Source organism: Streptomyces sp. NPDC052396 (assembly GCF_044593195.1).
Classification (GTDB): domain Bacteria; phylum Actinomycetota; class Actinomycetes; order Streptomycetales; family Streptomycetaceae; genus Streptomyces.
This window is the reverse complement of record NZ_JBIUAW010000001.1, coordinates 166,082-223,115: the sequence shown is the minus strand read 5'-3', so window position 1 is coordinate 223,115 and position 57,034 is coordinate 166,082. Positions and strand designations below refer to the sequence as shown.

General features: G+C 71.2%; 48 protein-coding genes, 1 tRNA gene and 1 pseudogene (1 of these 50 only partly in view). 34 read left to right on the top strand and 16 right to left on the bottom strand.

All coding sequences use genetic code 11. The annotated features are described in order from the left end of the window. The first annotated feature begins 142 nt into the window (after positions 1–142). The gene (gene pepN / locus ACIHFE_RS01065) at positions 143–2,710 is read left to right on the top strand and encodes an aminopeptidase N (protein ID WP_400103245.1); all 2,568 of its coding nucleotides are present in this window, start codon (positions 143–145) and stop codon (positions 2,708–2,710) included. A gap of 68 nt (positions 2,711–2,778) precedes the next feature. Here pepN and ACIHFE_RS01060 read toward each other — a convergent pair whose 3' ends face one another. Further along, positions 2,779–3,033 (bottom strand): hypothetical protein, encoded by a 255-nt coding sequence (locus ACIHFE_RS01060; RefSeq protein ID WP_400104382.1) that lies wholly within the window; start codon positions 3,031–3,033, stop codon positions 2,779–2,781. Between the two features lie 11 nt (positions 3,034–3,044). Then, positions 3,045–5,180 carry a 4-alpha-glucanotransferase gene (gene malQ, locus ACIHFE_RS01055; RefSeq protein WP_400103243.1) on the bottom strand — a complete coding sequence of 712 codons (2,136 nt, stop codon included), beginning with the start codon at positions 5,178–5,180 and terminating at the stop codon, positions 3,045–3,047. 193 nt (positions 5,181–5,373) lie between these two features. Here malQ and ACIHFE_RS01050 point away from each other — a divergent pair, with 193 nt between their 5' ends. The 5 genes from ACIHFE_RS01050 to ACIHFE_RS01030 all read left to right on the top strand — a co-directional run bounded on the left by ACIHFE_RS01050 (position 5,374) and on the right by ACIHFE_RS01030 (position 12,303). Then, a complete protein-coding gene (locus tag ACIHFE_RS01050; protein ID WP_400104381.1) occupies positions 5,374–8,439 on the top strand; it encodes a beta-N-acetylglucosaminidase domain-containing protein in 3,066 nt (1,021 codons plus the stop codon). A gap of 180 nt (positions 8,440–8,619) precedes the next feature. Beyond that, positions 8,620–9,561, top strand: coding sequence for an RNA polymerase sigma factor SigJ (gene sigJ, locus ACIHFE_RS01045; protein ID WP_400103241.1), 942 nt, complete (start codon positions 8,620–8,622; stop codon positions 9,559–9,561). A gap of 9 nt (positions 9,562–9,570) precedes the next feature. Beyond that, positions 9,571–10,467, top strand: coding sequence for an NAD(P)H-binding protein (locus ACIHFE_RS01040; RefSeq protein WP_400103239.1), 897 nt, complete (start codon positions 9,571–9,573; stop codon positions 10,465–10,467). Between the two features lie 21 nt (positions 10,468–10,488). Next, complete coding sequence (locus ACIHFE_RS01035) at positions 10,489–11,157, top strand: NAD(P)-dependent oxidoreductase (RefSeq protein ID WP_400103237.1); 669 nt, start codon at positions 10,489–10,491, stop codon at positions 11,155–11,157. Positions 11,158–11,244: 87 nt separating this feature from the next. Next, positions 11,245–12,303, top strand: coding sequence for an MBL fold metallo-hydrolase (locus ACIHFE_RS01030; RefSeq protein ID WP_400103235.1), 1,059 nt, complete (start codon positions 11,245–11,247; stop codon positions 12,301–12,303). Here ACIHFE_RS01030 and ACIHFE_RS01025 read toward each other — a convergent pair. Beyond that, a complete protein-coding gene (locus ACIHFE_RS01025) occupies positions 12,300–12,470 on the bottom strand; it encodes a hypothetical protein (RefSeq protein ID WP_400103233.1) in 171 nt (56 codons plus the stop codon). The genes ACIHFE_RS01030 and ACIHFE_RS01025 overlap by 4 nt on opposite strands. Before the next feature lie 359 nt (positions 12,471–12,829). On the opposite strand from ACIHFE_RS01025, the gene ACIHFE_RS01020 reads away from it, so the two are divergent. From ACIHFE_RS01020 to ACIHFE_RS00985, 8 genes are all read left to right on the top strand, one after another. Further along, complete coding sequence (locus ACIHFE_RS01020; RefSeq protein WP_400103231.1) at positions 12,830–13,684, top strand: hypothetical protein; 855 nt, start codon at positions 12,830–12,832, stop codon at positions 13,682–13,684. A gap of 333 nt (positions 13,685–14,017) precedes the next feature. Beyond that, positions 14,018–14,542, top strand: coding sequence for a DUF6879 family protein (locus ACIHFE_RS01015; protein WP_400103229.1), 525 nt, complete (start codon positions 14,018–14,020; stop codon positions 14,540–14,542). A gap of 23 nt (positions 14,543–14,565) precedes the next feature. Further along, entirely contained in the window at positions 14,566–15,411 is an 846-nt protein-coding gene (locus tag ACIHFE_RS01010) for a helix-turn-helix domain-containing protein (RefSeq protein ID WP_400103227.1), read from the top strand. A gap of 62 nt (positions 15,412–15,473) precedes the next feature. Then, positions 15,474–15,773 (top strand): hypothetical protein, encoded by a 300-nt coding sequence (locus tag ACIHFE_RS01005; protein WP_400103225.1) that lies wholly within the window; start codon positions 15,474–15,476, stop codon positions 15,771–15,773. A 62-nt stretch (positions 15,774–15,835) separates the two neighbouring features. After that, a complete protein-coding gene (locus ACIHFE_RS01000) occupies positions 15,836–16,069 on the top strand; it encodes a putative ATP-grasp-modified RiPP (RefSeq protein WP_400104380.1) in 234 nt (77 codons plus the stop codon). Positions 16,070–16,072: 3 nt separating this feature from the next. Continuing rightward, positions 16,073–17,053, top strand: a complete 981-nt coding sequence (tgmB, locus tag ACIHFE_RS00995) for an ATP-grasp ribosomal peptide maturase (RefSeq protein ID WP_400103223.1) — start codon at positions 16,073–16,075, stop codon at positions 17,051–17,053. Then, positions 17,050–18,258, top strand: coding sequence for an ATP-grasp peptide maturase system methyltransferase (gene tgmC / locus ACIHFE_RS00990; RefSeq protein ID WP_400103221.1), 1,209 nt, complete (start codon positions 17,050–17,052; stop codon positions 18,256–18,258). The genes tgmB and tgmC overlap by 4 nt, the downstream gene beginning before the upstream one ends. After that, positions 18,255–18,443 carry a hypothetical protein gene (locus ACIHFE_RS00985; protein WP_400103219.1) on the top strand — a complete coding sequence of 63 codons (189 nt, stop codon included), beginning with the start codon at positions 18,255–18,257 and terminating at the stop codon, positions 18,441–18,443. Before tgmC ends, ACIHFE_RS00985 begins: the two co-directional genes overlap by 4 nt. 12 nt (positions 18,444–18,455) lie before the next feature. Here the strand turns inward: ACIHFE_RS00985 and ACIHFE_RS00980 are convergent, their stop codons facing one another. Continuing rightward, positions 18,456–18,860, bottom strand: coding sequence for a VOC family protein (locus ACIHFE_RS00980; protein WP_400103217.1), 405 nt, complete (start codon positions 18,858–18,860; stop codon positions 18,456–18,458). Between the two features lie 164 nt (positions 18,861–19,024). On the opposite strand from ACIHFE_RS00980, the gene ACIHFE_RS00975 reads away from it, so the two are divergent. Next, the gene (locus ACIHFE_RS00975; RefSeq protein WP_400103215.1) at positions 19,025–20,389 is read left to right on the top strand and encodes an RICIN domain-containing protein; all 1,365 of its coding nucleotides are present in this window, start codon (positions 19,025–19,027) and stop codon (positions 20,387–20,389) included. A gap of 135 nt (positions 20,390–20,524) precedes the next feature. Then, positions 20,525–21,367 (top strand): serine hydrolase domain-containing protein, encoded by an 843-nt coding sequence (locus tag ACIHFE_RS00970; protein WP_400103213.1) that lies wholly within the window; start codon positions 20,525–20,527, stop codon positions 21,365–21,367. Positions 21,368–21,381: 14 nt separating this feature from the next. Here ACIHFE_RS00970 and ACIHFE_RS00965 read toward each other — a convergent pair whose 3' ends face one another. From ACIHFE_RS00965 to ACIHFE_RS00955, 3 genes are all read right to left on the bottom strand, one after another. Beyond that, positions 21,382–24,279 (bottom strand): BTAD domain-containing putative transcriptional regulator, encoded by a 2,898-nt coding sequence (locus tag ACIHFE_RS00965; RefSeq protein ID WP_400103211.1) that lies wholly within the window; start codon positions 24,277–24,279, stop codon positions 21,382–21,384. After that, a complete protein-coding gene (locus ACIHFE_RS00960; protein WP_400103209.1) occupies positions 24,276–24,821 on the bottom strand; it encodes a hypothetical protein in 546 nt (181 codons plus the stop codon). The genes ACIHFE_RS00965 and ACIHFE_RS00960 overlap by 4 nt, the downstream gene beginning before the upstream one ends. Positions 24,822–24,974: 153 nt before the next feature. Next, on the bottom strand, positions 24,975–25,511 hold the full coding sequence (locus ACIHFE_RS00955; RefSeq protein ID WP_400103207.1) for an HNH endonuclease: 537 nt from the start codon (positions 25,509–25,511) through the stop codon (positions 24,975–24,977). Positions 25,512–25,770: 259 nt separating this feature from the next. Here ACIHFE_RS00955 and ACIHFE_RS00950 point away from each other — a divergent pair, with 259 nt between their 5' ends. The 4 genes from ACIHFE_RS00950 to ACIHFE_RS00935 all read left to right on the top strand — a co-directional run bounded on the left by ACIHFE_RS00950 (position 25,771) and on the right by ACIHFE_RS00935 (position 30,429). Then, positions 25,771–26,856 carry a mechanosensitive ion channel family protein gene (locus ACIHFE_RS00950; protein WP_400103205.1) on the top strand — a complete coding sequence of 362 codons (1,086 nt, stop codon included), beginning with the start codon at positions 25,771–25,773 and terminating at the stop codon, positions 26,854–26,856. A 148-nt stretch (positions 26,857–27,004) separates the two neighbouring features. Then, positions 27,005–28,198, top strand: a complete 1,194-nt coding sequence (locus ACIHFE_RS00945; RefSeq protein ID WP_400103203.1) for an ROK family protein — start codon at positions 27,005–27,007, stop codon at positions 28,196–28,198. Positions 28,199–28,204: 6 nt separating this feature from the next. Further along, on the top strand, positions 28,205–29,458 hold the full coding sequence (locus ACIHFE_RS00940) for a 6-phospho-beta-glucosidase (protein ID WP_400103201.1): 1,254 nt from the start codon (positions 28,205–28,207) through the stop codon (positions 29,456–29,458). After that, positions 29,449–30,429: an N-acetylglucosamine kinase gene (locus ACIHFE_RS00935; protein WP_400103199.1), complete on the top strand. Its 981-nt coding sequence runs from the start codon at positions 29,449–29,451 to the stop codon at positions 30,427–30,429. The genes ACIHFE_RS00940 and ACIHFE_RS00935 overlap by 10 nt, the downstream gene beginning before the upstream one ends. A gap of 13 nt (positions 30,430–30,442) precedes the next feature. Here ACIHFE_RS00935 and ACIHFE_RS00930 read toward each other — a convergent pair whose 3' ends face one another. Beyond that, a complete protein-coding gene (locus ACIHFE_RS00930; protein ID WP_400103197.1) occupies positions 30,443–31,690 on the bottom strand; it encodes an RNA-guided endonuclease InsQ/TnpB family protein in 1,248 nt (415 codons plus the stop codon). A 28-nt stretch (positions 31,691–31,718) separates the two neighbouring features. On the opposite strand from ACIHFE_RS00930, the pseudogene tnpA reads away from it, so the two are divergent. From tnpA to ACIHFE_RS00880, 10 genes and pseudogenes are all read left to right on the top strand, one after another. Then, positions 31,719–32,128, top strand: a pseudogene (gene tnpA, locus ACIHFE_RS00925) (IS200/IS605 family transposase); the annotation flags it as partial. Between the two features lie 457 nt (positions 32,129–32,585). Beyond that, positions 32,586–32,942 (top strand): tyrosinase family oxidase copper chaperone, encoded by a 357-nt coding sequence (locus ACIHFE_RS00920; RefSeq protein ID WP_400103195.1) that lies wholly within the window; start codon positions 32,586–32,588, stop codon positions 32,940–32,942. Between the two features lie 169 nt (positions 32,943–33,111). Then, a complete protein-coding gene (locus ACIHFE_RS00915) occupies positions 33,112–34,506 on the top strand; it encodes a hypothetical protein (protein ID WP_400103193.1) in 1,395 nt (464 codons plus the stop codon). Positions 34,507–34,595: 89 nt separating this feature from the next. Next, positions 34,596–35,564 (top strand): glutamate ABC transporter substrate-binding protein, encoded by a 969-nt coding sequence (locus ACIHFE_RS00910; RefSeq protein WP_400103191.1) that lies wholly within the window; start codon positions 34,596–34,598, stop codon positions 35,562–35,564. 116 nt (positions 35,565–35,680) lie between these two features. Beyond that, entirely contained in the window at positions 35,681–36,982 is a 1,302-nt protein-coding gene (locus tag ACIHFE_RS00905; RefSeq protein WP_400103189.1) for a hypothetical protein, read from the top strand. Continuing rightward, positions 36,979–39,456, top strand: coding sequence for a tetratricopeptide repeat protein (locus tag ACIHFE_RS00900; RefSeq protein ID WP_400103187.1), 2,478 nt, complete (start codon positions 36,979–36,981; stop codon positions 39,454–39,456). The genes ACIHFE_RS00905 and ACIHFE_RS00900 overlap by 4 nt, the downstream gene beginning before the upstream one ends. A gap of 3 nt (positions 39,457–39,459) precedes the next feature. Then, positions 39,460–40,614 (top strand): protein phosphatase 2C domain-containing protein, encoded by a 1,155-nt coding sequence (locus ACIHFE_RS00895; protein WP_400103185.1) that lies wholly within the window; start codon positions 39,460–39,462, stop codon positions 40,612–40,614. Between the two features lie 114 nt (positions 40,615–40,728). Beyond that, positions 40,729–42,045, top strand: coding sequence for a VWA domain-containing protein (locus ACIHFE_RS00890; protein ID WP_400103183.1), 1,317 nt, complete (start codon positions 40,729–40,731; stop codon positions 42,043–42,045). A gap of 75 nt (positions 42,046–42,120) precedes the next feature. Beyond that, the gene (locus ACIHFE_RS00885; RefSeq protein WP_400103181.1) at positions 42,121–42,957 is read left to right on the top strand and encodes an FHA domain-containing protein; all 837 of its coding nucleotides are present in this window, start codon (positions 42,121–42,123) and stop codon (positions 42,955–42,957) included. Between the two features lie 50 nt (positions 42,958–43,007). Further along, positions 43,008–43,412, top strand: coding sequence for a globin (locus ACIHFE_RS00880; RefSeq protein WP_400103179.1), 405 nt, complete (start codon positions 43,008–43,010; stop codon positions 43,410–43,412). A gap of 10 nt (positions 43,413–43,422) precedes the next feature. Here ACIHFE_RS00880 and ACIHFE_RS00875 read toward each other — a convergent pair whose 3' ends face one another. From ACIHFE_RS00875 to ACIHFE_RS00845, 7 genes are all read right to left on the bottom strand, one after another. Next, complete coding sequence (locus tag ACIHFE_RS00875) at positions 43,423–44,118, bottom strand: hypothetical protein (protein ID WP_400103177.1); 696 nt, start codon at positions 44,116–44,118, stop codon at positions 43,423–43,425. Continuing rightward, positions 44,115–44,546, bottom strand: a complete 432-nt coding sequence (locus ACIHFE_RS00870) for an acyl-CoA thioesterase (protein ID WP_400103175.1) — start codon at positions 44,544–44,546, stop codon at positions 44,115–44,117. The genes ACIHFE_RS00875 and ACIHFE_RS00870 overlap by 4 nt, the downstream gene beginning before the upstream one ends. Before the next feature lie 2 nt (positions 44,547–44,548). Further along, positions 44,549–46,213 (bottom strand): energy-dependent translational throttle protein EttA, encoded by a 1,665-nt coding sequence (gene ettA, locus ACIHFE_RS00865; protein WP_400103173.1) that lies wholly within the window; start codon positions 46,211–46,213, stop codon positions 44,549–44,551. Between the two features lie 160 nt (positions 46,214–46,373). Then, positions 46,374–47,780: a Cys-Gln thioester bond-forming surface protein gene (locus tag ACIHFE_RS00860; RefSeq protein WP_400103170.1), complete on the bottom strand. Its 1,407-nt coding sequence runs from the start codon at positions 47,778–47,780 to the stop codon at positions 46,374–46,376. Positions 47,781–48,018: 238 nt separating this feature from the next. Further along, on the bottom strand, positions 48,019–48,471 hold the full coding sequence (locus ACIHFE_RS00855) for a single-stranded DNA-binding protein (protein WP_400103168.1): 453 nt from the start codon (positions 48,469–48,471) through the stop codon (positions 48,019–48,021). 153 nt (positions 48,472–48,624) lie between these two features. Then, positions 48,625–50,427: a GTPase gene (locus ACIHFE_RS00850; protein ID WP_400103166.1), complete on the bottom strand. Its 1,803-nt coding sequence runs from the start codon at positions 50,425–50,427 to the stop codon at positions 48,625–48,627. A 4-nt stretch (positions 50,428–50,431) separates the two neighbouring features. Further along, on the bottom strand, positions 50,432–52,069 hold the full coding sequence (locus ACIHFE_RS00845) for a dynamin family protein (RefSeq protein WP_400104379.1): 1,638 nt from the start codon (positions 52,067–52,069) through the stop codon (positions 50,432–50,434). A 303-nt stretch (positions 52,070–52,372) separates the two neighbouring features. On the opposite strand from ACIHFE_RS00845, the gene ACIHFE_RS00840 reads away from it, so the two are divergent. Next, a tRNA-Arg gene (locus ACIHFE_RS00840) sits at positions 52,373–52,445 on the top strand. 498 nt (positions 52,446–52,943) lie between these two features. Further along, entirely contained in the window at positions 52,944–54,473 is a 1,530-nt protein-coding gene (locus tag ACIHFE_RS00835; RefSeq protein ID WP_400103164.1) for a DNA phosphorothioation-associated putative methyltransferase, read from the top strand. A 21-nt stretch (positions 54,474–54,494) separates the two neighbouring features. On the opposite strand, the gene dndA is transcribed toward ACIHFE_RS00835, so the two are convergent. After that, positions 54,495–55,646 carry a cysteine desulfurase DndA gene (dndA, locus tag ACIHFE_RS00830; RefSeq protein WP_400103162.1) on the bottom strand — a complete coding sequence of 384 codons (1,152 nt, stop codon included), beginning with the start codon at positions 55,644–55,646 and terminating at the stop codon, positions 54,495–54,497. 245 nt (positions 55,647–55,891) lie between these two features. On the opposite strand from dndA, the gene dndB reads away from it, so the two are divergent. Then, complete coding sequence (gene dndB, locus ACIHFE_RS00825; protein ID WP_400103160.1) at positions 55,892–57,031, top strand: DNA sulfur modification protein DndB; 1,140 nt, start codon at positions 55,892–55,894, stop codon at positions 57,029–57,031. Then, positions 57,028–57,034, top strand: partial view of a DNA phosphorothioation system sulfurtransferase DndC gene (dndC, locus tag ACIHFE_RS00820; protein WP_400103158.1) — the 5' portion only. 1,577 nt of this gene lie beyond the right edge of the window; 7 of the gene's 1,584 nt are visible here — the first part of the coding sequence; its start codon is at positions 57,028–57,030; its stop codon lies off the right edge, out of view. The genes dndB and dndC overlap by 4 nt, the downstream gene beginning before the upstream one ends.

Below are 57,034 nucleotides of genomic sequence, written 5' to 3'. Positions count from 1 at the left end.
CCACCGCCGTTCCAGCCCCACCGTGGCCGCAAGGCCGGTAGAGGCGCCCCCTCGCCCGGAATCCAACACTGCACCCCCGCACCCCTCCGTGGAAGGATGACCCGGAAAGTCCAGTTGAGCGGGAAGTGAAGGAGAAGCCCAGGTGCCTGGCACGAATCTGACGCGGGAAGAGGCCGAGCGGCGGGCGCGGCTGCTCACCGTGGACTCCTATGAGATCGAGCTCGACCTCTCCGGGGCGCAGCAGGGCGGCCGGTTCCGCTCGGTGACCACCGTGCGGTTCGACTCGGCCGAGGCCGGGGCGGACAGCTTTATCGATCTGGTGGCGCCCGAGGTGCACCAGGTGGTGCTCAATGGTGAGGCGCACCAGCCCTCCGAGGTGTTCGCGGACAGCCGGATCGTGCTGCGCGGGCTGCGCGCGGGGCGCAATGAGCTGCGGGTGGTGGCGGACTGCGCGTACACCAACACCGGTGAGGGACTGCACCGTTTCGTCGACCCCGTCGACAACCAGGCTTATCTGTACACCCAGTTCGAGGTGCCGGACGCCCGCCGGGTCTTCGCCTCCTTCGAACAGCCGGACCTGAAGGCCACCTTCACCTTCACCGTGCGGGCCCCCGAGGGCTGGACGGTGATCTCCAACTCGCCCACCCCGGAGCGTCCGGCGGACGGCATCTGGCGGTTCGAGCCCACGCCCCGGATCTCCACCTACATCACCGCGCTGATCGCGGGCCCGTACCACAGCGTGCACAGCAGCTATGAGAAGGACGGGCGGACCGTCCCGCTGGGCATCTACTGCCGTCCGTCGCTGGCCGAGTTCCTGGACGCGGACGCCATCTTCGAGGTGACCCGGCAGGGCTTCGACTGGTTCCAGGAGAAGTTCGACTACGCCTACCCCTTCGCCAAGTACGACCAGCTGTTCGTGCCGGAGTTCAACGCGGGCGCCATGGAGAACGCGGGCGCGGTGACCATTCGCGACCAGTATGTCTTCCGCTCCAAGGTGACGGACGCGTCGTATGAGCTGCGGGCCGAGACCATCCTGCATGAGCTGGCCCATATGTGGTTCGGCGACCTGGTCACCATGAAGTGGTGGAACGACCTGTGGCTGAACGAGTCGTTCGCCACCTACACCTCCATCGCCTGCCAGGCCGCCGCGCCCGGCTCCAGGTGGCCGCACTCCTGGACCACCTTCGCCAACTCCATGAAGACCTGGGCCTACCGGCAGGACCAGCTGCCCTCCACCCACCCGATCATGGCGGAGATCAACGACCTGGAGGATGTGCTGGTCAACTTTGACGGCATCACCTATGCCAAGGGCGCCTCGGTGCTCAAGCAGCTGGTGGCGTACGTCGGCCAGGACGAGTTCTTCCGCGGGGTGCAGGCGTATTTCAAGGAACACGCCTATGGCAACACGCAGTTGGGCGATCTGCTGGGCGCCCTGGAGAAGACCTCCGGGCGGGACCTGCGGACCTGGTCGCGGGCCTGGCTGGAGACGGCCGGGATCAACACCCTGCGGCCGGAGATCGTCACCGACGGCACGGGCGTGATCACCTCCTTCGCGGTGCGCCAGGAGGCCAATCCGCTGCCCGAGGGCGCCAAGGGCGAGCCCACCCTGCGGCCGCACCGGATCGCCATCGGCTGCTATGAGCTGGTGGACGGCAGCCTGGTGCGCACCGAGCGGATCGAGCTGGACATCGACGGCGAGCTGACCGAGGTTCCGCAGCTGGCGGGCAAGAGCCGCCCGGCGGTGGTGCTGCTCAACGACGACGACCTGTCCTACGCCAAGGTGCGCCTGGACGAGGAGTCGCTGAAGACGGTCACCGCGCACCTGGGCGACTTCGCCGAGTCGCTGCCGCGCGCCCTGTGCTGGGCCTCGGCCTGGGACATGACCCGGGACGGCGAGCTGGCCACCCGGGACTACCTGGAGCTGGTGCTCTCCGGGATCGCCAAGGAGTCGGACATCGGCGTGGTGCAGTCGCTGCAGCGCCAGGTGAAGCTGGCCCTGGACCTGTACGCGGCGCCCGACTGGCGGGAGACCGGCCTGGCCCGGTGGACCGAGGCCACCCTGGAGCACCTGCGGGCGGCCCAGCCGGGCAGCGACCACCAGCTGTCCTGGGCCCGGGCCTTCGCCGCCACCGCCCGTACCGCCCCCCAGCTGGACCTGCTGGCCGCCCTGCTGGACGGTAGTGAGACGGTCGAGGGCCTGGTGGTGGACACCGATCTGCGCTGGGACCTGCTGATCCGGCTGGCGTCCACCGGACGGGCCGACCAGCAGGCGATCGACGCCGAGCTGGCGCGGGACCGCACCTCGGCGGGCGAGCAGCACGCGGCCTGGGCGCGGGCCTCCCGGCCGACGGCCGAGGCCAAGACGGACGCCTGGGAGCTGGTGGTCGGGCAGGGCAAGCTGCCCAACGCGGTCCAGGAGTCGGTGATCGGCGGCTTTGTCCAGGCCGACCAGCGGGATCTGCTGGCCCCGTACACCACCACCTACTTCTCGGTGATCAAGCGGATCTGGGAGACCCGGGACCATGAGGTCGCCCAGCAGATCGTCACGGGTCTCTACCCGGCGCTGCAGATCTCCCAGGCCACGCTGGACGCCACCGACGCCTGGCTGGCGACCGCCGAGCCGGCCGCCGGTCTGCGCCGGCTGGTGACCGAGGCCCGGGCGGGCGTGGAGCGCGCGCTCAAGGCGCAGGCGGCCGACGCGGCGGCGTAACAACACCGGGACGCACATAAGGGCCGGGGCGGCTGCGCCCCGGCCCTTACGGCAGTCGTTCGGCTACGTCAGCGCGAGCTGCGCGGGTAGTGGGTGTCATGGGTCATGACGTTGTCCGACTTGCGGGACAGCACCATCACCAGCCCGGCGATCGCCAGGAACAGCACAATCGGCGCGGCGACGTAGAGGCCCAGGGTGTTGATCAGGCTCAGGCCCGGACCCGGGTCGTCACCGTCGTCGCGGGTGAGCGCGAACGCGGGGGACGACATCAGCAGCAGCATCAGCGTGCCGGCGGAGACCGCTCCGGCCCGCACGGCGTTCATCTTCTTATTGCTCACGGCCTTAAATTAACCGACCCTTCCGGACCCCGCGCGTCCGGGGTGGCCCCAGCGGAACCGGCCGCCCCGGCCGGCCGCCGCACCTCCTCCATCAGGGTGTGCAGCCGGGGCGAGGCGGCCAGCTCCTCCAGGGACAGCGGCCGTCCCCCGGCGTCCGCGACCGGCAGCCGCCAGTTGGGGTACTGGTCCCAGGTGCCGGGCAGGTTCTGCGGCCGCCGGTCGCCGACCGCGTCCGGCAGCCAGACGCCCACCATCCGCGCGGGCGTGCTCAGCAGGAACCGGTGCACCGCCCGCACCGCCGCCTCCTCGTCCCCCGGCCCCTCCGGCAGCAGCCCCAGCCGGCCGAACAGGGCCAGCCACTCGGCCACCGCCTTGGCGTCCTCCCGCTGCTCCACGGCCAGCGGCCGCTTCAGCAGCCCCAGCCGGTGGCGCAGCTCCACATGGTCGCCGGTGAGCCGGGCGGCGGTGCTGGGCAGGTCATGGGTGGTGGCGGTGGCCAGGCAGCCCTCCCGCCAGCGGTGCGGCTCCAGCGGTGCCGCATGGCGCCCGGAGCCGTTCGCGGCGTAGTCGCGCTCGAACCACAGCACCGAGGTGCCCAGCACCCCCCGCTCGGCCAGCGTCTCCCGCACCCCGGGCTCCACCGTCCCCAGGTCCTCGCCGATCACCGCCGCGCCCGCCCGGTGCGCCTCCAGGGCCAGCACGCCCAGCATCGCCTGGGCGTCATAGCGGACATAGGTCCCCTGCCCCGGCTCGCGGCCCTCGGGCACCCACCACAGCCGGAACAGGCCCATCACATGGTCGATGCGCAGCGCCCCGGCGTGCCGGAACAGCGACCGCAGCAGGTCGCGGTAGGGGGCGTAGCCGGTGGCCCGCAGCGCGTCCGGCCGCCAGGGCGGCAGCCCCCAGTCCTGGCCCCGGGAGTTGAAGGCGTCCGGCGGCGCGCCCACGGACATCCCGGCGGCCAGCGCGTCCTGCTGGGCCCAGGCGTCCGCGCCGCCCGGGTGCACCCCCACCGCCAGGTCATGGACCAGGCCGGTGCGCATCCCGGCGTCCCGGGCGGCGCGCTGGGCGGCGGCCAGCTGGGCGTCGGTGAGCCAGGCGAGCCGGCAGTGGAAGTCCACCCGGTCCAGCAGTTCGCCCCGGGCCCGGGCGGTGCGCGCCGAGCGGGGGTCCTTCAGGGCGCCGGGCCAGCGGCGCCAGTCGCCGCCGTAGACCTCGGCGAGCGCGTTGAAGGTGGCGTGGTCGTCCAGGGCCTGGCCCCGGTCGGCGAGGAACGCGCAGTAGGCGGCCCGCCGGCCCGGGCTCAGCGGCACCGTGTGCACCAGTTCCAACGCCCGTAGTTTGAGCGCCCATACCGCGTCCCGGTCGATCAACTCCCCTTTGTGCAGCACCGCTTGGCGCAGCCCGGCGGCCCGGACCAGCAGTTCGCCGGCCGCCGCGCGCTCCGCGCCGCCCAGGTAGCCGTACTCCGGGATCTCCTCGATCCGCAGATGGACCGGGTCGGGGAAGCGGCGCGAGGACGGGCGGTAGGGCGAGGGATCGGTGGGGGCGGTGGGCAGGGCCGCGTGCAGCGGGTTCACCTGGAGGAAGTCCGAGCCGAACACCCGTCCGGCCCAGGCCGCCAGCTCGGCCAGGTCGCCCAGGTCGCCCATCCCCCAGGAGCGCTGGGACAGCAGGGAGTAGAGCTGCACCAGAAAGCCATGCCCGCGCCCGGGCGGCTGGGGCAGCCGGCGGGGCGCGACGATCAGCGGCGCGCTGCCGGAGCGGCCGTCGGGGGTGCGCGCCCGCAGCAGATGGCTGCCCAGCGGCAGCGGGCCGTCGCCGGGCAGCACCCGGCCGTCCTCGGTCTCCACCCGCAGCGCGGTGCCCTCCGGCAGCTCCGGCGGAGCCGGCAGCTCCGGCCCGGTCCCGTCCGTCGCCTCCAGCACCACCATCGGCGGCAACAGCCGCCCGCCATGGGCCTGTTGATGGGCATCCAGCGCGTCCCGCACCGCCCGGGGCGTGGAGGCGTCCACACCGAGCGCGGCCAGCACCGCGACCACGGTGTCCTCGGGCACCGGGACGCTCTGGCCTGGCGCGGGCTGGTAAGAGGTGGCGACACCGTGCAGTTCGGCCAGGCGGGCCCGGTCCATGCGAAGCCTCCCAGGGCAGCGGCAGGGGTCACCCCTGCCCTACCCGGCAGCGGACCCCGGGCAATCCCCGCACCCACCCGACTCCCCAGGGCAATACCGGCACTTCGGTCAGCTGCGTTGACGACACCCGGCGGCTGGTGATGGGCTCATCGCTCATTCACCACAGGAGGGCGAGTAGAAGGCCGTGCGCACCATGGGCAACGACCTCTCGGACGACAGCCGTACGGACGGGCCGCGGCCGCGCCGCTCCCTTGGCCTCGGCTGCTTCCCTCCCCGCCCCCGGCGCGCCGGGGTGACGGTGCTGGCCGCGGCGCTGCTGGGCGGGCTGCTGACGGGCACTCCCGAGGCGCTGGCCGCGCCCCGCCCGGAGGATCCGGCGGCCACCGCCCCCGACGGCGGCGAACAGGAGAGCACCGGCGGCCTGCCGCCCATCTGGCCGCGCCCCCAGTCGGGCCGCGCGCAGGGGGCGTACGCCCCGGTCGGCACCGAGGTCACCCTGATGTCCGGCCCGGACACCGACCCCTATGCCCTGGACGCGCTGCGCGCGCTGCTGCGTCAACTGGGCGCCCGCACCGTGGTGGACGCCCAGCCCGGCGGCACCCCACCACCGCGCGGCCTGATCGTCTACGCCGGGGGCCGGGGCGCCGAGGACGCGCTGCGCGCGCTGGGCGCCCAGGCCGTCGGCGACCTGCCCCGGGGCGGCTACCGGCTGGCCACCGGGGTACGGGACGGCCGGCCCACGGTGGCGCTGGCCGGCGAGGGCGAGGACGGGCTGTTCCACGCCGTCCAGACGCTGCGTCAGCTGGCGGTGGAGCGGGACAGCGGGCACGCCTTCACCGGCGCGCTGATCCGGGACTGGCCGGGCACCGCGGTGCGCGGGCTGACCGAGGGCTTCTATGGACAGCCCTGGTCACAGTCCCAGCGGCTGGCCCAGCTGGACTTCATGGGCGCCAACAAGCTCAACCGCTATCTCTACGCGCCCGGCGACGACCCCTACCGCCAGGCCCGCTGGCGCGACCCCTACCCCGCCGGCCAGCGCGCCGCCTTCCGCGAACTGGCCGAACGGGCCCGCCGCAACCATGTGACGCTCGGCTGGGCGGTCAGCCCCGGCCAGGCCATGTGCTTCTCCTCCCAGGCGGACCTGCGGGCGCTCAAGCGCAAGGTGGACGCCATGTGGGCGCTGGGCGTACGCGCCTTCCAGCTCCAGTTCCCCAATGTCAGCTACAGCGAGTGGCACTGTGGCGCGGACCGCGACACCTTCGGCCGCGGCCCCGAGGCCGCCGCCAAGGCGCAGGCCAAGGTGGCCGGCGCGCTGGCCGGGCACCTGGCCGCCAAGGGCGACGGAACCGCGCCGCTCTCCCTGCTGCCCACCGAGTTCTTCCAGGACGGCCGCACCACCTTCCGGCACGCCCTGGCCGAGCGGCTGGACTCCCGGGTGGAGGTGGCCTGGACCGGGGTGGGCGTGGTGCCCAGGACCATCACCGGCCGCGAACTGGCCGACGCCCAGGCCGCGTTCGGCCGCCATGGGCTGGTCACCATGGACAACTACCCGGTCAATGACTTCACCCAGAACCGGATCTTCCTGGGCCCGTACACCGGCCGCGACCCGGCGGTGGCGGTGGGCTCCTCCGCCCTGCTCGCCAACGCCTCGGCCCAGCCCACCGCCTCCCGCGTCCCGCTGTTCACCACCGCCGACTACGCCTGGAATCCCCGCGGTTACCGCCCTCAGGAGTCCTGGCAGGCGGCCGTGGAAGCGCTCGCCGGCGAGGACGACCGCAGCCAGGACGCGCTGCGCGCCCTGGCCGGCAATGACGCCTCCTCCGTACTGGGCGGCACCGAATCGGCCTATCTGCGGCCACTGCTGGACGACTTCTGGTCCGCGCTGTCCGGCACCGACCAGGGCCGCCTGGACGCCGCCGCCGACAAGCTGCGGGCCGCGTTCCGTGTGATGGCCGGCGCCCCGCGGCTGCTCCGGCCGGCGCTCGGCGGCGAAATCCAGCCCTGGCTGGACCAGTTGGGCCGCTATGGCGAGGCCGGCGGTCATGCGGTGGACATGCTCACCGCCACCGCCCGGGGCGACGGCGCCGCGGTCTGGCGGGCCGAACTGGAGGTGCTGCGGCTGCGCCAGGGCATCGACCGGGACCCGGCCGTGGTCGGCGACGGGGTGCTGGCCCCCTTCCTCACCCAGGCGCTGGCCCGCGCCAACGGCTGGCTGGGCGTGGACCGTCCCACCCGCACCGCGGGCCCGGCCACCGACGGCGATCCCGCCTCGACGGTCTCCGCACGGCCGGGCGCGACCGTGAACGTCCCCCTTCGCGAGCCCATGGCGCTGGCCTCCGTCACCGTGCTCACCGACCCGTCCTCCGAGGTACACGGCCAGGTCCAGGCGCACACCGACCGGGGCTGGCAGCCACTGGGCCCGGTGGCGGACAGCGGCTGGACCCAGCTGTCCGCCCGGGGCGTACGGGCCGACGCGCTGCGCGTGGTGTGGCAGGGCGACACCGTCCCGCCCGACCTGCACGAGATCGCCCCCTGGGCCGCCGACGGGCCCACCGCCGATGTCCGGCTCACCCAGCCCGAGGCCACCGCGGAGGCCGGCGGCGACCCGGCGGTGGCCGAACTGACCGTGGTCAACCAGCGCCCCCAGAGCATCAGCGAACCGCTGGTGGTGAGGGCCCCCAAGGACGTCTCCGTCAGCGCCCCCTCCCAGGTCACGGTGGTACGCGGCGGCGTCTCCACGGTCCGGATCGAGCTGAAGGTACCGGCCGGCGGCACCGCCCGTACCTTCACCGTGCCCATCCAGCTGGCCGGCCAGGAGCGCACCCTGACGGTGCGCGCCTACCCCGCCTCCGGCGGCCCCGACCTGGCGCGCGGCGCCAAGGCGGACGCCTCCGGCAGCGAGGCCGCCGACTTCCCCGCCTCGGCGGCCGTGGACGGCGACCCCGGATCCCGCTGGTCCTCCCCGCCCGACGACCACGCCTGGTGGCAGCTCCAACTCCCGCGCCCGGTACGGCTGGGCAGCCTGGTCCTGCACTGGCAGGACGCCTATGCCGCCCGCTACCGGGTCCAGGTCTCCGCCGACGGCCGCACCTGGCGCGACGCCGCCTCGGTCACCGACGGCAAGGGGGGCGTGGAGACGGTCCGGATGGACGCGCCGGGCACCCGCTACATCCGGGTGCAGGGCGAGAAGCGGGCCACTCCCTTCGGCTACTCCCTCTGGGAGGTCGAGGCATATGCGACCCGGGAGGGCGGCCGTTAGGGACTGTCTTCAGTTATCAAGGTCCGGACCGTTCGACGGTCCGGACCTTTGTCGTTGACCGGCCCCGGTTCTGATTGCCGTAGTGGAGCGCCTCGTGGCGCGGCTCACATTCTTCGCGTGGGTGTCACACTCCGGGCCCCTGCGGTGCTCTCAGGATGCAACTACGACAGGAGGCCCATGATGTCCGATACTTCGCCGGCCGGCGGCGCCCCGGAAATGGTGGCGGACAGGGCGACTCAGGTGTTCGTCGACCACCGGGAGCTGCTGTTCTCCATCGTCTACAACATGCTCAGCAGCATCGCCGACACCGAGGACGTACTTCAGGAGACCTGGCTGGCGTGGGCGTCCAGAAACGAGGTGCCGGGCGCGGAGCGAATTGACAGCCCACGCGCGTACCTCGTGCGAATCGCGGTGAACAAAGCCCTTGCCCGCCAGGTGGCCATCAGCCGCCGTCGCGAGATGTACGTCGGCCCATGGCTGCCCGAACCGCTCGTCGCATCCCGCTACGACATCCCCGCGCCCGGCAGTGCCGCCGATTCGGCCGAGTGCACCGAGTCGGTGTCAATGGCGCTACTGGTCGTCCTGGAAACCCTCACTCCGCTGGAACGTGCCGTGTTCGTCCTGCACGAGGTGTTCGGCTATGCCCACGCAGAGACCGCGGACATCCTCGGCCGCACTCCCGCGGCGATACGCCAGCTCGCCCACCGCGCCCGTGAGCACGTCCATGCCCGACGCCCCCGCTATCAGGCAGAACCCGGGCTGCGCCAGCAGGTGACCGAGCGGTTCGTGGCCGCCACACTCGGCGGCGACCTCGACGCCCTCCTGCAACTTCTGGCGCCGGATGTGACTTTGTGGGCCGATGGCGGCGGCAAGGCGCCGGCAGCGGGCCCACGACCCGTCCACGGCCGCGACAAGGTCGCCCGACTGCTCGTCACCCGCGCCGCCCGCCCGCTCAAGGACCTGGACATCCGCTACCGGCGTGTCAACGGAGACCCCTCCGTGCTGTTGTTCACGGGCGACTCACCATTCGCCGTACTCGCCGTCGACCTCACCCCACAAGGCGGCCAGGTGTGCGGGATCTACTCCATCACCAATCCCGACAAGCTCTCCCGAATCAACTGAACATCGCAGGTGAACGTGGAAGACATAAAAGACGGATCGGAAGGCCCCAAAATGATCCTGGTAACCGGAGCGACCGGCACCATCGGACGCCCCCTCGTCGACATCCTCCACGCGGAGGGCGCCAATGTCCGGGCCTTGACCCGCGACCCACAGGCCGCCGGTCTGCCCGCCGACGTCGAAGTCACCGAGGGCGACCCGTCACTGCCCGGCACCGTGGCCTCTTCTCTGGAAGGCGTCACCAGCCTGTTCCTGCACCCGCGCGCGGCCGGGGACGGCGCCGCCGAACTGCTGGCACTCGCCCGGGAACGGGGGGTGAAGCGGGTGGTGGTGCTGTCGGCCGTCAACGTCGATGACGACCTCGCCGTTCAGCCGTCCCGCTATCGCGGAGACCGCAACAAGGAAGTCGAGGAGGCCGCCGTCGGCAGCGGCCTTGAGTGGGTGAGCCTGCGGTCAGGCCCTTTCGCCATCAACACCCTTCACTCCTGGGGTTCCCAAATCCGTGCTGGTGATGTCGTCCGCGGCCCGTACGCGACCTTCAGCGAAGCGCCGGTCCACGAACGGGATCTGGCCGGGGTGGCCGCCCGCGCACTGCTCACCGATGAACTGATCGGCCGGAAAATGGAGTTGACCGGCCCTCAGCCCCTCACCCACGAGGAAATGGTCGCCACCATCGGCGACGTGATCGGCAGGCCACTGCGCTACCTGGAGATCCCTCCCGAGGCGGCTGCGCAGAGCATGCTCCAGCACGGTTTCCCCGAGCCATTCGTCGAAGCCTTGTTGGCCAGATATGCCAGGGAGGCCGGGCAAACGGCGCGCCTCACCGACGAGGTGGGAAAGATCCTTGGCCGCCCCGCGCGCACCTACGCCGAGTGGGTCGCCGACCACGCCGTCGCCTTCCGGAACTAGCGAGAAAGGCGGAAGCAGCAGATGAAGCTCACCATCTTCGCGGCGACCGGCGGTATCGGCCGGCATCTTCTTGAGCAGGCAATCGCCGCGGGACACGACGTCACAGCAGTCGTACGAAACCCACAGAAGCTGTCCGGAGAAGCGGTGCGCATCGTCGCGGCCGACCTGGCGGCCGCGGACCCGGCAGCACTCGAGTCCGCCGTCGACGGAGCCGACGCGATCCTCTCCGGCCTTGGTCCACGGTCGAATTCCGAGGCCGGAGTCGCCGCGCGGGGCACGCGGGCCATCGTGGCCGCGATGCAGGCAACCGACGTACGGCGCATAGTCGTTGTCAGCGCCGCGCCGATCGGCACCGTGCCCTCGCCTGGGCGTCCGACGCCGCCGAAGCACGACCCAGGCGACGGGTTCTTCATGCGACACCTGGGCGCTCCACTGACGAAAGCCGCGCTCCGCAAGCACTACGCCGACCTCGCGCTGATGGAGGACATCCTCCATGAAAGCGGCCTGGACTGGACAATCTCTCGGCCACCCAAACTGACTGATAAGCAACTGACCGCTACTTATCGGGTGGCATACGGGCAAAATCTCCGGGGCGGCTGGTCCATTCCACGGGCCGACGTAGCCCATCACATGCTTCGTGTGCTCGAGCAGCCCGAGACGATCAAACAGATCATCGGCATCGCCCGCTGACGCACCCCGCAACTGACCCCCGTACACCCTGCGTCCATGATCGACGAATTGATCAACCGATCACACCGATCATCCGGAGGCAGTGCGATGTGCGGAACCTGTGTAACGGGCGAAAACCGGCGGACCTCCCCCACCCCCGCCATGGGGCGGCGCGGCCTGCTGCGTGGTGCGATGGCCGGCGCGGCCCTGACCACCGGCCTGGCCGCGACCCGGGCGGAGGCGGCCCCGGCGAACGAGCGCCGCTCCCCGGACGGACTGAAGCTCCGCTGGCTGGGCGTGGCCGGCTGGGAGCTGACCTTCGACGACCACAGCATCCTGGTGGACCCGTACCTCTCCCGGCAGCCGTACACCAAGCCGAACAGCGGGGAGATCGACCCCGAGATGCCGCTCAGGCCCGCCGCCCGCATCGTCGAGACGGTGGCCCGCGACCATCTCACCAAGGCCCCCGGCCTGGTCCTGATCACCCATGGCCACTTCGACCACCTCCTCGATGTGCCCCAACTCCTGGGCCGCGAAGGGTGGAAGGACGCCACCATACGCACCCTCTGCTCGGAGACCCACCGCCATCTGCTGACCGCCATGGACACCGACCCGGTCCGGCTGAAGCACTGCATCACCGTCTCCGGCGGCGAACACCTGCGCTTCCCCGAGGGCGGGTCCGACCAGGCGCCCGCCTACACCGTGGAGGTCTTCCGCAGCCTGCACAGCCAGCTGTCCGGCTATGGCTTCTTCGCCCCCGGCCACCTGGTGGCACCGCCCGCGCGCCCCACCACCCTGCAACACCTGCTCGAAGGCGGCTCGTTCGGCTACCAGGTCACTGTGGGCGGCGACGGCCCCCGGGTGATGTTCCTCAGCGGCACCGCCAACTTCGCCGAACGCGAGGTGGCCGGGGCCCGCCCGGACGTCCTGGTGCTCGGCGTCAGCGGCCACACCGGAGTCCACCGCTATGTGGAGCGAGTGATGGCGGCCCTGGGCAATCCGCCGGTCGTGGTGCCCAGCCACCACGACACCATGCTCACCGAGCTCACCTCACCCGGCATCGGCAAGACCGTCAACCAGGCGGCCGTGACCGGCCTCCGCCGCATCGTCGAACCCCTGGGCGCCACCGTCCTGGAACCCCGCCACCTGCGCACCCTGTCCCTCTAGCCGCCACGCTGCGCAGGCAGCCGCTCCTCGCCCTGCCTGCGCTCCTCCCTACTCGGCCTGCGATAGCCGCAGTTACAGATCCAGTCGTCATAGCGCAGGATCGTCCCGTCGTGAGCCAGCTGGATCTCACGCACCATGGTCCGGTCCATACAGCGCGTACAGCGCACGCCCTCGCACAGGGTTCTGGGGGATCGCTTCTGTCCGGTCGTCTGGCCCATGTCCGCGATGATGCGCCGAAGTTGGCCTCCGGTCATCGGCATCGGGGATGACTCCACCGGATCGGGGGACGCCGAGCGTCGGGACTCGGACGACGAGATTCGAGCTCCTTTTATAAGGAATGGCCGGTGGGCTCAACCCACCCACCCTCCCAACTGCCCTTCTCCGTCACGCCACTCGTGCGGATGACATTTCCTCGGCGGGGCTCCCGCTGCCCTCCGCCATGCGTATCGTCTGCAAACAAACGGCCCCCGCCGGTGCGCTATCACTCGACGAGGGCCTCACCATCAAGATCGAAGAGGCCGATCCCATGGCTGTCACCAACACTACTCCCCCCATGGCCGCCCCCGGCTACGGCAAGCGCTCCGCGCCCGCCCAAGCCCCCCGCAGCGCCCGCGACTTCGCCCACCTCCCGGCCCGCGAGGCATCCATCGCCGCGCATATCGACCGCTTGCCCGACGGCGCCGCCATGGATGTGAAAACCCTGGCCAGAGAGCTGCCCGCCTACGGCCAGCAGGCCATCCGAACCGCCCTGGCCAACCTCTCGGCCGCCGGGCACCTGCGCCGGGTACGCCAGCCGCTAGCCGAGGGCCGCACCCAATGGGTCTGGCGCACACACTTCAGCCGTACCCCCCGCGATGACGCCTGGTGGTCAACGTACCTCTCGGGCCACACCCCGAACGAGTGCCCACCGCCCCCGCGGCCGCGCCCCGCCCGCACCCCCGCCTACACGGCCCTGGCCCGCCTGGGCCGCGCCGACCCTCGCCTCTCCCTCTCGGCCACCGAGTGCGCGGCCCTGGAGCCGCTGGCCGCCGAGTGGCTCCAACGAGGCACCACCGAACCCGACTTCCTCCGCATCCTCACCGCCGGACTGCCCGCTCTGGTCCACTCACCCGGCGCCTTCACCCGCAAACGCCTGCTCGACAAAATGCCGCCCGAGTTGCCAGCCGACCTGCCACCGCTTTCCATCCCCCTCCACCTCATGGAATGCACCCTCTGCGGCACCCCCGGCCTCCCAGAAGCCCTCCCCGGCGGCCTCTGCCGCCCCTGCCACGGCGACCGCCCCACCGAACCCGATCCGGCCCTGGCGGCGGAGGTGCGGGAGCGGGTGGAGGGGTTGCGGGCGGTGGTGCGGGATTGTCGGTGGCGGGGGATGGGAAGTTGAACGCGGGGCGCCCCCGTCAGATACCCGCTCCTACAGTACCTACGTGCGCCCTTGACGCGTCTTCGCCAGCAGCGCGATCGTCTGCAAGTCAGCGCAATCCTTCGACACAGGAGGCTTCCATGGCTCTACGGTTCATTGCGAAGGACGACAAGTCAGGAGTCAACGGGTCCCCCTCCGTGTTCGTCGACGAGGAGACCTCTGACTTCATCCTTCAAGGCTGGAATGTCGACGACCAGACGCAAGCCGAAGTCTTGCGCGTAGGCCCCATCCCGGCGCACGAGGCAGTAATCCGGATTCCAGCCCGTATGGCTCGGGCCCTAAGGGAGGCGTGCGATGTCGCAGAGCGTGGAGAGCTTCGCTGAGCTTCTGGCCATTACCCGTTCTTCCGCACTTCACCTAGAAATGCGGGACTTCTACGGCGTCGACGGGGAGTCAGCAGACTTCGCGACATGGAAGCAATCCGGCACCTTCGACGCCGACCCCAACTCCGAGTACTGGCAGCCATGGGCCACGTTGGTACGGGAGGCCGTGGCCCGTGGAGTGGTCATGCGCAGGGTGCGCATCTTCTCCGCCCCGCCAAGTGAGTACATTCGGTTTGAACATGCGACGACGGCGGTGAATATCGCCGCCGGGGAACAAGTCCGCTGGCTGCCACGCCGCCAGGCATCCGACCTGCACCTGCCCGGCAATGACTTCTGGCTCTTCGATGATCGCCTCGTACAGTTCAACATCTTTGCAGGGAACGGCCACTGGGCGCACACGGACTTCTCGGAGGATCCTTCCGTCATCAAGTTTTGTGCCTCGGCCTTCGATTCGGCATGGGCCAGGGCGACGGATCACTCCAGCTTCGCGCTCTAGAACCAAACGGAGTCAACCAGTCCATGCCCTCGCCATCCTCCAGCGCTCAGGCAGCACGGCAGGCCGTAGCTCAACGGCTGGCCGAGCTCAGGAGAGACGCCGGGCTCAATGGGCAGGAACTGGCTACGCTTTGCGGATGGCACCCCGCCAAGTCTTCCCGCATCGCAAACGGGAAGACTTGGCCGTCTGACGCGGACATCCGCTTGTGGTGCACGGCTTGCGGCGCCGAAGAGCAGATCGACGACCTCATTGCCGCATCCCGCTCCGCCGAGACGATGTACATGGAGTGGAAACGTGTGCACCGCACGGGCATGCGCAAGTCACAGGAAGACGTTCTTCCGCTCTACGAGCGGACCCGCCTGTGCCGCGTCTACGCGTCCAATGTCGTTGCCGGATTTTTCCAGACCGAGGCGTACGCACGGGCACTGATGTCCTCCATCACCGAGCTCCAAGGCACTCCCGACGATGTGGATGAAGCCGTCGCCGCACGCTTGGCGCGCTCACGCTTACTCATCGAGGGAAACCACCGCTTTTCAGTACTGATCGAAGAGTGGGTCCTACGGGCCCGCATCGGCGATTCGGCGACGATGGCCGGGCAACTCGGCTATCTGTTGACCATAATGCCCTTGCCGTCGGTATCGCTGGGGATCATCCCCTTCACGTCGGTGCGCCCGGTATGGCCACTGGAAGCGTTCTACATGTTCGACGACGCCCTGGTCTCAGTGGAGACGCTGTCAGCCTTCGTGAACATCACGTCTCCGAGCGAAATATCCCTTTACAGCAGAGCATTTACGCAACTCCAGAAGGCTGCGGTCTACGGTGTGCAGGCACGTGCATGCGTTACCCGGGCGATCGAGTCCCTGGGATGATCCTCTGCAATCGCCTGCAAGGCGATGGTTTCTTGGGGCTCGCCTTCCCTACCGTGCCGCCCATGACCACGGAAACCGACACCGCCGCACAGGCAGCCGCGGCCGCCACCCTCATCGCCGGCAAGCGCAAATCCGACGACGTCGCATTCATGCTCGAACGCGTTCTGACGGAGATGGGCATCACGGTCGGCGACCCGGGCTCCTGGCCCCAACTCACCGGTCGCGCCTCGGTCTCCGGCGAACCCGCCGTGTTCCTCGGCACCGTCCCCCTCCCCACCATCCGCAAGTTGATCGACACCCTGATCTACGCCCGCTCCGAGCAGCACAAGCGCGACTGGCGCGCCCTCGGCCACGACTGCTGAGCCGGTTCCGTACCCGAAAGGGGCCACGCATGGCGACAATCGCACTCACCGTTCCTTGGGCAATGCGCCTGGTCACCGACCGGCTTCCGGTCGGCCCGCCGCCCTACGCGAGGGTGACCCTGGACCCGTCCACCCAGACCGCCCACTACACCGACGCCGTCGGCCAACCGGTCGAGATGGGTAAACACGGCACCTCAAAGACGACCGGCACCGCATCGGTATCCGGGGGCGGCGATGGGCAGGGGCCACAGCCCCAGACCCAGGACGACCACACCACCGACTACGAGTCGGACTGATTGATGGCGTCCACCGTCCTGGTCGTCACCGCGTTGGAAGACATCACCGCGGACTGGGTCATCACCGCGCTGAACGAGCGCGAGGTGCCCGTCGTACGCCTCGATCCCGCCGACATCGGCCCCGGTCTGGCCTTCGGCTTCCACATCGGTGCGGAATCCCCCTCCTGGGCAGGGCAGTTGCGTACGGCGAGCCGGACGGTGGAGCTGGCGGATGTGGCGGCGGTCTACTACCGCCGCCCCACGCCCTACGCCGTCCGCTTCGAGAACTGGCCCCGGCAGCAGCGTGAGTTCGCCGCCGCCGAAGCCAGGCAGGGGCTCGGCGGCGTCCTGAACCACCTGCACGGCGCTCTGTACGTCAACCACCCTTCTGCCGTGGCCCGCGCCGACTTCAAACCCGCTCAGCTCCAGCGGTTCGCCGAACTCGGCCTGACGATCCCGCCGACCCTGGTCACCAACGATGCCGCGCGGGCACGGCAGTTCGCCGCCGCCCACAAACCCCTGATCTGCAAAACATTCCGTGGCCTGCCCCGCAGCGAAGACGGGCACACCGGGGCCATCTGGGCCCAGCGCGTCCACGCCGACACCTTCGACGACTCCCTCACGGTGACCGCGCACCTGTTCCAGGCCGAGATTCCCAAGACCGGCGACGTGCGAGTGACCGTGATCGGCCGCCGCGTGTTCGCCCAGCAGGTCGCAGCCCCGGACGGCGCGCTGGACTGGCGTCGGGGCGACTGGGACAAACTGGTCCACACCCCGATCACCGTCCCGCCCCGCATCGAAACAGCACTGCACACCTACCTCGCCTCGTTCGGCCTGGTCTTCGGCTGCTTCGACTTCGCCCTGACCGGTCAAGGGGACGACCCCGAGCACTGGACGGCGATCGAATGCAATCCCAATGGCCAGTGGGGCTGGCTCCCTGACGCGCCCGCCATCACCGAGGCATTCGCCGACATCCTGAATGTGAAAGGAGGCAGCAGTCCATGACGCTGCCCACCGACCCCGAGACGGACGCGGTACGGCTGCGCCTGGCGATGGCGAAGGCCATCACCGAGGACAGCGCTCTTGCCCAACCGGCCTGGTGCCAGGCGCTGGAGACGGTGCCACGGCATCGGTTCGTTCCGGGCTTCTACTTGCCCTCAGACGAGCGCGATGGGCGCGGGCTGACCGTGTGGGAGCCGGTCTCCGCCGAGCTCGACCACGACCGCTGGCTGGCCGCCGCCTACTCCGACACCACCCTCATCACCCAGTTGGATGGCGACGAACCCGACTGGAAGCAGCCCACCGTACGGCACGGCGGTGCCCCGACCTCGTCCTCCACACTCCCGTCGCTGGTGGTGCGGATGTGGGCGGATGCCGAGATGGCCGAGGGGCACCGGGTGCTGGAGATCGGCACCGGGACCGGGTACTCGACCGCGCTCGCCTGCGAGCGTCTTGGCTCCGCCGCCGTCACATCGATCGAGGTCGACCCACACCGGCTGGAGACGGCCGCCGCCGCCCTGCACCAGTGCGGCTACACACCGACCCTGGCGGTGGCCGACGGGCTGTACGGGTACTGGCCCGAGGCCCGGTTCGACCGAATCGTCGCCGCCTGCTCCTTCCGGGCCGTCCCGCCCGCGCTGCTCGCGCAGACCCTGCCGGGCGGCAAGATCCTGCTCACCTTGTCGGGCTGGCTCTACGGGTACGCGCGGGTGCTGCTGACAGTTGCCGAAGACGGCACCGCCGAGGGCTCGTTGCTGCCTGGCACCGTGTCGTTCATGTCGGCCCGGACGCACGCGGCACCGGCATTCGGCAACCCCTTCCACTGGGCCACGGACCTTTCCGGGAAGCCCCGTGCGGCGCGGCACAGTCCGGAGCGGATCACCGCCGCGACGGAGGAGGCGTTTCATGTGCGATTCCTCGCCCAAAGTGCCGTTCCCGACGCCCAGATGACCACCGTCGGCGAAGTGGTGCACCTGGTCGACGTCGTCACCGGCTCCGCCGCCACCCTCACCACCGACGGGGACGGCTGGGCAGTGCGTGAGGGCGGTCCAGTGCGGCTATGGGAGCGGATCGAGCACGTCCTGGACGCCTACGACGCGGCCGGCCGGCCGAGGCCGGAGACGTTCACGCTGCGCGTGGACAACGGCGGGCAGCACCTGCGGCACCCGCAGCTACCCGTGTTGTCCCTGCCGAGGCGAAGTGGCGCATGATCCACGGCGAGGACCTGGCGAAGTCCCTCCGGCGCGACCACGGCTTCGTCCACATCGGCCGCACCAAGGACGGCAACGCCATGATCATGCGCAAGGGCGACCGGTGGACCGTCGTACCGCTCCGGTGGCTCACCGGTGACACCGTGGACACCATCAAGGCCCAGGCCGCCATCGACCTCGCCTGAGTCCCCGCGGCCCTACCGATCAGCCGGAACCTCCTGCACCGTCCACCCATTCCCATCCGGATCGCTGAAGGTCAGAAACGAGTTCCAGGCGCCCCCGGGCCCGTCCACCCGCCCCGTCTCGTCGAAGTGGAACACCTTGCTCACGTCGACCCCCCGGTCGGCCAGTTGCCCGCGTGCCGCCTCGATGTCGGTCACACACAGCTGCAGGCCCTGGTACGTGCCGGGCGGCACCTGCGTCAGCCCCTTGCCGATGGTGACCGAGCAGCCCGACCCCGGAGGGGTCAGCTGGACCACGCGCATGGCCTCGCTCACTTCGCGGTCCACGTCCACGCGGAACCCGCACTGCTCGCTGTAGAACCGCTTGGCCCGGTCCACATCGGAGACGGGCAGCACCACGACTTCCAGTTTCCAGTCCATGCGTCCACCATCCCAGCCCCCACTGACAACGGCACGTACCGCCACCGGCCCACCGGTACGGAAACCCCGCCCGCGAACCGCCCCGCATTTATCCCCTGTTGAACGAACGGGTCTGCACTGTCCGGCGAACCGGGATCCCCGGCCCGACGGACAGTGGAGGACCCATGCAGAGACCGACCGCCCTGCGCCGTGCCCTGACCGGCGCCGCGCTGGGAATGTGGCTGGTGGCGGCGGCCCAGCCGGGAGCGGCTGTCGCCTCGGCAGGGCATGACGTGCCCGCGCCCAAGAACGAGACCCAGTTCGCCAAGGGCAACAAGGGGAACGCCCCGCGCCATGGGCTGTCGGCCAAGCGGGCGTTACCGGACGACGTGTCCGTACCGCCGTCCTGCGACGGCGACGGCACCAGCGGCAAGCGGGTGCAGATCCTCTACGTCCGGGGCGACCGCACGGCCAGCCGCTTCGGGCAGTTGCAGGGCAACTTGCAGGCCCATGCCGCGCATGTGAACGGCAGGTTTGTGCAGAGCTCGGAGGCGCTGGGCGGGCACCGGGAGGTGCGGTTCCTCCAGGATCCGTCGAACTGCGCGCCCGTCCTCAAGGAGGAGGTGGTGCCGCAGAGCGTGATCGACCAGGGTCCGATGCAGGTCGGGGACGCGCTGGAGCAGCGCGGCTACCGGGACGACAACCGCAAGTACCTCACCTACGCCGAGATCCCCAACGCCCAGACACTGTGCGGGCTTTCCTGGAACGGCCGGTGGGCGATGGTCGGCCTCAACCAGTGCTTCTTCGACAGCAAGGACGCCGACGTCCATGAGCTGCTGCACACCTTCGGCGCGGTGCAGAGCTCGGCTCCGTACGCGACCAGCAACGGTCACTGCTACCTCAACGGCGACCTGATGTGCTACGACGACGGCGGGATACCCAAGCCGCCAGGCCGGCTGATCGACCTGGACCCGGACTGCCACCCGGGCGGCGGCTGGATCGACTGCACCCATGACTCGTACTTCAACCCGAATCCCCGGCCGGGTGGTTATCTGGCGAGCGGTCATCTCAATGTCGCCGACATTGAGTTCCTGATCCGGGACCGGGGCAGCAGCTCCCTTCCGTCGTCCAACGCCCTGTTCACCAATGTGCGCAATGGGTGGGCGATGGATGTGGACATGGCGTGGACCGCCGACGGAACCAAGGTGAAGTCGGAGCTGCGCAGGACCGATGACGCCGCCGAGCGCTGGAACCTCCAGCGGCTGGACGACGGCCGCTACCTCATCCGGCCGGTGATCGACACCGGCAAGGCGCTGGACGCCAACAACGACCGTGGCCGCACCGTGGACGGCACCAGCTACTTCGCCCAGATCTGGGGCTATGGCGGCGGCGACAACCAGAAGTGGACGCTGCGGCCCGCCGGTTCGGGCGGCTATGAGGTCGTGGCACAGGACGGCGGCTGCCTGACCGGCGAGCAGCTGGGCTCGGCGCTCGGGGTGTGGAAGTGCACGGGTGCCGACAACCAGCATTGGAAGATCACTACGAGTTGAGTTCAACGGACCTCGGTCCTCGCCTCCCGGCCGTCCCGCCCGACGGCCGGGCTCGGGCGTCTGAGAGGAGCCGGTTGCGGATCCGGACGCCCTGGCGCAAGATCATCAGCCAGCCCGAGCCCGCCAGGAATCCCGATGACTTCACGTACCCCCACCTGTGTCCTGACCCCGTCCGGCACCGAGGTCCGGCACGGCCATGACCCCGACGCCTTTGTGGAGATCGGCTCCCTCACCAAGGTGCTGACCGGCACCCTGCTGACCCGCCTCGCCGCGCAGGGCGTTCTCTCCCCCGACGATCCTCTGGATCGCTGGCTGGACACCGTGCCCGCCACCGGTATCACCCTCGGTCAACTGGCCGACCACACCTCCGGACTGCCCCGTCTCCCCCCGGGGATCTGCCCCTTCGACCCCTATCGCGCCTTCACCGGGCAGGCGCTGCGAGAGCTGCTACCCCGCCTGGGCTCCCTGTGCACGGCACCGCCGGGAAGCCGGGAGCTGTACTCCAACTTCGGCTATTCGGTGCTGGGTTACGCGCTGGCCGTGGCCGGCGGGCGTCCGTACCCCGAGTTGCTCGACGAGCTGGTCCTGGCACCGCTGGGCCTGACGGGCCTGGTCACCGCCGCCCCGCCCGCCGGCCGCCGGCTGCTGGCTCGCGGCCTTTTCGGACGTCCCCGTACGCCCTGGACCATGGACGGCGCCATCCTGCCCGCCGGCGGACTATGGGCCACGCCCCGTGCCGCCGCCCGGCTGCTGACCGGTCTGCTGCTGGACCGCGCCCTCGGCGACCCGGCCCCCAGCTGGCAGCGGGCCGGCGCCCTGACCTGGCACAACGGGGCGACCGGCACGGCCTCGGTGTTCGCCGGGGCCTTCCCCGACGGCCGCTGGGTCCTGGTGCACCGGCTCGGTGGCCGGCACCGGACCACCGACCGGCTGGCGATCGAACGGCTGAGAGGGCTCACCGCTGGCGCCCCGGGCTGAGCCCAAGGGCGCCCTCAGGCGAGTGCGGTCAGCAGTTCCCGGGTCTGTTCCGCCTCGCTCCTCGCCTGAAGGTGGTCGAAGAGAGCGAGGGCGGCCTCCAGGCAGGCCCGGGCCCGGGCCGGCTGGTCCAGGTGGGCCAGGCTGTGGCCCAGGGTCCGGAGCAGGCCGCCCTCCAGCATGCCGCTGGTGCGGCGGGCCAGCGGCAGAAAGGTCTCGGCGGTTTCGGCGGCGAGCGCGAACCGGCCCTCGGCCAGGTGGAGTTCGGCCAGCAGATTGCCGGTGGCGGCTTCGAAGGCGGTCACCTTCAGGGAGCGAAAGAGGGGCAGCGCTTCCTCGGCGGCGGTCAGGGCCTCGTCCATGGCCCCGCACTGGCGCAGCACCCGGGCCAGGTAGTACAGCCCGATGGCCTTGGAGACCGACTCCTGGCCGCCGACCAGCCGGGCGCCGCGTTCGGCCGCCGCGCGGGCCTCGGCGAGGCGGCCCAGGCGGGCGTAGTTGAAGGCCAGTTCGCCCAGGGCGGTGCCCTCGGCGACCGGGGCATGGAGAGAGCGGAAGAGCTCCACGGAGGACTCCCCGTGTTCGACGGCCTCGGTAAAGCGTCCGTTGACCCGGGCGTTGGCGCACAGGGTGAGGTGGGCGGAGGCGCGGAGGCGTGCGCCGGCCGGGCCGGTGCTCAGTTCCAGGGAGCGGGTGAGTTCGAACTCGGCCATGGGGTAGGAGTTGGCGTGCCAGAGGGCGTTGCCGCGTACATAGCGGGCCAGCGCCTCGGCGGGGCGGTCGCCCCGGCGGGCGGCCACCCGGGCCAGTTTTCCGGCCAGTTCGGCCATCGCGGTGACATGGGTGCGGCCGGGGAGCACCGTATTCAGCCGGTCGACCAGGTCCACCGCCTGGGCCAGCGGCAGGGCGGGGTCGGCGCAGGCCCGGACGAGCACCGCGCGCTGGACCTGGGTTTCCCGGCGCATCCAGCCGGTGGCCTCCCGGGCGTCGGCGAAGTCCAGGCCGGGCGAGGCCACCGGCGCCTCGATCAGCCCGCGTTCGGCGGGGTCCGCGGAGTGCGCGACCGCGTCCGCGGTGCGCGCGGTGGCCAGCAGGAAGTCCAGCAGCCGGACGAAGGCGGCGCCGGTGGCGGCGGCCTGGTCCTCCTGGGCGCTCCTGGCCCGGGCGAAGTCCCGTACCAGGTCATGGAAGTGGTAGCGGCCCAGGCTGCGCGACTCCAGCAGGTTGAGGTCGACCAGGGATTCCAGGAGCTCCTCGGTGTGGTCGGGGTCGGCCGGGTCGTCGCCCAGCAGGGCGGCGGCGCAGGGCAGGGCGATGTCGTCCGCCTCCAGCAGGGACAACAGACGGAAGGCATCGGCCTGTTGGGGGTCCAGCCGGGAGTAGGAGAGTTCAAAGGCGGCTTCCACGGCGACGTCACCGGAGCGCAGTTCGTCCAGCCGGCGGCGTTGATCGGCCAGCCGGCGGGCCATCTCGGCCAGGGTGCGGGCCGGTTCGGCGGCCAGCCGGGAGGCGGCGATCCGCAGGGCCAGTGGCAGCAGGCCACAGGCGGCGGTCAGGGTGGCGGCCGCCTCGGGCTCGGCGTCCACCCGACGGTCGCCGACGACACGGCGCAACAGGGCCAGCGCCTGGTCCGCGGCGAGCACATCGAGGCGCATCTGGTGCGCCCCGGCCAGACCGGACAGCCGGGCGCGGCTGGTCACCAGGACCGCGCAGCCCGCGGTGCCGGGGATCAGCGGCCGTACCTGCTCATGGGAGGCGGCGTTGTCCAGGATCAGCAGCTGCCGGCGGTCGGCCAGCAGCGAGCGGTAGAGCGTGACGCGTTCCTCGCGGTCTTCGGGGACGTCCCCTTCCGCGGTGCCCAGCTCCCTGAGGAAGCGGGCCAGTACGGACTGCGGGTCCAGCGGCTCGGGGTCGGCCCCGCGCAGGTCGGCGTAGAGCTGCCCGTCCGGGAAGCGGTCGGCCAGGCCATGGGCGGTGTGCACGGCCAGGGTCGTCTTGCCCACGCCGGCCATGCCATTGACCGCGGAGACCACCACGGCGGGGGCGTCCGGGTCGGTCAGCAGCCGGGCGAGGTGCGCCACCTCCGCCGTACGGCCGGTGAAGTCGCCGAGGGCGGGCGGCAGGGTGCCGGCCGGGACAGCGGACGGGGCGGCCGGCCGCAGTGCCGGGTCGGAGCGCAGGATCCGGGCGTGCAGTTGGCGCAACGGCTCGCCGGGGGCGGTCGCCGGGCCCAGGAAACGCCGGGTGTCCTCGTAGACGCCCAGCGCCTCGGCCTGCCGGCCGGCCCGGTACAGCGCCAGCATCTGCACCGCGCGCAGCCGCTGGCTGGCCGGGTACTCCACCACCAGGGCGCCGGCCTCGGCGGCCAGGTGGGGCCGGTCGCCCAGCTCGCCGTCCAGTTCCAGGCGGGCTTCCAGCAGGGACTGCCGCACCCCGGACAGCCGGGTGCGCAGCGCCCGGGCGTGCGGCCCGTACAGCCCGGCCAGCGGCTCGGCGGACCAGCAGGCCAGCGCCTCGGTGATCACCTCGCGGGCCCGGCCGGGGGTGCCGCCCGCGGCCCGTAACCGCTCGGCCCGGGACAGGGCCCGTACAAAGGACCAGGCGTCCACGGCCTGGTGGGGTACCCGCAGCGCATAGCCGTCGCCCACGGTGTCCAGCGGCGGCTCGCCGGTGTGCCGGGCCAGGGCGCGGCGCAGCCGCCAGATATGGGTGCGCACCGCGTGCTCCGGCCGGGCCGGGCGGTCGCCCTCGTCCCATACCGCGTCGATGATCAGCGGTACCGACACCGTCCGCCCGGCGGCCGCCAGCAGCACCGAGAGCACCTCGCGCTGCTGGGGGCGGCCCAGGTCCACCTCGGTGTCGCCGTGCCAGGCACGGACCGGGCCCAGCAGGGCGAACCGGAGCGGGGACGTCACCGGGTGGCGCACTGCGGCCCGTAGCCGAACAGCGTCGACCAGGCGGCGACGCGGTACGGGGCCTCGCTGTCGGGCTTGTCGGTGTCGGGCCGGGTCTCGTAGATCATCATGTTGCCGCCGGGGGACACCGCGAGCCGCTTGTACTCCATGTGCATACAGTTCGCGGTCCCGCTCTGCCACACCACATTCTGGTTCCCGTCGGAGACCACCAGCTCGCCATCGGACCGCATCACGGCCTGGTGGCCGCGCCCGGCGGTGTCCGTGTGCCACTTCTGCTGCTCCACCCCGCCCGAGGTGGTGACCAGGGCGAGGTCGCCGTCCTCCCGCATGGTCAGGCTGGTGTCGCCGACGTCGAAGTGCTGGCCGGGCCCGAGCGTCGCACCATTGCCCAGCGCGTCCTGGGGCAGCGTCCCCTCGGCCTGGGCGGTGCCCCCGGCGGTGAGCAGGCCGGTCACGGCGAGCAGTGCGGAGGCCGCGGCGGTGGCGGCCGCGCGTCGCGCAGTGCGCCGGGCGGTGTGTCTGGTGGGGCGGCTGAAGTTCATCGCAAACCTCTCGATTGCCGGAAACCGGGTCGGTCCGACTCTCGTGGGCGGCGATCAATGGACAATCAACGATCTGCAAACGAACCGCAAACCGGTGCCGGCGTGCCGGCCCATGGACCGGGCCATCGCCGATACGACGATGGCCCGGTCCTCTCAGGCAGAGATGCCGTCGATCCGGGCCATCGCGTCCTCCGCGCCGTATGCCTCCAAGTAAGGCAGCCAGCGCGGATCCCTATGTCCTGTGCCGATGATGCGCCAGGCCAGGCCGGTGGGCGGGGCGGGCTGATGACGTAGCCGCCAGCCCAGCTCGGAGACATGGCGGTCGGCCTTGACATGGTTGCAGCGCCGGCAGGCGGCCACCACGTTCTCCCAGGAGTGCTGACCGCCACGGCTGCGCGGGACGACGTGATCGACGCTGGTTGCGACGCCACCGCAGTATGCGCAACGGCCGCCGTCGCGGGCGAAGAGCGCGCGGCGGGTGAGCGGAACCGGGCCCCGAAAGGGGATCCGCACAAAGCGCTTGAGCCTTACGACACTGGGTGCGGGGATGGTGCAGGACGCGCTGTGCAGATAGGCGCCGGTGTCCTCAAGGCTGATCGCCTTCTCGTTGAGGACGAGTATGAGCGCGCGGCGGAGCGGTACGACGCCGAGCGGCTCGTACGACGCGTTGAGGACCAGAACATGCGGCACGGGTGCCTCCCTGTACGCCGGCGGCGCGTGGCTCGCGCCGGGACGATCTCCTGCAAGTGTCCCCTGGCCGCTGGTCATGGCGCCACCATCGGCGGGTAACGGGTCACAGGTGTTTTGTGACACACCTCGGTCATCCCCGCACAGGACCTGCCTCACTTCGAACACAGCAACGGATCACTGGCCCTGCCCCGTTAGTGTGGTGGGTCGGCCGGTCCGTCCGCTCGCGGACCGGTGAAAGACATGACGAAGGGTTCCCGCTGTGTTTCGGTCCGCTGCCTTGGTCGCCGCAGACTCGACTCCCCGTCCTATTCCGACTCCCCGTCCCAATTCCATCGACGAAGCCCAGCGCACGGCCAACAACGCCGCCGGCTGGGTCGAGCAGAACTGGTCCGTCTGGCTCACCAACAGCCTGCGCATCATTCTGATCGTGGTGATAGCGGTCGTGATGCGGTCGCTGATCCGGCGTGCCATCACCAAGCTGATAGCCCGGATGAACCGCACCGTGGAGGCGGTGGACCACACGGCCCTGGGCGGCCTGCTGGTCAACGCCGAACGGCGGCGGCAGCGCTCGGAGGCCATTGGATCGGTGCTGCGCAGCGTGGCCTCCTTTGTGATCATGGGCACAGCGGCCCTGACGGTGCTCTCGGTGCTCAAGATCAACCTGGCTCCGCTGCTGGCCAGTGCCGGTGTGGCGGGTGTGGCCATCGGTTTTGGCGCGCGCAACCTGGTCACCGACTTCCTGTCCGGCGTGTTCATGATCCTTGAGGACCAGTACGGCGTCGGCGACGAGATCGACGCGGGCGTGGCCAAGGGCACCGTGGTGGAGGTCGGACTGCGGGTGACCAAGCTGCGCGGGGCCAATGGGGCCATCTGGTACGTGCGCAACGGCGAGGTCAAGCGGATCGGCAACCTCAGCCAGGGCTGGTCCCAGGCCGAGGTGGATGTCACCCTCCGCTATGACGAGGACCTGGAGCGGGCCCGCGAGGTGATAGCCGCGGTGGGCGAGGAGATGGCCAAGAGCGCTCCCTGGGACGAGAAGCTCTGGGAGCCGGTCGAGGTGATGGGCCTGGACTCGCTGGCGCTGGACTCGGTGGTGGTCCGCATCCAGGCCAAGACCGCGCCCGGCGAGGCGGCGGGCGTGGAGCGGGAGCTGCGCTGGCGGATCAAGGGCGCGCTGGACGCGGCCGGCATCCGGCTGGGCGCCGCCCCGTCCGCGACCGCCGACCAGGGCGCAGCCCCCGACCCCACCGCCGCCATGGCCGCCCCCTCCGCGCTGGGCAACCCCTCCTCGCCGCAGTCGCTGGCCACGGCGCCGATCCCGCCGGGACCGACGCTGGGCAAGTGACCGCCGCGCCCCCGCAGGGGCGCGGGGAACTGCGCGATCAGCCACAGGCGGTCCGCACCCGGCGGTGACGCGGTTCTTGACGGGGCGTCGGGCACCGCCTTAGCGTCCTCGCCGATAGGAAAGTTTCCTAACAGTCGACGAGGCGGCCATGCCCCCGGTCACCGGCACCCCCAGCCTGCTGCGGGCCATCAACGACCGGGCCGCACTGGAACTGCTGCTCGCCCACGGCCCGCTGACCCGCCCCCGGCTGGGCGAGCTCACCGGGTTGTCCAAGCCCACCGCCTCCCAGCTGCTGGCCCGGCTGGAGCAGGCCGGGCTGGTCCGCCGGACCGGCAGCCTCACCGGCCGGCCGGGCCCCAACGCCCAGCTGTACGAGGTGAATCCGGCCGCCGGCCATGCGGCCGCCCTGGCCGTGGACCCGCAGGGCATCACCGCGGCCATCGCCGACCTCACCGGCCGGGTGGTCGGCCAACACCGGGTGCCCACCGGCGACTTGGGCTCCCGGCACACCCTGAAGCCGGCCGCCGAGGCCCTCGCCGGCGCGCTGGCCGCCACCGGGGTCCCCCGGGACGCGCCGCGCCACACCGTCATCGGCACCCCCGGCGCCCTGGACCCGCGCACCGGACGGCTGCGCTACGCGCCCCATCTGCCGGCCTGGCACTCTCGTTCCCTGCTCGAGGACCTCGCCGCGCTGCTGGGCTCCCCGGTGGTCATCGAGAACGACGTCAACCTGGCCGCGACCGCCGAGCAACACCTGGGCGCCGCCCAGGACTTCACCGACTTTGTGCTGCTCTGGGCCGACCAGGGCGTGGGCGCCGCCATTGTGCTGGGCGGCAGCCCGCTGCGCGGGGCCACCGGGGGCGCCGGCGAGATCGGCTATATGCCGCTGCCCGGCGCCCCGCTGGCGCGCGGCGGCCCCCAGGCCACCGCCCGGCCGGATGCCGGCGGCGGCTTCCAGATGCTGGCCGGCTCCCCCGCCGTGGTGGAACTCGCCCGCGAACACGGCCTGCCGGCCGCCACCGCCACCGAGGCACTGGCCCTGGCGGTCGCCGCCACCCCGGGCGCCGGGGACGCCGTGCTCACCGAGCTGGGCCGGCGGCTGGCCACCGGCCTGGCCGCGGTCATCGCCGTGGTGGACCCGGAACTGGTGGTGCTCTCCGGAGCGGTGTGCCGGGCGGGCGGCGAACGGCTGCGGGCCGCGGTCGAGCAGGAGCTGACCGGACTCGCGCTGCCCAGACCGCTGGTGCGCCTGGGCGCGGTGACCGACTCGCCGGTCCTCACCGGCGCCCTGCGCACCGCGCTCGCCCTGACCCGTGACACCGTCTTCGACACAAGGGGCTGATGACCGATGAAGCTCGCCGTGATCGGCGGAGGTTCCACCTACACCCCCGAACTCATCGACGGCTTCGCCCGGTTGCGCGCGGAGCTGCCGCTGACCGAGCTGGTGCTGGTCGACCCGGCCGCCGGCCGGCTGGAGCCGGTCGGCCGGCTGGCCCGGCGGATCTTCGCCCGGCAGGGCCACCCCGGCCGGATCACCTGGACCGCCGACCTGGACGCGGGCGTGGACGGCGCGGACGCGGTGCTGCTGCAACTGCGGGTGGGCGGCCAGGCGGCCAGACAACGGGACGAGACCTGGCCGCTGGAGTGCGGCTGCGTGGGGCAGGAGACCACCGGCGCGGGCGGGCTGGCCAAGGCGCTGCGCACGGTGCCGGTGGTGCTGGACATCGCGGAGCGGGTACGGCGCCGCAACCCGGCCGCCTGGCTGGTGGACTTCACCAATCCGGTGGGCATCGTCACCCGCGCCCTGCTGACCGCCGGACACCGCGCGGTGGGGCTGTGCAATGTCGCCATCGGCTTCCAGCGGAAGTTCGCCGGCCTGCTGGGTGTCCAGCCACATCAGGTGGAGCTGGAGCACATCGGCCTCAACCACCTCACCTGGGAACGGGCGGTGCGCGTCGACGGCCGGGATGTGCTGCCCCGGCTGCTGGCCGAACACGGTGCGGAGATCGCCGCCGACCTGAAGCTGCCGCGGACGCTGCTGGACCGGCTGGGCGTGGTGCCCTCGTACTATCTGCGCTACTTCTACCAGCATGACGCGGTGGTCCGGGAATCACATGGCAAGCCCACCCGGGCCGAGGAAGTCGCCGCGCTGGAGCGCGAGTTGCTCCGGATGTACCGCGACCCGGCGCTGGACGAGAAGCCGGAGCTGCTGACCCGCCGCGGCGGCGCCTTCTACTCGGAGGCGGCCGTGGCGCTCACCGCCGCACTGCTGCGCGACACCGGCCAGGTCCAGGTGGTCAACACCCTCAACCGTGGCACCCTGCCCTTCCTGCCGGACGACGCGGTGGTGGAGGTGCCCGCCACGGTGGACGGCCAGGGCGCGCACCCTCTGCCCGTACGCCCCCTGGAGCCGCTCTACGCCGGGCTGGTCGCCCAGGTCACCGCCTATGAACGGCTGGCCCTGGACGCCGCCCTGCACGGCGGCCGGGACCGGGTCTTCCAGACGCTGCTGGCCCACCCCCTGGTCGGACAGATCGAGTACGCGGAGCGGCTCACCGACGCGCTGATCGCCCACAACCGGGAGCACTTGCCATGGGCGTGACCGGGACCCTGCTGGCCATTGACGCGGGCAACAGCAAAACGGACATGGCACTGCTGGACCGCGACGGCACGGTGCTGGGCACGGTGCGCGGCCTCGGCTTCCGGCCACAGACCACCGGCACCGGCGCCGCGCTGGACGCCCTGGCCCGGCTGCTGGCCCAACTCCCCCGTACCGCCCCGGTGGACCATGTCCAGGCCTGCCTGGCCAACGCCGATTTCCCGGTCGAGGAGGCGGAGTTCACCGCCGAGATCGGCCGCCGGAACTGGGGCCGCACGGTCACCGTCGCCAATGACACCTTCGCCCTGCTGCGCACCGGACTGCCCGACGGCGTCCCGCCCCGGGGCGTGGCGGTGGTGTGCGGCGCGGGCATCAACTGCGCGGGCCTGGCACCGCCCGGGCGCAGCGCCCGGTTCCCCGCGCTGGGGCGGCTTTCCGGCGACTGGGGCGGCGGCGGTTGCCTGGCGGAGGAGGCCCTGTGGTCGGCGGCCCGGGCGGACGACGGCCGGGGCGAACCCAGCGAACTGGCCCGCGCCCTGCCCGCCCACTTCGGCCTGCCGGACATGCCCGCCCTCATCCAGGCGCTGCACCTGGGTGCGCTGCCACCCGCCTGCCGCTATGACTTGGTGCCGGTGCTCTTCGCGGTGGCGAACTCCGGGGACGCGGTGGCCCGGGCGCTGATCGCCCGGCAGGCGGCGGAGATCGTCACCATGGCGACCGTGGCGCTACGCCGCCTGGACCTCCTGGAAGCGGAGGTTCCGGTGGTGCTCGGCGGTGGCATCCTGGCCTCCGGCCAGCCCCTGCTGACCGGCCGGGTCCTTGAACTCCTGGCCGAGCACGCCCCCAAGGCCGTACCGCGACTGACCCACGCACCACCACTCCTGGGCGCCGCCCTCCTCTCCCTGGACCACGCCAGGGCTCCCGCCACCGCGTACCACCACTTGCGCACCCACTTCTCCAGCGACACCCCTTGACATGCTCCCTGGCCTAAAGGCCAGGGATTCCGGCCTGGGTCGTCTGACCCTTCCGGGGGCTTCCTGCTTCACCGCGCTGTGCCGGGACTTTCGTCCTGGTCTTACCCGCGCTCCACGAGGCGTTTAGAGTCTCCGCCCGTCCGACGGCGACGATTCGGCGTCCTTCGAAGAGGACGTTGCGGGCTGCGTTGTGGTCGCGGTCGTGCACGGTGCCGCATGCGCTGCACGTCCACTCGCGGATGTGCAGGGGTTTGGGGCCGTCCCTAAATCCGCAGGCCGAGCAGATCTGCGAGGACGGGAAGGCCCGGCCCACTTTGACGAAGGCGCGGCCGTGCTTGACCGCCTTGTACGCCAGCATCCGGACGAACGCGGACCATCCCGCGTCGTGCACGGACTTGGCGAGCCGGGTGCGGCCGAGGCCGGACACCGCGAGGTCCTCCACATACACCGCTTGGTTGTCGCGAATGATCTTCGTGGATTCCTTGTGGTGCCAGTCCCGGCGTCGGTCGGCCACTTTGGCGTGCTGGCGTGCGACCTTGATACGGGCCTTGGCCCGGTTCTTCGATCCCTTGGCTTTGCGGGACAACTCCCGTTGGAGGCGCTTGAGTTTCTTCTCGGCCCGGCGCAGGAAACGCGGGGCGCTGATCTTCGTCCCGTCGGAGAGGACCGCGAACGCGGACAGGCCGAGGTCAATACCGGCCTCGGTGTCCAGCTCGGGGAGGATGTCTGCCTCGGTGTCCACGACGAAGCTGAGGAAGTACCGGCCACAGCTGTCCTTGGTGACGGTCAGGGACGTGGGCGCGGCCGGAAGCCGGCGGGACCACGTCACCTTGAGGTTGCCGACCTTGGCCACGTACACCGTGCCATCGTCCTGGACGGAGAAGGCGTTGGTGTTGAGGCGGACCGACTGCCGGGTGTCCTTCTTCGACTTGTAGCGGGGCGGACCGGCCTTCTGGCCCTGCCGCTTGCCCTTGAGGCTGTCGAAGAAGTTCTTGTAGGCCGTGTCCAGGTCCCGCAGGGACTGTTGCAGGACGACCGCCGACACCTCGGCGAGCCAGGCCCGTTCGGCGGTGCGCTTGGCCTGGGTGATACGAAGCCGCGACAACTCGGCCGACGTCACATACGGCAGCCCTGCCGCGTGTGCTTCCTTCCGGTCGCGCAGGCAGTCGTTCCACACCACTCTGGCGCACCCGAACGCCTGGGCCAGCGCACGGCGCTGGCAAGCGTCCGGGTAGGCCCGGTAGTTGTAGCGCAGCTGCACACCCAGGATCCTATCCAGGGTTGGCGTCATGGGAGAGGAGAACGACTACAGGCGTGGAAGACACGTGGTTTCAGCGATGCATGTGCACTTGGTCTTCATGCCGAAGTACCGGCGCCAAATGTTCACCGATGAGAAACTGACGCGCTGCGAGGAGATCATGCGCAAGGTGTGCGAGGACTTCGAGGCGGAGCTGAAGGAGTTCAACGGCGAACGCGATCATGTCCACCTGCTGATCAACTACCCGCCGAAGGCTGCCGTCTCAAGCTGGTCAACAGCCTCAAGACAGTCTCCGCTCGCCGGATACGGCAGGAGTTCACCGGCCGGATCAACCGCGCCGTCATGCATGGGCACTTGTGGTCGCCCTCGTACTTCTCAGCCTCATGCGGCAGGGCGCCGTTGGCGATCGTCCGCCAGTACATCGAGCAGCAAAAGCATCCGCTCTGGCCTGCGGGTCAGAGCAGTCTTGAGATGCGTTTCATCCCCGGCGTGAACACCGGGGCTTTCACGCAAGATCACCCGTAAGCCGCGCCCCCCAGGGCGCCCCTCAGGGGCGCGGGGAACTGCGCGACCAGCCACCAACAACCCGCACCCGACAACACGACACCCAATCCCCCCACCCCACTAGCCAATTCGCACCGCGTGAGGCAACTCACCGCACAACGGCGGCATCCGCAAAATCCACGGCACCAGCCCCGCACAAGCGGTAACCCTCCCGCCGGAACGGCAACTTCGCCCCCCGGAACGAAAAATTCCGCGCACCGGCGGCGAGCCGAACAAACCCACCCGCCCGCCGCAGGCCCCCGCATTCCCGTCAGCGAATCGATCAAGGAATTCGCGTGCCCGAACACGCGTTGGCAAGCAAGCAAGCACGCAAACACCGCAAGGGGGACCACACATGAAGCCCACCCGCCGCCTGACCCTCACCACCCTCACCGCCGCAGCCATCACCGCCCTCGCCATACCGGCCGCGTCCGCCGCAACCGCCCACGGCCCGACAGCGGTTGGGCGGGCCGCCACCGCGACCCGGCACTGCCCGCCCGCCTTCGACGAGATCTACCACGACCGCCACATCACCGGCGCCCCGCACGGCGACGGCTCGTACACCGCCTCCATCGACGGCCGCGAGCTGCACCTGATCCCCAACGCCGACGGCACCTGGAGCAGCGTCATCAACGCCTACCAGTCCTTCGCCACCCCGCTGGCGGCCACCCGGGCCGCGGTCGACGCCCTGGACGGCGCGGACCTCAACTAACCCGAGAACCGCCCGGAAACCGCCCCGGACCCTCCCCAGCGTCGCGATCTGAACAAGATCACCGCATAACCGGTGTCTTTGTCAGCCCCGGCGGCCATACTGCTGGCCAGGCACCCGTTCCCCGCCGCCCGGGGCGAAGGGGTGCCACCAGCGACCAAGGGGGGGTCACGTGTCACACCCGCAGCGATCCGGCGCGGCCCCGGGGCGCGCTTCGGCCGCGCGCTCCGGGCTCGCCGCAGCGCGTGAGGGGCTCAGACGCGTCCGGACGGCGGCGACCACAACCGAGCCGGGCCGGCTGCGCGTCATCGGCGCCGGCCTGGCCGCGCTGCTGCTCGCCTTCGGCGCCATCACCGCCTGGCAGGTCAGCGACCGCTCGGCGGCCGCCGACGCGGTGGTGGGCCACAGCCAGCCGCTGAGCGCCGCGGCCGCCGATATCTACCGTTCGCTCGCCGACGCCGACACCACCGCCGCCAGCGGCTTCCTGGCCGGCGGCAAGGAGCCGCGGGCCGTTCGCGAACGCTATGAGAAGGACATCGCCACCGCCTCCGAACTGCTGGTGAAGGCGGCCGCCAACGCCGACCGGGCGTCCTTCGAGCACACCCAGATCACCAGGCTCAACCAGCAACTGCCCGCCTACACCGGACTGGTGGAGTCCGCCCGGGCCAACAACCGGCAGGGCCTGCCGCTGGGCGGCGCCTATCTGCGCTACGCCAGCGACCAGATGCGCCTGGAGCTGCTGCCCGCCGCCCGCAAGCTCTATGAGGCGGAGACCGGCCGGCTGCGCGCCGACTACCGCGACGCCGAGTCCTGGCCCTGGTTCGCCCTGGCCGCCGGGGTGCTGACGCTGGGCGCCCTGGGCTGGGCGCAGCACCGTGAATACCGCCGTACCAACCGGGTGTTCAGCCAGGGCCTGCTGGCCGCCACCGCCGCCACCACGGTGGCCCTGCTGTGGCTGACCGCGGGCCATGGCGTGGCCTGCGCCGACCTGAGCGGCTCCTACGCGCACGGGGCCAAGTCCATGGATGTGCTGCACACCGCCCGGATCGCCTCGCTCCAGGCCCGCGGTGCGGAGAACCTCACCCTGGTCGCCCGTGGCGCCGTGGTCACCGGCGACAACCACGATGCCTACGAGGAGAGTTACCGCCTGAATATGCGCCAGCTGGCCGGTGACCCGGCCGCCTCCGCCCCGGTCGGCGGCCTGCTGGAGCGCGCCCGGACGCTGGCCGACGGCCGGGGCGGGCGGGACCCGGTGTCCCGGGCCGTCGGCTTCGCCCAGCAGTGGCGCCAACGGCACCAGCAGGAACGGGCGGTGGACGACGGCGGCGACTACGCCAAGGCGCTGCCCATGGTGATCGGCGACCGGGACAGCACCGGCGAGTCCTTCGACCGGGTGGACGCACAGCTGCAGCAGGCCCTGGACCATGAGCAGGGTGAGTTCCGGCACTCGGCCGACGACGGCCGGGGGGCGCTGACCGGGCTGGCCGTGGGCGCCGCCGCGCTGGCCCTGCTGGGGGCGCTGGGTGTGGTGCTCGGCATCGGCCGCCGGCTGTCGGAGTACCGATGACCAGGGCACCGGTGACCAGGGCGGCCAAGACCAGGGCGTCCAGGGCCAGGGCAGCGATGACCAGGGGATGGATGACCAGGGGAGAGCGCATGAGCGGACGCAGCGGCATGAGGTCCTCCACCGCGGGGGCGGCCGCCGCGGTGGTGTGCGCGCTGGCCACCACGGCCGCGGCGCTGGTGCCCACCTCGGCCGGCGGCCTCGGCCGTACGCCGGCCCCCAGGGCCGCGCACCACGCCCAGGCCCCCGCCGACACCTGCGTCGGCCCGGAGGCCAGCCTGCGCCCGTCCACCGAGGACGGGCCGGCGGTGCGGCGGATCAAGGAACGCGGCAAACTGATCGCCGGCATCGACCAGAACAGTTACCGCTGGGGCTACCGCGACCCGTCCACCGGCGAGTTGAGCGGATTCGACATCGACCTGGTGCGGGCCATCGCCAAGTCCCTGCTGGGCGACCCCGACAAGGTGATCTTCCTTGCCATCCCCACCAACCAGCGCATCCCCGCCCTGAAGTCCGGCAAGGTGGACATTGTCGCCCGTACCATGACCGTCAACTGCACCCGGATCCGGGAAGTCGCCTTCTCCACCGCCTACTTCGAGGCCGGCCAGCAGCTGCTGGCCCCCAAGGGCAGCCCGGTCAAGGGATTCGACGACGCCTCGCTGAGCGGCCGCCGGGTGTGCGCGGCCAGCGGTTCCACCGCCGAGTCCGAACTGGCCGCCAACAGCCACGGCTCCACCGTGCTGCATGTGCCCAACCAGCTCGACTGTCTGGTGCGGCTGCAACTGGGCCAGGTCGATGCAGTGCTCACCGACAACGCCCTGGCCGCCGGACAGGCGGCCCAGGACCCGTCCGTGGGACTGGTCGGCAAACCGTTCACCACCGAGTTCTACGGCGTGGCGATGAACCTGGGCGCCACGGACCTGGTACGCCGGGTCAACGCGGTTCTGGAGGACTATCGCCGCGGCGGACCCGACAGCCCCTGGATGGTCGCCTACCGCAAGTGGCTGGCGTCCGCCGATCTCGGGATCACCGCCCCACCGGAACCCAAGTACAAGGACTGACGCGGTCTGCCGCAGACTGGTAGCGACGGACCTGGACGCTGAACGCCGGGCGGCCGCAAGGCCGTTGGCGCGGCACCGAAACGACGCGGCACCGGCCGCGCCAGGAGAGGGGATCGATGGCGGTCGCGGGATCCACCGGGCCGGCCCTGAGCCGTGAGGAGGTGGACCGTGCGCTGGCGCGGCTCGGCGCGGAACACGAGGCCGTCGAGTCCTCCCTGCTCGCCCTGCAGGACCACGCCGGCCGCCGGCTGCTGGAGGGCGCGGAGCTCACCGGCCTCACCCGGAGCCGGTGGGAGCGGGCCGAGGCACTGATCGTCCGGCTGTGGGCGTGCTTCGACGCCTATACCGGCGCCCTGGCCCGGGCCCGAGAGCTGCGCGGGCGCCGCCGCTGGCCCACCCAGGGCGAGTTGAGCGAACTGACCGACCTGCTGTGCGGGGACCGGCTCACCCTGCCCGGCGCCACCGCCGCCCTGGCCGGGCCGGGCAGCACCGCCAGACTCAGCGAACAGCTGAGCCTTCAGGAGCTGGTGGACCGGATGAACCAGTGGTACGCCGAGGCACTCGATGTGGTGGTGATCGCGGACACGGTCTGGTCCGCGCTGCCCGCCCGGATCGACCTGCTGGCCGCCGAGCTCCAGCGCACCCGCTCGCTGGCCCACTCGGTGGGCGTACGGCCCGGCGAACACCCCTCCGGCGACGACCTGGAGCGGATCACCGCCGAACTGACCGCGCTGCGCGCCGAGGTGATAGGGGATCCGCTGGCCTTCTGGACCGGGGGCTCGCCCAGCGCCGCCCCGGGCGGCGGCCGCCCCGACACCGGCCGCTACGACCGGGCCGCCCGCGCCCTGGAGGAGGTGCGGCGCGAGATCGAGGCGGTGCTGACCGTGCGGCAGGACGCGGAGCAGCGGCTGATGCGGGTACGCGATGTGCTCTCCCGCGCGGACCGTACGCTCCAGGAGGCCCGCCAGGCCCGGGTGGAGGTGCTCTCCAAGATCGCCGCCTCGGTGGTGCCGGCCGTCTCCGGCCCGCCGACCGCGCTCTATGAGCGGCTGTCGGCCGCCGCCGAACACCGCAGACGGGCCCAGTGGCACCGGCTCTCCCCACTGCTGGAGGAGCTGGAACAGCGCGCCGAGGACGAACTGCTGCGCGCTCGCGAACAGTTGACGGCCGTCACGGCGCCGCTGGCGGTACGGGCCGAGCTGCGCGGCCGGCTGGACGCCTACAAGGCCAAGGCGGCCCGGCACGGGCTGGCGGAGGACCCCTGCCTGATCGAGCGCTATGACGCCGCCCGGCGGATGCTGTGGAGCGCGCCCTGTGATCTGCTGGCCGCCGAAGGGGCCGTGCTGCGCTACCAGCAGGCCATGGCCGAGGCCCTGACACCGCCCGCACCGGGCGTCAACGACCGTAGGGGGACATGATGAGCAAGGGGTGCCAGCGATCCGGCTGCCCGGGATCGTACGAGGACATGGGCGGCGGTGAACTCTACTGCGACTCCTGTGGGTTGGCACCGGTGGTCTCCCCCTCCGGAATGATCTCCTCCCCGCCCACCGGGATGGCCGCCGCCGCGCTGGGCGCCCAGCACAGCGGCCGGGGTTCGGCACCGTCCTCGCGCACGGCCGGCTCCGCCTCCTCCCGCCGCTCGGTCTCCGGGCGGCTGTCCCGGTCGCTGTCGGGCGGCACCGAGGGCACCGCCCGCTCGGTGTCGGTGCGCACCTCCAGCACCGGCACCTCCGGCCCGACCCGGGGCAAGCTGGGCGCCGGTCTGGTGAGCATGCCGCCGGTGCCGCGCCCGGACCCACGGGCGGCGGTGCTGGCCGATCCCGAGGTGCCGGAGCGCAAGCGGTTCTGCAGCCGCAGCGAGTGCGGCGCCCCGGTGGGGCGCTCCCGCGGCGACCGCCCCGGGCGCACCGAGGGCTTCTGCACCAAGTGCGGCCACCCCTACTCCTTCGTCCCCAAGCTGGGCCCGGGCGATGTGGTGCACGGCCAGTACGAGGTGGCGGGCTGCCTGGCGCACGGCGGACTGGGCTGGATCTACCTGGCCATGGACCGGGCGGTCTCGGACCGCTGGGTGGTGCTCAAGGGCCTGCTGGACACCGGTGACGAGGACGCCCTGGAGGTGGCGCTGTCCGAGCGCCGCTTCCTGGCCGAGATCGAGCACTCCAACATCGTGCGCATCTACAACTTCGTCGAGCACCTGGACCAGCGCACCGGCAGCCTCGACGGCTACATCGTGATGGAGTACGTCGGCGGCAAGTCCCTCAAGGAGATCGCCAACGAGCGGCGCACCCCGGAGGGCCGGCGCGACCCGCTGCCGGTGGAACAGGCCTGCGCCTATGGCATCGAGGCCCTGGAGGCGCTGGGCCACCTGCACAGCCGCAACCTGCTGTACTGCGACTTCAAGGTGGACAACGCCATCCAGCAGCACGACCAGCTCAAGCTGATCGACATGGGCGCGGTCCGGCGGATGGACGACCGCAAGAGCAATATCTACGGCACCGTCGGCTACCAGGCTCCGGAGGTCGCCGAGCTCGGCCCGTCGGTAGCCTCCGACCTCTACACCGTGGCCCGCACCCTGGCCGTGCTCACCTTTGACTTCCAGGGCTACACCAATGTCTTCGTGGACAGCCTGCCGGACCCGGAGCACATCGAGGTCTTCGCCCGCTATGAGTCCTTCTACCGGCTGCTGGTGCGGGCCACCGACCCGGATCCGGGGCGCCGGTTCGCCTCGGCCACCGAGATGGCCGACCAGCTGACCGGGGTGCTGCGCGAGGTGGTGGCCCTGCAGACCGGCAAGCCGCGGCCGGCGCTGTCCACCCTGTTCGGGCCGGAGACCCGGGTGGTGGACACCACGCTGTTCGCCGAGCGCACCGGGGACGCCTCGCTGCTGGGCGCCCGTTCGGGCGGCGGCGCCGTGCCGGACCGGGCCGCCCTCCCGGCCGGCGGGGCGGTGCGCACCGCCCCGCTGGACGCCAGGGCCGCGGCCCTGGCGCTGCCGGTTCCGCTGGCCGACGCGGCCGACCCCAACGCCGGTTTTCTGGCCGGGCTTTCGGGGCTGTCGGCCTCCCGGCCCGCCGAGCTCTACGCGGCGCTGCAGGCCGCGCCGGTGAACTCGCTGGAGCTGCGGCTGCGGCGCTACCGGGCGCAGCTGGAACTGGGCGAGGAGAGCCAGGCCGCCAAGGCGCTGGCCTCGCTGGAGGCCGAGCATCCGGACGACTGGCGGATCATCTGGTACCGCGGGCTGCACTCGCTGGTCACCGGCGATCATGAGACGGCCGCGCTGTCCTTCGACGCGGTCTACGACGCCTTCCCGGGCGAGCCGGCGCCCAAGCTGGCGCTGGGCGTGTGTGCCGAGGTGCTGGGCCAGCTGGACAACGCCGCCGAGTACTACCGTCTGGTGTGGACCACCGACCCCAGCTTTGTCAGCGCCGCCTTCGGGCTGGCCCGGGTGCGGCTGGCCGGCGGGGACCGGCCGGGCGCGGTCAGCGCCCTGGAGTCGGTCCCGGAGGCGTCCATCCACTTCACCGCGGCCCGGGTGGCGGCGGTACGGGCCCGGCTGCGCGAACGCCGGCCGGCCGACCGGCTGCGGGAGGATCTGGAGGCCGCCGCCGGGCAGGTGGAGCGGCTGGCCGACTTCGGCCTGGACCCCATGCGCCGGGAACACCTGGTCACCGAGGTACTCGGCACCGCGCTGGACTGGGTACTCTCCGGCAGCCCGGGCGGTAACGCCGGACCGGGCACGCCGAGCCTGCTGGGCAGCGCCGCGCACGAGCGCGACCTGCGCTTCGGGCTGGAGCGCTCGTACCGGGTGCTCGCGCGCCTCGCCCAGCGCGGCGAGGAAAGGATCGAACTGGTGGAGACGGCCAACCGTTTCCGCCCCAGGACATGGGTGTGATCGATGTCGCAACTGCCGCAACCCGCTCAGCTGACGGTGTGTCCCGCCTGCCGTGAGCCGCTCGACCCGGCCGACAACTACTGCGGCGGGTGCGGCGCGGACCTCTCGGCGCCGTGGGCGGACGGCCCCGCGCGGGCGCGGCAGCCGCATCCGGCCGGGGGCGGGACGCCGGGGAACGGCCGGGCGGCCCCGCCCGGCCTGCCGGCGCAGTCGGCGCACGACGCGCATTCCGGTGCCGGACGCCGCTGCGCCGCCTGCCGGTCCGGCATGATCGACAACGACGGGTACTGCGAACACTGCGGGCATGCACAGCCGCGCGAACGGGATCACATGGAGCACGAGACGGCCGGCGTCGCCGCGGTCAGCGACCGGGGACTGCGCCACCACCGCAACGAGGACGCCTACGCGGTGTCCACCACAGCCCTGCCCGACGGCACCACCGCGGTGACCGCCGTGGTCTGTGACGGGGTGTCATCCGCGTCCCGGCCGGACGAGGCCTCGGCCGCCGCCAGCGCCGGGGCGCTGGCCGCCATCGAGGAGGCGCTGGCCCGGGGCGTACCCCCGCGCGAGGCCATCCACCAGGCCATTCTCACGGCCGCCGGGCAGGTCAGCTCGCTGGCCGGGCCCGGCCACCAGCCCCGCGAGCACAGCCACTACCAGCAGGAGAACGCCCCCGCCTGCACCATCGTCAGCGCGGTGGTCATCGGCGACCTGCTGACCATCGGCTGGGTCGGCGACAGCCGCGCCTACTGGGTGCCCGACGACCGGAGCACCCAGCCCGCCCGGCTCACCGAGGACGACTCCTGGGCGGCCCAGATGGTGGCCGCCGGGCTGCTGTCGGAGGCCGAGGCGTACGCGGACGAGCGGGCGCACGCCATCACCGGCTGGCTGGGCGCGGACGCCTATGAGGTGGAGCCGCACACCGCGGCCTACCACCCCGACCGCCCCGGGGTGGTGGTGGTCTGCACCGACGGCCTGTGGAACTACGCCGAGACCGCCGAGCAGATGGCCGCCGTGGTCCCCGCCGACGCCCGCGCCCACCCGCTGCGCAGCGCCCGCCACTTGGTGGATTACGCCATCGCCGGCGGAGGCCACGACAATGTGACGGTCGCCGTACTACCGTTCCCGGCAAGGGCCGAGGGGGCAGCGAAGGCCTGACGTCGACCAGGCGTCCACGGGGGGAGTCACGCGGTGTCCCGGCAGGGGCACCGCCGGTCAATCCACCCGTTTCACAGCCCTGTTGACGCTAAGCAGCACAAAGGAGCGGAACGGATGTCCAACTTCGCCAAGCCTCAAGTGCCGCAGTTCTCCATGGAGGTGTACCAGAACACCTACCTCCCGGAGGGCGGCCGCGAGGTCAACGCCATCGTCACGGTCACTTCCACCGGAGGCACCACCACGCTGTCCGGGGCCGCCCCGGACGCGGCCGTGGTCATCATGGTCGACTGCTCCGGGTCGATGGACTATCCGCCGGTCAAGATGCGCAACGCCCGGGACGCCACCGCCGCCGCGGTGGACGCGCTGCGCGACGGGGTCTCCTTCGCCGTGGTGGCCGGCACCCACCAGGCCAGGGAGGTCTACCCCGGCGGCGGCCGGCTGGCCGTCGCCGACGGCACCACCCGGGCCCAGGCCAAGGAGGCGCTGCGCAAGCTCAGCCCGGGCGGCGGCACCGCCATCGGCACCTGGCTGCGCCTGGCCGACCAGCTGCTGTCCGGCTCCGGCCGCTCCATACGCCACGGCATCCTGCTCACCGACGGCCGCAATGAGCACGAGGAGCCCCAGGCGCTGCGCGCCGCGCTGGACTCCTGTGCCGGACGGTTCACCTGTGACGCCCGTGGGGTGGGGACGGACTGGGTGGTCAAGGAGGTCACCGGGATCGCCTCGGCGCTGCTGGGCACCGCCGACATCGTGGCCGACCCGGCGGGCCTGGCGGCGGACTTCACCCAGATGATGGAGGGCGCCATGGGAAAGGAGGTGGCCGATGTCGCGCTGCGGCTGTGGACCCCGATGGGCGCCGAGGTGACTTTCGTCAAGCAGGTCGCCCCGGCCATGGAGGAGCTGACCACCCGGCGGGTGGAGGCCGGGCCGCGGGCCGGCGACTACCCCACCGGCGCCTGGGGCGACGAGTCCCGCGACTACCACGTCTGCGTACGGGTGCCCCAGGCCGCGGTAGGCCAGGAGATGCTGGCCGCCCGGGCTTCCCTGGTGCTGCCCGCCCCCGACGGCGGCACCCCGCAGGTACTGGCGCAGGCCCTGGTCCGCGCGGTGTGGACGGACGACCTGGCAGCCTCCACCGCCATCAACCCGCAGGTCGCCCACTACACCGGGCAGGCCGAGCTGGCCCAGGTCATCCAGCAGGGACTGGATCTGCGCAAGTCGGGGGACATCGACGGGGCCACCGCCAAGCTGGGCCGGGCCGTGCAGCTGGCCAGCCGCTCGGGCCACGAGGACACCGCCCGGCTGCTGGCGAAGGTGGTGGATGTGGTGGACGCGGCGACCGGTACTGTGCGGCTGAAGGCGAAGGTCACCGCGGAGGCGGAGATGACGCTGGAGACGCGGTCCACCAAAACGGTGCGCGTCAAGAAGTAACGACGCGCACAACGACGTTCAGCACGGCTCAAAGCACGGCTCACGAGCACGGTTCACAAGGGGGAGACGACCGACATGCCGACCTGCCCGAACGGCCACCAGTCGGCGGCCGACGACTGGTGCGAGGTGTGCGGCCACCGGATGTCCGGGGCCGCGGCGCCCGCCGGAAACGTCCCTCCCCCACCGCCGCCCTACTTGGGCACCCAGCCCGGGCCCACCATGGCCACCGAGCTGTGCCCGCAGTGCCGTACGCCCCGTGAGGCCCAGGCGCCGTTCTGTGAGGAGTGCCGCTACAACTTCCTCAACCAGACGGCCTCTTCCTTCGCTCCCCCGCCGCCTCCGCCGCCCAACCCCTACCAACAGCCCGCCCCCTCCCAGGCGTTCAGCTACTACGACTCCAGCTCCTCCCAACTGCACCGGGAGGCCGAGCCACTTGGGCCGGACCCGGCGGAGCACCCGGTGGAGGGCAGCGGGGACTGGATGCTGCCCCCGCCGCAGACCCGGCCCACCGGCTGGTACGCGGTGATCGCCCCGGACCGGGAGTACTTCCGGTCGATGATGAACCGCAGCGGCCCGGAGGCCGCCGGGCTGAACCTGCCCGCCTACTCCCCGGAGCAGCGGCTCACCCTCACCGGGCCCCAGATCACCATCGGCCGCCGCCGGCACAGCACCGGGGAGTCCCCCGATATCGACCTCTCCCGCCCGCCGGAGGACCCCGGCGTCTCCCATCAGCACGCGATGCTGGTGGAGCAGCCGGACGGCAGCTGGGCGGTGGTCGACCAGGACTCCACCAATGGCACCACCATCAACGGCTCGGAGGACGCCATCCAGCCCTATGTGCCGGTGCCACTGCGGGACGGCGACCGGGTGCATGTGGGCGCCTGGACCACCATCACCGTGCACCGGTCCTGAGCGGTCCTGAGCCGGGAGTCTTCCGCCGGGGCGTCTGCGACCATGGAAGGGTGAATGAGATTCGACGCGACACGCTTCAGGAGCGGACCTTCTATGAGCGGGTCGGCGGCGAGCAGACCTTCCGGCGCCTGGTCCACCGCTTCTACCAGGGCGTCGCGGAGGACCCGCTGCTGCGCCCGATGTACCCGGAGGAGGACCTCGGCCCGGCCGAGGAGCGCCTGGCGCTGTTCCTGATGCAGTACTGGGGCGGGCCGCGGACCTACAGCGAGCAGCGCGGCCACCCCCGGCTGCGGATGCGTCACGTTCCGTTCACCGTCGACCGGGCGGCGCACGATGCCTGGCTGCGCCATATGCGGGAGGCGGTGGACGAACTGGAGCTGCCCCCGGCCGAGGCCGGGGAGCTGTGGCGCTATCTGACCTATGCCGCCGCCACCATGATCAACTCGGCGGACTGACCGGCGGGTATCAGGCCGGAGTGACGGTCAGGCCGGTCAGGCCGCCGGTGCGTACCGCGATGGAGCCATACGGGGTGCGCAGCCGCAGCCAGCCCCCGGCGGCGTACAGCGCCAGCCCGGCGGCGTCCGGGGCCGGACCGCCGGCCGGACGCAGAAAGCCCAGCGACTGGGCGGCGTGCACCGCGCGCAGCGGCAGACCGGTGTCGCCCAGCGTGCGGGACCAGATCTCCCGGCCGATGCGGTCGCGCTCCCCCCGGGTACGGCGCTGCTCGGGCAGGGCCGCGTCCCGGGAGCGGAACTCGGCCACCGCCGCGGCCAGGGCACCGTGGACCGCCGCCGGCCCGGGCAGCCCGGGCACCGGACGCCAGCCGCCGCGCGGCGGCAGCACCCCGGCCCAGGGCGGGCCGGTGACCGCCGGCGGCAGGGCGGTCTCGGCGCCCCCGGCGTCCAGCGCGTCCGTCAACTGCCCGGCGGAGACGGTCAGATCAAAGCTGTCCGCCGCCGCCAGCCGGGCGGTGCGGATGGCCAGCACCTCGAAGGACGGCGGACGGCCGAAGACACCGAGCACACCGGAGCCCGCCTGGAGGCGGACCGCCGCGGCCCGGTCGTAGTGGATCAGCCGGGCCAGGAAGGCGGCCAGGTCGGCCGCCTCCCCGGCATCGGCCAGTCGCAGCCGCTGCCCTGGTACGAGCGAGGACGGCGTCATGCCGCGACGGCCTCCTCCGGCGCGTCGTCCCGGAACTCCTCCAGGAACACCCGCTCCTGGTCGGTGAGCCGGCGCGGGCGGCCCTTCTCCAGGTCGAAGGGGACCACCACGGTGGTCGCCCGGGCGTAGACATGCTGCTCGTCCTTGACCTCATAGGCGACGGTCAGCGAGGAACCGCCCACCTTGGTCACCCAGGTCTCCACCGTCACCGGGGCATGCCGGTGCACCAGCGGATACACATAGTCGATCTCATGGCGGGCCACCACGGACCCGCCCGCGAAGGACCCCTCGCCCGCCCGGGGCGCCATCCTGAACATGAAGTCGATCCGCGCCTCTTCCAGATAGCGCAGGAAGACCACATTGTTCACATGGCCGAACGCGTCCATGTCGGACCAGCGCACCGGACAGGGGTAGACATGACGGGCCATGCTCAGCCCCGGGTCAGCTTCTTGTAGCTGGCACGGTGCGGACGCGCGGCGTCCGGGCCAAGGCGCTCGATCTTGTTCTTCTCGTAGGACTCGAAGTTGCCCTCGAACCAGAACCACTTGGACTCGCCCTCGTACGCCAGGATGTGGGTGGCGACTCGGTCCAGGAACCAGCGGTCGTGGGAGACGACCACGGCGCAGCCGGGGAAGTCCAGCAGCGCGTTCTCCAGCGAGGAGAGGGTCTCCACGTCCAGGTCGTTGGTGGGCTCGTCGAGGAGCAGCAGGTTGCCGCCCTGCTTGAGGGTGAGCGCCAGGTTGAGGCGGTTGCGCTCACCGCCGGAGAGCACCCCGGCCGGCTTCTGCTGGTCCGGGCCCTTGAAGCCGAACGCCGAGACATAGGCGCGCGAGGGCATCTCGACCTGGCCGACGTTGATGTAGTCCAGCTCGTCGGAGACGACGGCCCACAGCGTCTTCTTGGGGTCGATGTTGGCGCGGGTCTGGTCGACGTAGGAGATCTTGACCGTCTCGCCGACCCTGATGTCACCGGAGTCCGGGGTCTCCAGGCCCTGGATCATCTTGAACAGCGTGGTCTTGCCGGCGCCGTTGGGCCCGATGACGCCGACGATGCCGTTGCGGGGCAGGGTGAAGGACAGGTCGTCGATGAGGACCTTGTCACCGAAGGCCTTGGAGAGGTTGCTGACCTCGACCACCACATTGCCCAGGCGCGGACCCGGCGGGATCTGGATCTCCTCGAAGTCCAGCTTCCGCATCTTCTCGGCCTCGGCGGCCATCTCCTCGTAACGGGCCAGTCGCGCCTTGGACTTGGCCTGGCGGCCCTTGGCGTTGGAGCGGACCCACTCCAGCTCTTCCTTGAGGCGCTTCTGGCGCTTGGCGTCCTTCTGGCCCTCGACCTTGAGGCGGGAGGCCTTGTTCTCCAGGTAGGTGGAGTAGTTGCCCTCGTAGGGGAGGGCGCGGCCGCGGTCCAGCTCCAGGATCCACTCGGCCACGTTGTCCAGGAAGTAGCGGTCGTGGGTGATGGCCACCACGGTGCCGGCGTACTTGGCCAGGTGCTGCTCCAGCCAGTTCACCGACTCGGCGTCCAGGTGGTTGGTGGGCTCGTCGAGCAGCAGCAGGTCGGGGGCCTCCAGCAGCAGCTTGCACAGGGCCACGCGGCGCTTCTCACCACCGGAGAGGGTGGTGACCGGCCAGTCGCCGGGCGGGCAGCCCAGGGCGTCCATGGCCTGCTCCAGCTGGGCGTCCAGGTCCCAGGCGTTGGCGTGGTCCAGCTTCTCCTGGAGCTTGCCCATCTCCTCCAGCAGCTCGTCGGAGTAGTCGGTGGCCATCAGCTCGGCGATCTCGTTGAACCGGTCGAGCTGGCCCTTGACCTCCGCGACGCCGTCCTGGACGTTCTCCAGGACCGTCTTGCTCTCGTCGAGCTTGGGCTCCTGCATCAGGATGCCGACGCTGTAGCCCGGGGAGAGGAAGGCGTCACCGTTGGAGGGCTGCTCCAGCCCGGCCATGATCTTGAGGACGGTGGACTTACCGGCGCCGTTCGGGCCGACCACACCGATCTTCGCGCCGGGCAGGAAGCTCAGCGTCACGTCATCGAGGATGACCTTGTCGCCGTGCGCCTTGCGCGTCTTGCGCATGGTGTAGATGTACTCAGCCAAGAGAAACCGTCCGGCAATCGAGAAGGGCCAATGTGCGGCTCCGCCGCATGAGGGCAGACACATCCCATCTTGCCGTACCGGCCGCCCTGGGCGGAAACGCGATAGGGCCGTGCCCCGGCGTGGTGGACGGCACGGGCGCGCCGCCCACCGGGCCCGGCCCCTACTCGCCGGCCGTGTTCTTCCTCCGGCGCAGCAGGAACACCGCCCCGCCGCCGAGGACGATCAGCGCGATCCCCGCTCCGGCGATCTTCGGGGTGGCGCTGCTGCCGCCGGTCTGGGCCAGCGGGCGGCCGAGGTTCCCGGAGCCGCCGGGGGCACCGGTGGAGCCGGTGCCGGCATGGGTGACGATGGTGTCCCCGGCGGGACCGCCGGGGCTGCTGACGCCGGTCCTGCAGTCCAGGACGCCGGTGAAGGTCCTGGCCAGACCGCCGGGCCCGGTGACGCCGATCCGGTAGGCCCGGTCCTCGCCCGCCTTGACCAGGGTGGTCTCGGACCGGCCGGGGGCCACGGTGTGCTTGCGGCCGTCGATCCGGTAGGCGTAGGGCCGGTCGCCCCGGTTGTCGACGGTGATCTCCAGGCCGCCCTTGGCGCAGTCCCGTCTGGCGCTCACCGCGGGTACCGCGCCCTGCTTCGCCCAGTTCACGGTGGCACCGGCGGTCACACTGCTGTCGCTGGACCCGGCCAGGATCATGGTCTGGGTCCGGATGCCGTCGCCTATGAAGGCCCGGCCGACCGGGACCTTGGTGGTGGCGGAGGCGATGACCGAGGCGGCGCCGTCGCCGGCCCGGGCCGGCACATCGAAGAACAGCTGCCCTCCGTCGGCCAGCGTCTTCACCGGTTTGCCGGCCTTGTCGGTGATCTTCACACCCTTGGCGGCGGCCTCGATGGACGGGGTGAGGGTGACGCGGTCCGCCTTGGTGTGCACCGTGACCGGACCCAGCCGGCGGCCGGGCCGGCCGGAGACCGCAGACGGGGTCAGGCTCAGCGAGGCCCCCGGATCGTCCAGGTTCTCGGCGTGGTCGTAGAGGTAGTCGGCCAGCTTCTGGGCCGCGGGGCTGAGGGCCTTGACCCGGGCGTGGTCGGAGTAGCGCCAGATGGCCACCTGGGTGCCGGCCGCGGCCTGGTGGTCGTCCAGCGAGCCCACTCCGGCCTTCTGGGCCAGCGCGCTGAGGTCGTTGACCTGCGGGTAGGAGTTCTGCAGGATCCAGCGGATCCTGCCCGCGTCGGCGTTGCCCTGCAGCGAGGACTCCCGCCAGCCGGCCTCCTTGTAGCGGGCGCCTTCCACGGTGTTGGTGTTGATGTCTATGCAGTAGGTCTGCAGAGAGCCGCCCTTGTCCACGTCCATGGTGAACAGGCCCGCCCGGACCGGGCCCTTCTGGGTGCTGTCGACGGTCGCCCAGTCGCTGACGGTCAGCTTGCCGAGCGCGGCCGAGGCGCCGCCCGCGTTCTGCGGAACGTCATCCGCCGCGGCCGGGCCGGCGGTGGCTATCGCGCCCATGGCGAGCAGACCGGCCGCGAGGGCGGCCGCGCCAGGACGGGCGGCACCCCGTCTCTGCACAGACTTCATGGATTTCCTTTCGGGCGAGCGCGGTGTGCGCACACTGGCCTGCCGCGTCTCGTCTCGCCGGGCAACTCGAAGAGCAGCAGCCCCCGTTGTACGCACCGGATCCTAGGGAGCGTGCGCAACCCGGAGGCTGCGCAGGCTGATCGAGCGGTGATCCGAATCGGAATCGTTATCGGATGATGGTGTTCCGCTTGGGATTATCGATAAATCCCCGGGACAAACCCTCCGAATCCCCCCGCACTCAGAAGGGTGCCGTAACCGCGGGTTCGGCCACCCGCGCCCCTTCCTCCACCACCTCAACCACCTCCACCGGCTCCGCCGGCAGCGGCCGGGCCTGGCTCACCCTGCGGAACACCGAGGTGCCGCGCGCCAGATCGTGCCCGACCGACACCGCGTCAATATCCGCCGACAGCCAGTGCTTTCCCTCCCGCTCCTGGCTGGTGATCCTCAACTTGCCGCGCACCATGAGCGGTTCACCCAGGGTGACCGAGGCCACCACATTGGACGCCAGCGTCCGCCAGGCCCACACCGTGTAGAAGCTGGTGTAGGCATCCGCCCACTCCTGCCGCCCTTTGTCCCACCGCCGGACCGTCGCCGCCAGCCGGAACCGGGACACCGCCGCACCGTTGGCCGTCTCCCGGAAGTCCGGCTGGGTCGCCACATTGCCCACGACCGTCACCAAGGTCTCGTTCACCGTCATCGCCTCCCCCACTGGACGCCGGGCTGGCGCCCGGCCGATGACACCCATGCTGCCCTTGATCACCAGAGCCCGCTGGGCCCTGTGGACCACCGGGCCGCTGGGGAAAAACCCGTCACCCACACGTGGCGCGCAACGCCCGTCCGCCCCTTATGCCTCACCCGTCGCGATCACATACTGGGCCCGGACCTCCCGGTAGCGCAGCAGCTCCGCCGCCACCGGCTCCAGGACCCGCTCCCGCCCGCACCCGCCCGCACCGGCGCGCAGCCGCCGCTCGGTCTCCAGCCCATACCCCCTGGCCGGCCCCCGCGCGGCCACCCGGCAGCACCAGGCCAGCAGCGGAGCCCCCGCCCCGGCCCCGGCCGCCACCGCCGGCGGCAGCCACCACGGGCCGGCCGACTGCCCCAGCAGCATGCCGAACAGCCAGGCCACCCCCAGCAGTTGGGTCAGCAGCAGCACCACCTGCCCGGCCGCCGCCAGCGCCCACCACCGGGGCCGCACCGGCCGCACGGCCGCTCCCCCACGGGTACGCCCCGCACCGGCGCGCCGGCCCCTGGCCGGCGGCACCGGGGCACCCGCCGCGCCCACCTCGTCCAGGGCCTCCGCCAGCCCGCGCGCGCCGCGCACCGCCGCCTGGTGCACCGCCTGCGCCCAGGGCCCGGGCAGGCCCGCCGACGCCTCCCGGGCCAGCACCCGCACCGCCTGCTCCACCAGCGGCCGGGACGCCGTCCGGCGCTGCGCGCCCTCCGCCCCGGTCAGGGCGGCCGCCCCCGGCGCCTCTCTGCCCCGCACCCGCCGGTACCAGCCCCGCACCCGGCCGAAGGGAGTGCCACAGGCCCGCTCCGCGTCGCGCCGCCACATCCGCTCCGCCGCCAGGCCGGACGCCCGGGCGCCCACCGCCTCCGCCAGCCGGTCCTCGAAGTCCCGGCGGGCCCGGTCGGTCAGCCCCGGCCGGCCCTCGGCCACATAGGCCGAGCGCAGCCGGGCCGAGACGCCGTCCACATCCGCCGCCAGACGCAGCTCGGCGGCGCACCGCCGGTCCGTGAACTGGCCCAGCGTCTCGCGCAGTTCGCCCACCCCCTCGCCGGTCAGCGCGGACAGCGCCAGCACCGCCGCCCCCGGCTCACCGTGCTCGCCCAGCGCCAGCCCGTCCTCGTCGAGCAGCCGCCGCAGATCGTCCAGCACCTGGTCCACCGCGTCCGGGGACAGCCGGTCGGTCTGGTTGAGCACCACAAAGGTGACCTCGGCGTACCCGGCGAGCGGCCGCAGATACCGCTCGTGCAGCACCGCGTCCGCGTACTTCTCCGGGTCCACCACCCAGATCACCGCGTCCACCAGGCCGAGCAGCCGGTCGACCTGCTCCCGGTGGCCGGGCGCCGCCGAGTCGTGGTCGGGCAGGTCGAGCAGGACCAGGCCACCGAGCGCGGGGTCATAGGGGCGCGGCGGCTGGCGGCGGCAGCGGGCCGGGATGCCCATCCAGTCCAGCAGCCCGTCGGCCCGGTCGGTCCAGGCGCAGGAGATGGCCGCGGCGGTGGTCGGCCGCCGTACCCCGGCCTCGGAGAGCTGGGAGCGGGCCAGGGCGTTGAAGAGGGTGGACTTGCCGCTGCCGGTGGACCCGGCGATGGCCACCACCGTGACGTCCAGCGCATGCCGCTGCCGGGCCGACGCCTCGTCCAGCACCCGGCCGGCCTCGGCGAGGGTGCCCGCGTCCAGCCGTGCCCGGGAGAGCCCGACCAGCTCCCGCAGGGCGTCCAGGCGCTGCAGCAGCACGCCGCCCAGGCCGGCCGCCGGCCACTCCCGGCCGCCGTCGGCGCGCTCCGCGCCCTGCGGCCGGGCCCGGCCCTCGCCCTCGGGCCGCGCCCGGCGCGCGATCAGGCCGTCGTCCCAGGAGCGGTCGGCCCGCCGCGGGGCCGCTGGTCTGCCGCGCTCACCACGGCCGTTGGCGACGGTCACCGGGCTATCTCTCCTTCTTCAGTACGGACAGGGCGGCGATCAGCTCGACTTGGGGGTCCGGAGTGACGTCCAGGGCGTCCAGCGGCGCGGTCCTGCGGTCACGTTCGGCCTCCAGGACGCGTTCCAGACACTCCGTCAGCAGCTGGGCGCCCCGGTCGCGCAGCCGCAGCGCGCTCTGGGCGCCCAGCAGTTCGGCGAGGTTCTCCCCGGCGAGATGGGCCCGGCGGCCGCCCAGCAGCGCGGCGGCGAGCAGGGCGGCGACCCGGTCCGGGTCGCTGCCCGCCGGGCGTTCCAGGGTGCGTACCGATTCCTCCGCCAGCTCCTCCAGACAGCGCCGCCAGTGCCGTACGGCCACGCCGATACGGGCGCTGACGCCCGGCGCGTCCCTGGGCTCCAGCGCCGCGTCGGCGGCCGGGTCGCCGGCGCCGACCCGGGCGATCTCCTCGTCGGCGGTGTTCACCGCGCAGTTCAGCAGGGCGGCCAGGGCATGGCAGAGCGCGCTGAGCAGCTCATCGGAGGTGCTGTGGTCCGGGTAGCCGCGCCAGTGGGTGAGCGCGTCCCCGGCCAGCGCCTCGCCCGCGGCGGCCTCCCGCCGGATCCGGGCCACCGCCCGGGCGTAGGCGTCCTCGGCGCACTGCAACAGCCGTACCGCCGCGGCGTGCTGCAGGGCCGCCGCGCCGGCCAGCCCGGACAGCCGGCCGCTGAGCGAGGACAGCACACCGTCGGCGGTGCGGGCCCGGGCCACGGTCCGGGCGGCCGGGTCCTGGGCCCGCTGGGTCAGCCAGGCCCGCAGCCCGGCGACGGCGGTGCCGGGCAGCAGCCCGCTGCCGCCGGCCACCGACTCCGGCAGCTCGGGGATGGTGAAGCGGGGCACATCGCCCAGCCCCGCGGCCTCCAGCAGCGCCCCGAACTGCCGGGAGACCTCGCCGGCCACCTGGTGCGGCACCCGGTCCACCACGGTGACCAGCGTGACGTCGTACTCCTTGGCCGCCCGCAGCAAGTGCCAGGGCACCGCGTCCGCGTACCGGGTCGCGGTGGTGACCAGCACCCAGATGTCGGCGGCGCAGATCAGTTCGGCGGCGAGTTCGCGGTTGCGGGTGACCAGGGAGTCGATGTCGGGCGCGTCCAGCAGGGCCAGGCCGCGGGGCAGCGCCCGGTCGGTCTCCAGGCGCAGCCCGGGCTCGTCCTCGTCCGGTGCCTGCGGGTAGGGGCCGGTGTCCGCCGCGGCCGGCTCGCTCTCCGGCGGTTCGAAGGGGCCGCTCCCGTCCTGGGCGGGCACCCAGACCCGGCGCAGCTCGGGCAGCACCCGGGGGCCGGCGAACCAGTGGTGGTCGTCCGGATGACAGACCAGCACCGGCGTACGGGTCGTCGGCCGCAGCACCCCCGCCTCGGTAACCCGGCGCCCCACCAGGGAGTTGACCAGCGTGGACTTGCCGGCCCCGGTGGACCCGCCGACCACCGCGAGCAAGGGCGCTTCGGGGGCGCACAGGCGGGGCACCAAGTAGTCGTCGAGCTGGGCGAGCAGCTCGGCCCGGTTACGACGGGCTCGGGCGGCGCCGGGAAGGGGGAGCGGAAAGCGCGAGGCGTCAACGCGCTCCCGCAGTGCGGACAGCGCGTCGAGCAGTCTGGGCCGTACATCCAAGGTCGCCACACGCGCAGAATGCCCAATTCTGGTGTGTTTTTGAAGCGTATAGCTCCTGGGGCGCAAGGCGTGGCGAGTGAGACCCTGGCATAACGAGTACACAACACCCGCCCCGTGGGGCGTGAAAAACGGTGCATGATTCGCACCCGCCTGCGATTATCAGGACCGCTTCACCGAACCTCCACAACGTGTTACGGAGGTGAAGCAACCGGGACGAGGTACGCGGAGCCCTATCCTTGTCCCCGGCAAGGTCACGGCACCACCGAGCCCGGGGCTTCAGCCGTCCGCAACCGCCGCACACCGGCCCCCGTAGCTCAGTGGATAGAGCAGGCGCCTTCTAAGCGCTTGGCCGCAGGTTCGAGTCCTGCCGGGGGCGCACGTTTATGCAGGCCAGAGGCCATCCCGAGCCCTTCGCAAGATCACTTGCGGGGGGCTTTTTCATCACCCAGGAGTGCAGTTTGCCCCGTTTTGCATCCCTACCTCGGACGCGCCGTCCCATATACGTCCCCCAGTTCGAGCATCCTCCCACGGTCCACCATCACTCGCGAGTGAGTAATGCCTGGTCAGAGCCATCCTGACGGCTCATCGGAAAAACATGGAGCAGGCGCCAAAGCGGCACCCGCTGCGTTCCGGTGCGAACGAAGGCGACGAGGTGGGGTATGTTCACAGCCCGCCACCGCCACTGGGCGGACTCAACGGCTCGAAAGCCATGGCGAGCTACTGGTTACTGCATCGTCCGCACCTCACCGGACACCGCACCCAGGCAATCCCACCCCGCTTGGCGGGATCTTCCCCTACGCTGCCCACAGTTCCGCTACTTCACGGCCCCTGCGGCAGGGCACGCACCGACCGGATCGCCAGCGTGGAGCCACTGATGTCAACCGCGCCCTCCGACCGCACCACGTCGGGAACAGCATTTCACCTGTCTACGGATGCTTTGCCGGGCACGCCCCCGCCGCTCCCCACCGATCGCTCCTGGTCCAGCGATCGCCGCCGCACCGCCATCGCCCGGCTCAACCTTTCCGTGCCCGCCCGCCAGGCCCTCAGTGATCGACAGCTTGGCGCAGGGCGGACGGTTCTCGACTACGGGTGTGGGCGCGGCGACGATGTCGCGGCGCTGGAACGGCTGGGGTGCGCTGTTACAGGCTGGGACCCGTACTACCTCAGTGACGCCCCGGCCCGGCCGGCCGACGTGGTGCTGCTGACATATGTCCTCAACGTCGTCGAAGATCCAGGTGAGCGGCGCGAGACGCTGCGACGTGCATGGGACCTCGCTCAAGATCTGCTCGTGGTGTCGGCGCGGCTGACGTGGGAGCGGCGCAAGGTTAAAGGCGAGGAGTTCGGCGACGGAATCCTGACCAGCCGCCGCACATTCCAGTACCTGTATGGAGCGGGCGAGCTGCGCGCCTACGTAGCCGATGCAACAAGAGCGCCGGCAGTGTCGGCAGCACCCGGCGTCGTTTACGCGTTCAAGGACAACGCGGCGCGGATGCAATATCTGGCGCAACGGATCGTCCCGGACGCGGATTGGCTGGCATCCGCAGACACCGCATCCGCACTCGCCTCGGTCGTCGACTACCTCGAACGGCGCGGGCGGCACCCGTGCATTGACGAAGTACCAAGACTGACCGCCGAGTTGCTGGCCCAGTTCGCTCCCGGCAAGCTGCAGCAGCTCACACGCGACAGTGCAGACGCGGTCAAAGTCTCCGAGGGCACCAGGCGCTCAACTCTCAACACACTGCTGTATCTCGCAGTGGAGCTTTTCAACGGACGGGGTCCCTTCTCCAGTCTCCCGCACGCCGTTCAATTGGACGTGCGGGCATTCTTCGACTCGTACAAAGAGGCGTGCCAACGAGCTGACCGGCTGCTACTCAAACTGCGCGACGACGCGTACGTGCGCAGCGCGATGAACGGCTCAGTGGCCGGGAAGCTGACTCCGACGGCGCTGTACGCGCACCGTCGGGCAGTGGACCGCATTCCGGTGGTACTCCGGCTCTACGAGCACTGCGCGTCGATCGCGGTCGGGCGGCCCGACACATGGACGGTCGTGAAGCTCAGGCACCAGGGGCGAGCAGTATCGTGGCTGGATTACCCGGAGTTCGACACCGACCCACATCCCCGCATCCACTCCTCCTATACGGTCGACTTGCGCACACTGGAGTCCTCCCACATCACCTACGCAGCGTCGCAGAACCGCCCGCTACTCCATCGCAAGCATGAGTTCCTCGCCCCGGACGACCCAGACAGACCTCGTTACCAGCGGCTTACCGCTTCAGAGGTGAAAGCCGGACTGTACGAGTATCCGCATCTGATCGGAACGGAGCAGGGTTGGGAGGCGGAGCTGGTCCGCTGCGGGCGCGAGCTGCGTGGCCACCGCCTCGTGAGGCGTCGTACAGCCGGCTAAGAAGTGAAGCATGCGATTACTTCACGCATCGGGTTGCATGTAGGCCACAGTCTTCGCAAATGCCTCGGCGTCGAACTCCCCCACCTGTGCTGGAAACCACGAAAACCGCAGCCCGTTCGACGCCTGCTCCTTCGGCAGCCCCATGGCCGTGAGCACATGACTGGGCGCATACGACGCGCTGGTGCATGCCGAACCCGTGGCGATGGCCGCCTGGTCCTTGATCCTTACGATCAGCGCCTCAGCGCTCAGCTTGTCGAAGCTGAGATTGAGGATATGGGGGACGGAGTGCTCCGGGTCACCGTTGATCGTGTAGCGAGTCTTCTCCAGCGCCGTGAGCAGGCGCTCACGCAAAGCGTAGGCGTCACTCTCCCAGCGGTCACGCTGCGCGTGGAAGCTCCGAGCCGCTTCGTACAGCCCCATGATCAGAGCTACTGGAAGCGTCCCCGGCCGGAGCTTTCGCTCCTGTCCTCCGCCGTACATGATCGGCTCCAGAGGAGCCTTGTTCCAGCCGCGGCGGCGGGTGAGGAGTGCACCGATGCCCTTGGGGGCGCCGACCTTGTGGCCAGAGATGCTGATCAGGTCGATGGGTGCGGCGAGATCTTCGGTGCGCTTGCCGTATCCCTGGGCGGCGTCGACGTGCAAGAGGGTGGGGGTCATCACCAGCGCCTGGGCAAGTTCGGCGACGGGCTGGATGACACCTGTTTCGTTGTTCACATGCATGAGGGAGACGAGCAGGGTGTCCGGGCGGACGCGGGCGAGGACGTCCTCGACGGTGAGTCGACCGCTGGGGCCAGGCTGGATGAAGTCGACCTCAAAGTCACGGGCATCGCGTAGATGCTCCAACGGCTCCAGGACCGCTTTGTGCTCGATGGCCGAAGTCACAATGTGTTTGCGCCCGGTCTTCTCTCCGTGAGCAGCGAGCCCCAACAGAGCGATGTTGTTGGATTCAGTGGCGCCGCTGGTAAAAATGACCTCCTCGGTCTGGGCGCCGAGGGTGGAAGCGAGGTAGGCGCGGGCTTCGGCGACTGCCTTTTTGGCACGCAGCCCGTACTCGTGGGTGCGGCTTCCGGCGTTGCCGAACTCTTCCGTCATCCAGTGCAACACCACGTCGGCAACGTTCGACTCCACCCGTGTCGTCGCCGCCGCATCCAGATACGCCACCACGGCGCTCACCCGCCTCTCCCGCTTCCCAGTGCTCAGATGCTCCCGCGTACGTCAAACGGTTAACGTACACGCTCAGAGATGCCGCACACATCTCAGCCCGCGCTGCCGCACCAAGACAGCACGCAGCATCTGCCACTTGTTCCCCGCCTGCCATGGAGGCGCACAACAGGGCCGGTACGTCTCCCTGTTGCGTCACTTACGTAAAACCTAGGGGGTGCGTACGTTTCCCTAGTGACGTACGCTACGGTTTGCGGGTGGAGACTGAAGCAGCGGCGTCTACGCCACGCGTGGTGACGCCTCGCGCTTGGGCCGGGTTCGAGTATTCGTTCCCTGCGATCCGAGGCATCCAGGCAGGGCGCGAGTATTACGTCACGATGTGCCCGTTGCGCCTGATCCCGAAGATCTTCCTCTTCGATGACGAAGATCTCACCCCCGAGTTGCGCGCCCAGCGCGTACTGAACAAGGGGCGACTGCCCGCCCTAGCCAAGTACATCCTGGACAACCCGGATGACTACGTCTTCAGTGCGCTGACCGGCTCCGTCGACGGCGACATGAAGTTCGACGCCCTCGATACCGATGGCGTGGGCTTCCGCACCGGTCAGCTCCGCATCCCCATGGGCGCCCGGTTCCTGATCAACGATGGGCAGCACCGGCGTGCCGCCATCGAGCTCGCGCTGCGCGAGAATCCCGATCTCGGTGAGGAAACCATCGCCGTCGTCTTCTTCCACGACGCGGGGCTCGCTCGTTCCCAGCAGATATTCGCCGACCTCAACCGGCATGCCGTGCGCCCGGCCCGCTCCATCGGCGTTCTTTACGACCACCGTGACGCCGAGGCCCAGGTCGCCCGCACCATCGCCGGTCACTCGACCATCTTCAAGGGCTACGTAGAGATGGAGAAAAGCAACCTCTCCGCACGTTCCCGAAAGATGTTCACCCTCAGCGCCCTCTACTACGGCACGCAGGCGCTATTGCAGGGCCTGCAACTCAAGCCCGACGAGGCCACCGATCTCGCCCAGACGTACTGGGAAACGATTGACAAGGTGCTGCCGGAATGGGGCATGGTGCGCGAGCGGCAGCTCTCCGCTGCCGAGATGCGCCGTGACTACATCCACAGCCATGGCATTGCCCTGCACGCCCTCGGCCGCATCGGGAACTCGCTGCTACGCGAGTCGACGGTCGCGAGTCGCTGGAAGAAGCAGCTCGCGCCGCTGGAGAAGGTGGACTGGTCGCGCGCCAACAGCGACTGGGAGGGCCGAGCCATCGTCGGCGGCCGCGTCTCCAAGAGCCACCAGAATGTCACTCTGACCGTCAACTACCTGCGTCACCACCTCGGTCTGGGCCTGAGCCCCGAAGAGCGGCGAGTGGAAGACGCCTACCTGCGAGGCGAGGAATGAGCT

What these genes read in the sequence shown, in the direction of transcription:
- ACIHFE_RS01000 (WP_400104380.1), top strand. Translation starts at nt 15,836, where the DNA reads ATGCGCCTGGTCACCGACCGGCTTCCGGTCGGCCCGCCGCCCTACGCG.
- ACIHFE_RS01005 (WP_400103225.1), top strand. Translation starts at nt 15,474, where the DNA reads ATGACCACGGAAACCGACACCGCCGCACAGGCAGCCGCGGCCGCCACC.
- ACIHFE_RS00985 (WP_400103219.1), top strand. Translation starts at nt 18,255, where the DNA reads ATGATCCACGGCGAGGACCTGGCGAAGTCCCTCCGGCGCGACCACGGC.
- sigJ (WP_400103241.1), top strand. Translation starts at nt 8,620, where the DNA reads ATGTCCGATACTTCGCCGGCCGGCGGCGCCCCGGAAATGGTGGCGGAC.
- ACIHFE_RS00885 (WP_400103181.1), top strand. Translation starts at nt 42,121, where the DNA reads ATGCCGACCTGCCCGAACGGCCACCAGTCGGCGGCCGACGACTGGTGC.
- ACIHFE_RS00935 (WP_400103199.1), top strand. Translation starts at nt 29,449, where the DNA reads ATGGGCGTGACCGGGACCCTGCTGGCCATTGACGCGGGCAACAGCAAA.
- ACIHFE_RS00890 (WP_400103183.1), top strand. Translation starts at nt 40,729, where the DNA reads ATGTCCAACTTCGCCAAGCCTCAAGTGCCGCAGTTCTCCATGGAGGTG.
- ACIHFE_RS00910 (WP_400103191.1), top strand. Translation starts at nt 34,596, where the DNA reads ATGAGCGGACGCAGCGGCATGAGGTCCTCCACCGCGGGGGCGGCCGCC.
- ACIHFE_RS01020 (WP_400103231.1), top strand. Translation starts at nt 12,830, where the DNA reads ATGGCTGTCACCAACACTACTCCCCCCATGGCCGCCCCCGGCTACGGC.
- ACIHFE_RS00920 (WP_400103195.1), top strand. Translation starts at nt 32,586, where the DNA reads ATGAAGCCCACCCGCCGCCTGACCCTCACCACCCTCACCGCCGCAGCC.
- ACIHFE_RS00860 (WP_400103170.1), bottom strand. Translation starts at nt 47,780, where the DNA reads ATGAAGTCTGTGCAGAGACGGGGTGCCGCCCGTCCTGGCGCGGCCGCC.
- ACIHFE_RS00895 (WP_400103185.1), top strand. Translation starts at nt 39,460, where the DNA reads ATGTCGCAACTGCCGCAACCCGCTCAGCTGACGGTGTGTCCCGCCTGC.
- ACIHFE_RS00940 (WP_400103201.1), top strand. Translation starts at nt 28,205, where the DNA reads ATGAAGCTCGCCGTGATCGGCGGAGGTTCCACCTACACCCCCGAACTC.
- ACIHFE_RS01010 (WP_400103227.1), top strand. Translation starts at nt 14,566, where the DNA reads ATGCCCTCGCCATCCTCCAGCGCTCAGGCAGCACGGCAGGCCGTAGCT.
- ACIHFE_RS00970 (WP_400103213.1), top strand. Translation starts at nt 20,525, where the DNA reads ATGACTTCACGTACCCCCACCTGTGTCCTGACCCCGTCCGGCACCGAG.
- ACIHFE_RS00870 (WP_400103175.1), bottom strand. Translation starts at nt 44,546, where the DNA reads ATGGCCCGTCATGTCTACCCCTGTCCGGTGCGCTGGTCCGACATGGAC.
- ACIHFE_RS00945 (WP_400103203.1), top strand. Translation starts at nt 27,005, where the DNA reads ATGCCCCCGGTCACCGGCACCCCCAGCCTGCTGCGGGCCATCAACGAC.
- ACIHFE_RS01035 (WP_400103237.1), top strand. Translation starts at nt 10,489, where the DNA reads ATGAAGCTCACCATCTTCGCGGCGACCGGCGGTATCGGCCGGCATCTT.
- malQ (WP_400103243.1), bottom strand. Translation starts at nt 5,180, where the DNA reads ATGGACCGGGCCCGCCTGGCCGAACTGCACGGTGTCGCCACCTCTTAC.
- tgmC (WP_400103221.1), top strand. Translation starts at nt 17,050, where the DNA reads ATGACGCTGCCCACCGACCCCGAGACGGACGCGGTACGGCTGCGCCTG.
- ACIHFE_RS00905 (WP_400103189.1), top strand. Translation starts at nt 35,681, where the DNA reads ATGGCGGTCGCGGGATCCACCGGGCCGGCCCTGAGCCGTGAGGAGGTG.
- ACIHFE_RS00900 (WP_400103187.1), top strand. Translation starts at nt 36,979, where the DNA reads ATGATGAGCAAGGGGTGCCAGCGATCCGGCTGCCCGGGATCGTACGAG.
- ACIHFE_RS00960 (WP_400103209.1), bottom strand. Translation starts at nt 24,821, where the DNA reads ATGAACTTCAGCCGCCCCACCAGACACACCGCCCGGCGCACTGCGCGA.
- ACIHFE_RS00835 (WP_400103164.1), top strand. Translation starts at nt 52,944, where the DNA reads ATGTCAACCGCGCCCTCCGACCGCACCACGTCGGGAACAGCATTTCAC.
- ACIHFE_RS00975 (WP_400103215.1), top strand. Translation starts at nt 19,025, where the DNA reads ATGCAGAGACCGACCGCCCTGCGCCGTGCCCTGACCGGCGCCGCGCTG.
- ACIHFE_RS01050 (WP_400104381.1), top strand. Translation starts at nt 5,374, where the DNA reads ATGGGCAACGACCTCTCGGACGACAGCCGTACGGACGGGCCGCGGCCG.
- ACIHFE_RS00875 (WP_400103177.1), bottom strand. Translation starts at nt 44,118, where the DNA reads ATGACGCCGTCCTCGCTCGTACCAGGGCAGCGGCTGCGACTGGCCGAT.
- ACIHFE_RS01030 (WP_400103235.1), top strand. Translation starts at nt 11,245, where the DNA reads ATGTGCGGAACCTGTGTAACGGGCGAAAACCGGCGGACCTCCCCCACC.
- ACIHFE_RS01060 (WP_400104382.1), bottom strand. Translation starts at nt 3,033, where the DNA reads ATGAACGCCGTGCGGGCCGGAGCGGTCTCCGCCGGCACGCTGATGCTG.
- ACIHFE_RS01015 (WP_400103229.1), top strand. Translation starts at nt 14,018, where the DNA reads ATGTCGCAGAGCGTGGAGAGCTTCGCTGAGCTTCTGGCCATTACCCGT.
- ACIHFE_RS00980 (WP_400103217.1), bottom strand. Translation starts at nt 18,860, where the DNA reads ATGGACTGGAAACTGGAAGTCGTGGTGCTGCCCGTCTCCGATGTGGAC.
- tgmB (WP_400103223.1), top strand. Translation starts at nt 16,073, where the DNA reads ATGGCGTCCACCGTCCTGGTCGTCACCGCGTTGGAAGACATCACCGCG.